Genomic DNA, 57,671 nt, shown 5'->3' with positions numbered 1-57,671 from the left:
AAAAGTTAACACGTTATAAATATCATGTTAAACAAGACATTTTAATATAGCTATTTTCAAACTGAATTTAGATTAATCATCTACAAAAGGAGAGTGAGAAAAAGTCAAAAAATATCGAAAAGCCAATTTTCACAAAAAACATTTATAAATCAATACCTCAAAAAATAAAAAAAAAATCTGAATTAGATATTCATAACCCTGAGGTCACGGGTTCAACTCCATTCTTCGCTACAAAAAACAAACCCTTAAACATCAATTATTTAAGGGTTTGTTTATTACTTCTAAACAAAAAGACAGGCCTTTAAGTTCCTGTCTTCTCATACTCTAAAAGAGATCACAACCAAATTACACTTTTTATTTAGCAGCAGGAATAATGTCGATTATCACGGTACGGTTGTAAAAACGCTCTTCAGGAAGTTTATTTTCAAAAGGGGACGTACTTTCGTCTTCACCAAAACCATGAACTTCAAATTTCACATCTCTTCTGCCTGAATCAGACAATGCCTTTTCCATAATGTTCTTTACTTCATTGGCTCTGTCCAAAGATAAATTCAAATTATAAGACTCTTCACCAATGATGTCGGTATGACCATGAATGATAACTACACCGTTTTTAGGTATTTTAGGCGTAACGACTTCTCTCAAATATTTTTCATACATAGCAATTGCTTTTGATTTATTAAATTCAAAAATTATGCTATACCTAAGTCCTTCTTCTGTTTTAGACGGTGTCCAAAGCACCATGTGAGTAGTGGTTACTTTTTCTTCAATTTTGCCGCTTTTTGTTTTTCCAATCATTTTTACTTTATAATCTCCTTCAGCACGAGTTCCCATAATACTTTTACCAGGAATGCTTACTTTTTCTTGAGTATAAGGGCCAAAAGTTTTCATTTGTCCGTCTGGATCAGTAGTTTCCAAAGACCATGAAGAATACGCTTGTCCTGCACCTGTCGCATCAATAGTAACATAACTGTCTATAGGCGCTTCCTGAACAGTCACAAACTCTAATGGTTTTAATGGAGCATCTGGACCGCTTTGAAATTCCATCAATAATTCAGGTGAATTACTTTCGATGGAAACTCTACGATCCCCCTCGCGAAGTAATTCCAATTCTTTTGTCCCTCCAGCTTGTTCAGATGGAATATTGGGTTTTAACTGCCCTTTCGTAGTTATTCTTGCCGATTTTATTCCGAATACATCAACCAAATAAGTTTTGATAGATTCAGCCATCACAACACCATCTTCTGATCCTTTTTCTGAAGAACCAACAAGCGTAATAGTCGCTGAAGGATTTTTTACCATTCGATTCCCAAGAATATTGATTACATTATAATAAACCGTCATTTGTCGTGTGGAACGACCTGAAGGATTCACAGAAGCCGTAACTCCTCCTATCTGATCTTCATTGAAATCTTTTACATTCTCTTTTTGTAATAATTTGTAACGACTTGGTATTTTATTCGATTCAAGATCATAAAAAACATAATTCCGTAATGGAAATACCTCTCTTACGTTACGTTCTCCCGGAATATTCTTAGGTGCATATACCGAAAACTGAACTTGAGATGTTTCCACTTCCGGAGTTTCCGTTTTACTTCCTTGTCCAAATTTAAGTGCCATACCAACTCTAAGAGTGCTTAAACTCCAAGTCTCGGTTGAGCGGGGATGTTGTCCAAAATAAGGTTGAAAATTCACAAACGGAGACAAAAGAAATTGTGTTTTATGTTTTTGCGAGGATAACGGAATATCAAACCCTGCTCCAACTTGCATAGAAATAAGCGTTTGGTCAACATTGTCAAAATCACCTCTTACCTCAGGCGTTGCCTCTTGATTGGGATAAGCAGGATTAATTCCTAACTGATATTTAAATGATTTATCCACATTGAAAGCCAAACGTGGACCTCCGTATATATAAAAATTAGATTTAAATGGTGCAATACGAATACTAGGCTCTACCGTAATATAACTTAATTCTGTAGATAAATCTGCGGGGCAATTACAAGGAGTGGTTTTCTGATCAAACGATCCTTTTCTGCTGTCATAACCTGCCTGAAACATAAATCCCAATATTGTATTCGGTTTATAATATTCAATAACCGGTGCCAAATAAAGCCCTGCTCCTTCTCCATTATGAAAAGTAACCGGAGGAGTTAAACTCGAATTAAGCTGATGTGTTGAGCCACGGTAAAAACTATAGTTGGTGGCTGCTGCAACACCAAAATACCAAGTAGGTTTTGTGTAATTAACCTCTTGCGCCTGAAGCTTTGTTTGAGCACTTAAGCACAACAAAGTCAATAAGAAAAGGGTGTTTAAGAGAAAATTCTCTGAAATCCACGTTGTATATGATTCCGTTTTAAAACTAATTTTAGTTTTCATTTTTTTTCTATTTAGATGTTATTTTTTATTGAGAAGAATCCCGTCCGAAAACGGGATATACTATTTAGCAGTGTTGTTTTATGGTACATTAATGGTTGTATTTACCATGGTCACAGAGGAGACTAAAGATATTGCTCTTCCGTTGAGTACCGTTTGGGCTGCATTTCCGGCGGTAGAAAAAGTAACACCCGAATTGGCAATAATATTTCCGACCATCGTTCCGCCACCAGCACTGTTGATAGTAGCTGCACTACCTACATACCAAAACACATTATTAGCTAATCCGCCGTTTATCAATATTACACTTTTGGCACCTGTAGGACCTGCAATTCCAACCGTAAGTCCTGAAGCAGTTTGGAAAATCCAAGTAGCATTTGGGTCACCTTGCGCATCAAGCGTCAGATCACCATTGCTGATTTTGAAAGTACCGCTTGCTGATTTATAAACTCCCGGAGCTAATGTCAATCCTCCTAATTCTCCAGCATTCGGATCTGAACCACCTGGTTTTGATGCAGGTGAAATACTTAAATAGGCTGCATTAGCATCAAGCAATGCTTGTTGTGCTACAGCAAATGAAGTGGCTGTCCCTGGAGCAGGAGGTGCAGTAAATATATCACCTGTCACGTTCCCTACATTTAGAGGAGTTTCAGTGTAAATTACTAGACCATCATGAAATCCTGTAATAAGGGTAGAAGCTGCAGTCGTCCCGATGCTTCCATTGTTTATCACTGTGTTTAACCCTTGGTTTGTTACCCCGGCATTTCCACCAAAAGTACCAAACATAGCTGCAGTACCAAGATCAATAATTATTGCTGCAGGAGGAGCCAGTATAGTTGTAAATTCCCAAACATAGTCACTAGCCAATGCTGTCCCAACTGCGTTTTTTGCTCCATTTGTAATTGTTGCTGTATAAACTTTCCCAATCACCAATGAATTTGTTGGATTAAAGGAAGCTGTAGTACCTGAATAAGAAACCGTTCCTGTAATTGTTGTTGTCCCCTGTTTCAAAGTAAATGTGGTCGCATTGATTGTAGAAGCATCCATTATAGTACTAAAATCAGCAGTTACTGTTTGATTTAAGGCAACATTAATGGCATTATTAAGTGGATCTGTTACAGCTACTGTTGGCACAATATCTGTTGTGAAATTCCATACATAATCTGCAACCATTGCAGTATTCAGTGAATTCTTAGCACCAGTAGTTATAGTTACCGTATAGATTTTATTGGCTACTAAAGGATTTGTTGGAACAAAAGATACTGTTGAACCCGTGTAGGAAATTGTTCCCGCCACAACGTCAACCCCTTGATTCACTTTAAAAGTGCTGCCGTTTAATGTTGATGGATTCATTACCATATTGAATGTCGCCGATATTGTTTTATCAAACTTCACAGCTATGGCATTATTAATTGGATCCGTTGTAAGCACTACAGGTCTCAAAAGCGTACCTGTTGAAAATGCCCATACATGCTCAACCTGCAAAAAATTACCCACTAAGTCTTTTACTTTTGTAGTAACTCTAGCAGTATAAGTGGTATTTTCCGCTAGTGGAAGTGTTGGCGTGAATGAGGCAGTCCTGTCTGCATAAGTAACCGTTCCCGCTATGGGTGCAGCTCCAACTACCGTAAATGAGGTTGAAGTAATCGAACTTGGATCCATTTCCTCGTTGAACGTAACGGTAATAACTTGTCCTAACGGAACATCTAATGCGTTGCTCAAAGGAGTTGTAGATTCCACTATCGGACATACTCCAACGACTTCTTTAAAATCGTCATTTTCGCATCCGGTAATTAATGCAATACATAGTATCGCAAAGGTGAATAGTAAAATTTTAGCTTTCATTTTATTTTGTTTTAGGAATTATATGATTTCATTCAACAAAGGTGATTTTATTATCCTCAAGAAATATTATACAATTCTCATCAAGTATTGTATTATTCACACTATTTCGCTTTTTAAAACCAAATAAATGACTTATCAACAACGTTTTAAGGCAATAGGACTATCCGTAGTTCACGCCAGTTACATTCGATAATATTTTTTTGGAGCAGAAAGATTTGGAATTTTTAAGAGACATTTGTCCCGCCATCCGTTGCAATCTTCTAAGCTGAACACCAGCTTAGAAGGATTTTCACTTCTACCGGGGCTAAAGGGCAATATCATTAAGTTAAGGGAAAAATTAAAAAAAAACAGCACGCAGATTCAGCAGATTCGGCAGATTTTTTACTTTTTTTTCTGCGTAAATCTGCGAAATCTGCGTGAAAATAAAAATAGTAATCCTTAAACTTAATGACATTGGGCTAAAGGACAATATCATTAAGTTAAGCTTTAATTGTTCTCACAAAGGCGCAAAATTCAGAACCGATTTCTTTGCGTCTTCGCGTCTTTGCGAGAGCTAGATTTTAAAAAATTTAGAGAGAAATCCTTAAATTAATGATATTGGGCTAAAAAAAGTTTCCCCTTTTAATTATAAAAAGGTATTTTGCGAACCCATTTCAAAACATTACCCCCAAACTAATGCGATTTTACATTTTACTTTACCTACTTATGCTTTGTGGCATTCCTACTGCACAAGCGCAACTAAAAGCAATTACAGACCAAACCGAATACCCTTTCTGGATTAATTTGCCTAGTCAGGACGTATTGGACAAAAAAGCGCCTATCATTTTATTCCTTCACGGGAAGAGCCTCTCAGGCACTAATTTGGATCGAGTAAAACGTTACGGCGTAATTCGAGCCATCGAGAGAGGAAAAGAAATACCAGCAATCGTTATTGCTCCTCAGGTAGCTAACGGTGCTTGGGATCCAGACAAGCTCTTAAAACTTTTGGAATATGTGCAAAACAATTACAACACTGATTTATCGAGAGTTTATGTATGCGGAATGAGCTTAGGCGGATACGGTACTTTTGATTTTGCGGGCAAATATCCCGATAAAGTCACCGCGGCAGTCGCCATTTGTGGAGGCGGAAACACAAAAGATGCCTGCAACTTGGCAACAGTTCCTTTGTGGGTTATTCACGGAAACAGAGATTATATAGTTCCATTATCAGAATCCAGAAAAATGGTCAAAGCCATTAAAACCTGCAATCCCAATGCCAATCTAACTTTTACCATTGATAAAGGTGGAGATCACGGCAGTGTCGAGCGCTATTTTAGAGAAGATAAAATTTATATCTGGATGTTGAATCAGGCTAAATTTATTCCATAAAAAAAGGCTGCAATTGCAGCCTTTTCAGTTATTTTAAAATTTCATTCAACTCTTCCAAGCTTACTTTTTTCTGTTCTCCAGAAACTAAGTCTTTTAAACTATATTGATTGTCATTCATTTCCTCTTCGCCCACGATTACCGCATAAGGGATGAATCGTTTATCGGCGTGTTGGAATTGTTTGGCCACTTTGGCATTATCTGGATATAATTCAACTTTTATTCCTGATGCGCGCAATTCTTTGATCGCTTTCATCGAATAGAAAGCTTCTTTCTCTCCGTAATTGATAAACAATGCTCTTGAAGTCGAAGTTACCGCTTCCGGGAACAATCCTAACTCTTCAACCACCAAATAGATTCGGTCAAGTCCAAAAGATATACCTACTCCACTCATATTTTTCAATCCAAAAATACCGGTCAAATCATCATAGCGTCCACCACCACCGATGGAACCCATAGCAACGGTTTTTGGAGCAGCCACTTCAAAAATAGCGCCTGTATAATAATTCAGTCCTCTTGCCAATGTTACATCCAAATCCAAACTTGCCGTTGACAATCCTAAATTGATCACATTGTCACAAATGAAACGCAGTTCTTCAACTCCTCTCATTCCCTCGGTAGATGCAGAAAGTAAAACAGACAGCTTTTCTATTTTCTCAGAGATTGTTCCCGTGAAATTGAATAACGGCTGTACTTTGGTAATCGCTTCTTCGGCAATTCCTTTTTCGATCATTTCTTTCTTTACGCCGTCCTCACCTATTTTGTCCAATTTGTCCAAGGCTACCGTAAAATCAATCAACTTATCCGATGCACCGATTACTTCGGCAATTCCAGAAAGTATTTTTCGGTTATTGATTTTGATGGTAACACCTTCAAGTCCTAAAGCAGTAAAAACAGAATCGTACAATTGTACCAACTCCACTTCCTGCCAAAGGGATTTAGATCCCACCACATCTGCATCACATTGAAAAAATTCTCTGAAACGTCCTTTTTGAGGACGATCGGCGCGCCAAACAGGTTGGATTTGATATCTTTTGAACGGGAATTCAATTTCGTTTTGGTGTTGAACCACATAACGCGCAAACGGAACAGTCAAGTCATAACGCAAGGCTTTCTCTGAAATACTTGATGTTAATCGTGTGCTATCTTTGGCTTCCAGGTGAGTTTCATTGGCTTTTGCCAAAAAATCTCCCGAGTTTAATATCTTAAAAATTAATCGGTCGCCTTCTTCTCCGTATTTCCCCATTAAGGTTTCAGAATTTTCGAATGAAGGCGTTTCTATAGGTTGGAATCCAAATTTCTCGAAATTGCTTTTTATGATTTGGATAATGTATTGTCTTTTTGCCACCTCAGCAGGTGAAAAATCTCTGGTTCCTTTTGGAATACTCGGTTTTGATGCCATTTTTTTTTTAGATTGCAGATTTTTGGATTTATAGATTATTAGATTCAAGTAAAACTTTTTTAATTGAAAACGAAATCCTCTATATCACTCTGCAAATATCTTACTTTTAAAATAATTCCTTTTGAAAAATTTGTGATTTAATTTTAAAGCTGATTTAACAACAAAATGCCTTGTCGTTACAAAATATACGTCATAATGGGCCACAGATGACACGGATTAAACAGATCGACACTGATTCTTTGGGTAAAAACTAAAAAGTTAGAATATAAATTAACAGATTTCAATCTGTGCAAATCCGTTATATCTGTGTCATCCGTGTGCCATTGGATAATTTGGTTTCAATAACGGAATGCCCTAGCCCAGATGGAAACGGCATCCTGTTGTCCCGGGGTTCGGGACAACAGATATAGTGTACAGCTGGAAATAGCTCCTTACAACTATTTAGGATAATTTTTCAAACGGTATTTGTAACAAAAATTGTATTTTCGTGTCAAACGTGTATGATGCTAAAATTATTCAAAGAAAATATCCGAATCGCTTTTGGTTCCATTCGAACTCAATTGCTACGAACCATTTTGACGGTAATGATTATTGCCATTGGTATAACTGCCTTGGTTGGAATATTAACAGTTGTTGCGGCGCTGGAGAACACTTTATCCTCCGATTTTGCCTCGATGGGAGCTAACACTTTCAACATTAACCAATACGAAAGCAATTCCAGAAGACGAGGTGGTGGGGAACGAGAAATCATAAATCCTATCATTTCCTATCCTGAAGCGGTGGCTTTCAAGAATAAATACAATTACCCATTGACCGAAACTTCTTTGTCTTTTACTGCGACAGCGACTGCCGAAGTAAAATACGAAGCCTTGAAAACGGATCCCGAAATAAGGGTCCTTGGCGTTGACGAGCATTTTTTGACTAATTCAGGACTCGAAACCGATTTAGGACGAAATTTCACCAATTTTGACATTTCCAACAATACCTATACCTGTGTGGTAGGTTCCGATTTTAAAAAAGGAATTCTAAAAGACATAAACCCTATTGGCAAAATACTTTCGATAAGAGGTGCTAAATTTAAAGTCATTGGCGTATTAAAAGAGAAAGGCTCGACCTTTGGGAACAGCCAGGATTTAAGAGTATTAATCCCTATACAAGTGGCACGTTCCTTATTTACGGCTCCGAATATCAACTATACTTTGAGTGTTATGGTTGGCAAAAAAGAATTATTGGATCAAGCTATTGACAATGCGAACAGCACGATGCGCAGAGTTCGAAAATTGAGTCCTATAAAAGACAATAATTTTGCAATCGTTCGAAGCGATGATTTGATTAACCGAATCCTGAGCATCACCAAATATCTTGGACTTGCATCGTGGCTCATTGGGATTATTACCATATTGGGATCCTCTATTGCCTTAATGAATATCATGATTGTTTCGGTTACCGAGCGTACCCGTGAAATTGGGGTTCGAAAAGCTTTAGGAGCCAAAAAAACTACCATTGCCTTTCAGTTTTTTATAGAAACATTGCTGATTGGGCAAATAGGTGGTTTGGTCGGAATTATTTTTGGAATATTAATCGGGTTTGGGCTTTCTACAGCGATGGACTTTGTTTTTGTAATTCCGTGGGGAGCAATGATAGCGGCATTTATCGTAAGTTTTATCGTGGCGCTCGTTTCTGGATTGTATCCTGCTATAAAATCAGCAAATCTGGATCCTATTGAGGCACTTCGTTATGAATAGATTTCTGTTTTAATAAATATATTTCAAAATAATTTGGGCGTGATCACATTAAAAAAAGGGGCAACTCAGCATACGTGCTAGTCGCCCCTTTTTTTAATGCGGTCGGGTCATCCGCGTTACTTCGGTAACTTGCTCCTACCCCTCACGCGGATTACGGTTAATGAGAAATTTAGTTTTAAGAACAAATTGAAACATTTTTCGGGTTAGAATAAGAACCATAAACAACTGATTTTATTTATCTTAAATCGATATGGCATGTTTTTTGTAAAGTCTGGTACTTATCAAAAAAACACTAAATCAATAAAAAATAAATAAGAGAAAATATGTTCGAAAAAATACAAGATTACTTCCGAGATAAATATATCGCCTCAACATTAAAAAAAATATCATCCGATTTATTTACAGGTGATTATAATTTTGATGAAATTTTAGCAAAATATGACAAAAAAACTAACTGTATAGATAGACTTCTGACTTTTACCATTCTTATAATTGCTACAGAAAGAATTCCTAGAACCAAAGACGAAACAAAATATGCCATATTGCTATTGTATTATAAAAAATTACAAGAAGCAATTTATAAATATTCATTTAAGAGTGTTTTAGAAATGATCCAATTAGAGGCAGAATTAGAATTTAAAAAAATAAATAACAGTTGGTCAGTTGATAAAGAAAATCTCAAGTATACGAATATTCAATTGAATCTATAATTTACAAAATGGAAGTTGCAAATAAAGCTTCTATTACAACGGAATAATTTATTTATTGAAAAGACCGCCAATCAGCTTGAAGAAGTTTTAGCGCGTTTCTCGAAACCGATACATTTGACTCGTGTACACTACATAAGTCAAGTCATTCCAACAACATAATAAAAAGCTACACTGCTCCTCTCATCATCCTATCATTCTCGTAAATATCCTTACGAAGTTCTATGTTTTTGAAACTCATTTCTTCAAGTAAATCAATCATTTCTTTTCCTAAATATTGATTGATTTCAAAATAAAGTTGTCCTGAATCCGAAAGGTTTCTTTGAGCCAATTCGGCTATTTTTCTATAAAAAATCAAGGCATCGTTATCTTCCACAAAAAGAGCCAAATGAGGTTCATTGTCCAAAACATTTTTCTTGATTTCTTCTTTTTCCAAATTCCGTACATACGGCGGATTCGAAACAATAATATCAAACTCTTGTCCTAAATCTAGCGTTTCAAGAATATTTTGCTCAATAAAAGTAACTTCCACTTCATTCAGCTTGGCATTTTTCTTGGCAGTTTCCAAAGCTTTCTCAGAAACATCAATTGCAAAAACTTCTGCATTCGGGAGATTTTTAGCTAGCGAAACTGCGATACATCCGCTTCCTGTACCAATGTCGAGGATTTTCACCTTTTGACTTTCGACTTTTGACTTTTGACTTTCTAAAATCCAATCCACTAATTCCTCCGTCTCCGGCCTCGGAATCAAAACATTGGCATTGACTTCAAAATCCAATCCATAAAAACTTGTTTTCCCTAACAAATACTGAATCGGAATTTCCAACTTTAATTGTTCCAAAATTGAATTCCAAATCATAATTTCCTCCCCCGAAATTTCTATATCGGGACGTAAAGCCAAATCGATTCTTTTCAATTTTTGCTTTTCTTCCAATATCAAATAGAAAAAACTTTCTGCTTCGCCTTCTCCATACATCGAAGTAAGCGCTTGAATAAATTGATTTCTGTATTCTTTTATTTTCATCTTTATTTTTTTCGGTTCCTTTTCGTGGTTAGACTGTCAAATCTTTAAGCATCCAAACCGGACAACTCGTATGACCAGTACTTCCCATAGGAGAACAAATATTTTCGAAACCTACTTTTTTATACAACTTTTGGGCATCCAACATAAAAGGCATTGTTTCCAGATAACATTTTTCGAAACCAAATTCACGAGCGCTTTGTAAACATTGCTCCATCATTTGGCTTCCAATTCCTTTTCCGCGAGTTTCTGGCAGAAAATACATTTTTTGCAATTCACAATAAATGGCCGCTTCGTTTGCCAGTGGCGCCACTCCTGCACAACCAACGATTCGTCCATCATTTTCTACTACATAATAAACCGATCTTGGCTTATTGTATTCTTCAAACATCAAATCAAGATATGGATCTTCATAAGCCGTTCCTACTTTCGGGATATTCAATTCGTCAAAAACATCTCTTATCAATTGAGCAACCGCCTGATTGTCTTCTTTTTGTATTTTTCTAATAATCCAATTGTCCATAAAATGTTCTAATTATTAATTCCGCACACAAAAATAACCATTGTAAATGGGAAAACATCAAAAGCAATACATTCACTTCTAAAAAATATTCATTCAAGACTGACAGTTATATAATTCAAAATTCCCTCTTACAAATCTGCCAAATCTGCGTGAAAAAATTAGCCCGCAGATTTGGCAGATTTACACAGATTCTAAAAAAACCAAATATGATTAATATCTATATTTTTCAAACGAATACACCACATCATATATGTCAAAGCAAATTCCTAATTCCAAAATTAGTATTTTTGCAAAGTGAAGATACATGAAAAATACATGAGCCGTTGTATAGCCCTAGCCCAAAACGGACTAGGAACAACCTATCCCAATCCTATGGTTGGAAGCGTCATTGTTTATGAAGGCAAAATCATAGGCGAAGGTTGGCACAAAAAAGCAGGCGAACCCCATGCCGAGGTCAATGCAGTAAATTCGGTACACGATAAATCGTTGCTAAAAAAAGCAACTATCTACGTGAGTTTGGAACCTTGCAGTCATTTTGGAAAAACACCTCCGTGCTGCGATTTGATTATTAAAAATAAGATTCCCAATGTCGTTATTGGCACTGTAGATCCAAATATCATGGTCGCCGGAAACGGAATCAAAAAATTAATCGAAGCGGGTGTTCATGTCACTATTGGGATACTTGAAGACGAATGCAACGAACTCAACAAGCGTTTTTTTACTTTTCATCAAAAGAAAAGACCTTACATTATATTGAAATGGGCTCAAAGTCAAGATGGATTTATTGCCCCTCTTGAAAAATTGGAAAAAAAACCAGTTTGGATTACCAATACCTATTCCAGACAATTGGTTCACAAATGGAGAACCGAGGAACAGGCTATTCTAGTGGGAACTCAAACCGTTATTGACGACAACCCCAAACTAAATGCGAGAGATTGGTACGGAAATAATCCAGTCCGAATAGTATTGGATCAAAACAATCGCATCCCAAAAGATAATGCTGTTTTTGATAATCAAACTAATACGATTGTCTTTAGCAATTCTAAAAACACTATTTCCGAAGAAAACACTATCTTTGAAGTAATTGATTTTAAACAAAATATAGCCCAGCAAATTGTTGATTCGCTTTACAAACACAACATTCAATCGGTTATAATTGAAGGTGGGCTCCAAACCTTACAAACCTTTATCGATGCAAATCTTTGGGACGAAGCTCGAGTTTTTACAGGAAAAACAAATTTGGAAAAAGGAATCAAAGCCCCTTTTATACCAAAAACAAATTCCGAAAAGCACATAATTGACACCGATGAATTTTTAATAATCAGAAACCATGATTAATGCTATTATTTTTGATTTTGGAGATGTGTTTATCAATTTAGATAAACAAGCGACTATGGATGGTTTGAAAGATCTTGGCATTTCCCATTGGAATGAAGATTTAGACCAATTGAACATACAATATGAAATAGGAGCTATTTCGGGAGATGATTTCTTGAATGGAATTCAAAAACACACCGACAATGCTTCAATTGAAGACATTCGGGAAGCTTGGAATTCTATCTTAGCAGACTTTCCGTTGTATCGATTGGAATTTCTTCAAATGCTTTCCAGCAAGTACCGTTTATTTTTGTTAAGCAATACCGATGCGATTCACATCGACACTTTTGAACAAAAAACAGGAACCTCATTTTATAGCGATTTTTATCAATGTTTTGAAAAAATATATTTTTCATTTGAAATTGGTATGAGAAAACCCAATCCGGAAGTTTACAACTTTGTCCTGGATCAAAACGGACTTCAAGCCAAACATACGTTATTCATTGATGACAAAAAAGAAAATACCGATGCCGCATTGGCACTTGGACTTCCCGTTTGGAATTTACAGGTGGGCGAAGAGGATGTAGTTGATCTATTTGATAAAAAAATAATTTAGAAGAATCCCTTTTGGAAATTAAAGACACCTACAATACCATTGCATTTCCCTGTGAAGAATCACTATTCAAGGAAAAAAGCAGCAAATTCTTCGGTTATGCTTTTCCGATAGAGTCAGAGGACGAAGTGAAACCCATTATAGAGATATTAAAAAAGCAACATCCACACGCTGTCCACTATTGCTACGCCTATCAAATAGGAACCGAAAACATTCAATACAGAGCCAACGATGATGGAGAACCAAGCAATACGGCAGGTACTCCTATTTATGGCCAAATACAATCTTTCGGACTTACGAATGTACTTGTTGTTGTAGTTCGAATTTATGGCGGAATTAAATTAGGAGTGGGCGGATTAATTTCGGCATACAAAACTTCGGCACAAATCACATTGGAATCTTGTGAAATTATCGAAAAAACAATTGACGTTCCTTTTCAAATTTCATTTGACTATAAAAACATGAATAAAGTGATGCGTGTGATCAAAGAAAAAAAATTAGATATTGCTTCTCAAGAAATGGAGATAAATGAAGAAACAAATTTACCAATTGGAAAAATTGTAATAAAAACCAGAAAAAAAAATGCCGAAATGGTATTCGACACTTTTAACTCTTTGTTTGAAATTGACATAAAAAAACTATAAATTCTCATCAAAAAGAACTCATTTTGATTATTATTCAAAAGTTTTTAGTAGTTCCAAAATGTAATCTGGCGGTGCCGTTGGTTTGCCAGTTTTTAGAGACACAAAAACCAACATAAATTGGGCGGTTGTTAATAACTCTTTAGCTTCATTGTATATCGCGCAATCAAATTCTATCTTCACGGACGTCTGACTTTTGAAAACCGTATGCACCGTCAACAACTCATCATATCTTGCTGATTTTTTATAATTGATATTCATATTCACTATAGGTAGACCGATACCACTTTCTTCCATCACTTTATATGAAATCCCTTTATTTCTAAGCCATTCGACCCTTCCTATCTCAAAATAGGGTATGTAATTTCCGTGATAAACAACCCCCATTTGGTCAGTTTCTGAATAACGAACACGAACTTGAATCTGATGATCTTTCATTAATTTTGTATTAAAATTTTTAATTTAAAAAAGTCCCTTACAACAATATTTTTAAAAATTATACCCTAAAATATTTTTTTTTACAGATAATTGTTCACATATTTGTTATCCCGAAAAAAGAATCTATTTCACATTCTTTTTGTAAGATAATAAGTACCCAAATAAAAAAATTTAACTAGATATATGAACAAGACTGCACAATCAGTATGGGAAAACTGTTTGTCCTTCATAAAGGACAACATTCAGGATCAAGCTTATAAAACTTGGTTCGAACCAATTAAATCAGTTGAACTTACCGATAATGCATTATATATTCAAGTACCAAGTAAATTTTTCTACGAATGGCTAGAAGAACACTATGTGAAATTATTAAAAGTGGCCTTGACCAAAGAACTTGGAAAAAACGCAAAGTTACTCTATAAAATCAAAATGGAAAACACTTATGGTAACAAACAACCGTTTACGGAACAGTTGCCTAGTGCCAATAGAGCTCCGATGAAAGCCCAAGAAGTAGATGCTCCATTCAAAAACTTAAATCCAGAATTAAAAAACCCATTTGTTATTCCTGGTATTCGTAATTTAAAAATCGAATCACAACTGAATCCGAATTATAGTTTTGACAATTTCCTTGAAGGGGATTCTAATAGGTTAGCCCGTTCTGCAGGTATGGCTGTTGCCAATAAGCCAGGTGGAACATCTTTCAACCCATTACTTATTTTTGGTGGTGTTGGATTGGGAAAAACACACTTAGCTCATGCTATCGGCGTTGAAATCAAAGACAAATATCCAGAAAAAACAGTTTTATATATTTCTGCTGAAATTTTTACCCAACAATATATTGATTCGGTAAAGAAAAACAACAGAAACGATTTCATTCATTTCTATCAATTAATCGACGTTTTAATCATTGACGATGTTCAATTCCTTTCTGGAAAATCAGGAACACAAGATGTATTTTTCCATATTTTCAATTACTTGCACCAAAACGGAAAACAGGTTATCTTGACTTCAGACAAGGCTCCAGTTGACATGCAAGATATTGAGCAACGTTTATTATCCCGTTTCAAATGGGGATTATCTGCCGAGTTACACCAACCGGATTATGAAACTAGAATTTCAATCCTAAAAAACATCCTATATCGTGATGGCGTTGAAATGCCAGACGATATTATAGAATATGTCGCTCGCAACATTAAATCAAATGTACGTGAATTAGAAGGCGCTATCATTTCACTGATTGCACAATCTTCTTTCAACAAAAAAGAAGTAACCATTGAGCTTGCCAAAAGCGTTGTCGAAAAATTTGTAAAAAATGTAAAGAGAGAAATATCAATCGATTACATTCAAAAAATTGTTTCCGATTATTTTCAATTGGATATAGAGACTCTACAGTCCAAAACCAGAAAAAGGCACGTGGTACAAGCGAGACAACTGGCAATGTTTTTTGCCAAAAAATTCACCAAAGCTTCATTGGCCAATATCGGATCCCAAATAGGGGATCGTGATCACGCCACTGTACTTCATGCCTGTAAAACAGTCGACAATTTGGTAGCCACCGACAAACAATTCAAAAAGTATGTCGAGGATATTAATTCAAAATTAACGCTATAAAAAGCAATATGCCTGTTAAAATTTTAATGGTTTGTTTGGGCAATATCTGCCGTTCTCCATTGGCAGAAGGCATATTAGCCTCAAAACTTCCCAGTGATAAATTCCATGTAGATTCCGCAGGAACAGGTTCTTGGCATATTGGTCGTGCTCCAGACAATCGCTCTATAGCCACTGCCAAAAAAAATGGCTTAAATATTGCCAATCAACAAGGAAGACAATTTCAAAGATCCGATTTCGATGCTTTTGACTACATTTTTGTAATGGACAACCACAATTACAATGATGTGATTCACCTTGCTCAAAACGAAAAACAAAAAGAAAAAGTCCAACTTGTTTTAGACGCTATCTTCCCAAATGAAAATGTTGATGTCCCAGACCCATACTATGGAGTTGCAAATGGTTTTGACATGGTTTATCAAATGCTCGACGAAGCATGCGAAGTAATTGCCCAAAGACTGATTGCCAAACATTCCTAAGAAAACTAAATAAGTTTTTTATCTTTGGATGACTTTTCCCTCCAATGTCATTCAAAGACGGCAAAAAAATCTTATTTCAAAAATTGAAAACAATCAAATGAAATCAACACCTCTTCTTGGAAAATTATATTTAATCCCAACCACTATGGGCGATTGCGACCCAATGGACGTATTACCGCAAACCATAAAAAGATGCGTAGAGCTCATTGATTACTATGTGGTTGAAAATGACAAAACAGCTCGAAAATCCATCAAACTGACCAATCCAGAGAAAAAACAATCCGAATTAAAGCTTTTTATACTCAATAAACATACTGAAACTAAAGAACATCAGGAGTTTATCAAACCGCTTTTGGAAGGTAAAGACATGGGACTTATGAGCGAAGCAGGATGTCCAGGTGTAGCCGATCCAGGCGCAGTAATAGTAAAATTGGCCCACGAAAAAGGAATTCAAGTTGTTCCGCTTGTTGGTCCATCCTCAATATTATTGGCCATGATGGCATCTGGAATGAACGGTCAAAGTTTTACTTTTCATGGTTATTTACCCATTGAAAAAGACGAAAAAAAAGCCAGTTTCAAGAGCCTGGAACGCATATCTTTTGAAAAAAATCAGTCTCAGATTTTCATCGAAACACCGTACCGTAACAATAAATTATTGGAAGATTTAATCCAAACCTTGCATCCTGAAACACATTTATGCATAGCCACCGATATCACCTTACCTACGGAATACATCAAAACAAAGAAAATTTCGGAATGGAAAAAAGAAACCATCGATTTACACAAACGCCCCACCATTTTTATCATTCATAAAATGTAAAAAAATTAATACCTTTTTCTTATATTTGTTTTGCTATAAAATCTAAAAATAATAAAATGAATATTACAAAAAGAGATTTAAAAATGATTGGCTTAGGCTTTCTTACATTTTTCATCATTGAAGGTGTTTATAACTGGAAATACTGTTTGAAAAGCTTCAAAGACGGATGGAATTCAGTACGTTAAAAAACCAAACACAATAAGACAATCAAAATCCTGTAAAATATTTTTTTACAGGATTTTTTTTAAACTATATTTTTGGGTATGCTAATGTCATTAATTTCGCCCTAACATCGTTCGACTAAAAAAGAAAAAAATTGGCTTAAAAAAACTACTTTTATACTCCTAAATAAATTCATTTATTACATGAGTAAACTACCAAATGTAACGACTAGTATTTTTACGATAATGTCCAAAATGGCAGCAGAACACAATGCAATCAATCTTTCCCAAGGTTTTCCAAACTTCCCTGTTGACGAAAGATTAACCGAAATTGTTTCTAGATTGGCACTTGAAGACGTTCACCAATACACACCTATGTCGGGTTACCCTCCATTGTTGGCAAAAATTGCTACATTAGTAAAATCATCCTACAACCGAAACATCCTTCCCGAAACCGAAATACTCGTTACAGCCGGTGCAACTCAAGCCATTTTCACCACATTGCTGGCTTTGCTAAAACCAAATGACGAAGTAATTATTCTCGACCCAAGTTACGATTGCTATGAAGCGCCAATATTATTAAGCCAAGCAAAACCAATACGGGTATCACTCAATGATGATTACACTCCAAACTGGAAAACTATTACCAATGCATTTTCGGAGAAAACCAAAATGATCATCATCAATAACCCACACAATCCAACAGGGAAAATTCTAGATGAATCCGATTTAGAGAATCTGGAAGCACTTTTAGAAAAACACCCCAATGTGCTGTTACTTTCAGATGAAGTGTACGAATACATCACCTTTGAACAAAAACATATTTCTACTCATACTCGAACAAAACTACTAGACCGCTGTATTACGGTTTCCTCATTTGGAAAATCATTTCATGTAACAGGTTGGAAAATAGGTTACCTTGTAGCTTCTGAGTATTTGATGAAAGAAATCAAAAAAGTGCATCAATTTTTGGTTTTTAGCGTAAACAGCATTTGCCAAGTGGCAGTTTCAGAATATTTGGATTTAGTCGATGTAAATGAAATTAGTTCATTCTACCAAGAAAAGCGTGATTATTTCAGATCACTATTAAAAAACAGTCGATTCGAATTAATGGCCTGTGAAGGAACTTATTTTCAAGTCGTTTCCTATGCCAACATTTCAAACGAAAATGATGTTGATTTTTGCAAACGTCTAATTACGGATTATGGTGTTGCTGCAATTCCTATATCAACTTTTTATGCCGATGGAAAAGATTTAAAATTAATACGCTTTTGCTTTGCCAAAGACAATCATACTTTAGAAGCAGCTGCAAAAAGATTGTGTGCAATTTAAGACAACTTTTAAGTTATTAAAACACTAAGACTCTAAGTTCAGAAAATGGTTAATCTCTTTTTTATCTCATTATAGAATTGTTTATTTAAATCTTAGTACCTTAGAAACTTAGCATCTCAGAAACTTTAAACAAAATTTAATTTATTATGCATGCATACTATTTTATTTTATTACATTTACAATCCAAAAAAAAAATATAAATTATGAGTTATACCGATAAAATGTTGAGAGACGATGCTTTAAAAGGCAAAGTAATAGTAGTTACTGGAGGCGGAAGTGGCTTAGGAAAAGCGATGACCAAATATTTCTTAGAATTAGGAGCTCAAGTAGCTATTACTTCAAGAGATTTAGAAAAGCTAAAAAATACTGCTCAAGAACTGGAAACAGAAACAGGAGGCACATGTTTACCATTACAATGTGATGTTCGTCATTATGAAGAAGTAGAAAACATGCTTCAAGCAGTACTAAAAGCTTTTGGTAAAGTTGATGTATTATTGAATAATGCAGCAGGAAATTTTATTTCACCAACAGAACGTTTATCAGCCAATGCTTTTGACACGGTAATTGATATCGTCTTAAAAGGATCTAAAAACTGCACACTTGCTTTTGGAAAGCATTGGATAGACACTAAACAAACATCGGCTAGCGTATTGAATATAGTTACGACTTACGCATGGACAGGTTCGGCTTATGTGGTTCCGAGTGCTACTGCCAAAGCTGGAGTTCTTGCCATGACAAGAAGCTTAGCAGTAGAATGGGCAAAATATGGTATTCGTACCAATGCAATTGCCCCTGGGCCTTTCCCAACCAAAGGCGCCTGGGACAGATTATTGCCGGGAGATCTAGCGGAAAAATTTGATTTAGCCAAAAAAGTCCCTTTGAAACGAGTGGGTGACCACCAAGAATTGGCCAATTTAGCGGCTTATTTAGTTTCTGACTTTTCTGCCTATGTCAATGGAGAAGTAATTGTTATTGATGGAGGAGAATGGCTGAAAGGTGCTGGACAATTCAATTTACTAGAAGCTATTCCTGAAGAATTATGGGATCAATTGGAAATGATGATTAAAGCAAAGAAAAAAAATTAACCGCTTGCGTTATTTACCGATTAACATCAACAACTATTAAAAAAAATCAGAAATAACGGATAAATAATAAAACAAAAAAAGAGAACTATTTATACAGTTCTCTTTTTTCAGTTACAATAATTACCAAAAAAGCAAAGAATATACATTATTGCTAACATAAATTGGGGACTGTGAAAACTATTTGTTTTTGTTAACAAAATAGATTTTCAAAACCCATAAATAATTGTATTTTTACCGTTCAAAATTTAGAAAATAAATGGGCAAAATCATAGCGATTGCGAACCAGAAAGGTGGAGTTGGAAAGACAACAACTTCTATTAACCTAGCTGCTTCATTGGGTGTTTTAGAAAAAAAAGTATTACTAATTGATGCTGATCCTCAGGCTAATGCCACTTCAGGTTTAGGAATCGATGTAGAAACAGTTGAAATAGGAACCTATCAAATTCTCGAACATAGCCATACTCCATCGGAGGCCATCATAAAATGTTCCTCCCCAAATGTTGATGTAATTCCCGCGCATATCGATCTTGTTGCGATTGAAATCGAACTGGTTGATAAAGAAAACAGAGAATACATGCTTAAAAAAGCATTAGAAAGTGTAAAAGATCAATACGATTATATCTTAATTGATTGCGCACCATCTCTTGGTCTTTTGACGCTAAATGCTTTAACTGCGGCAGATTCTGTAGTAATTCCAATTCAGTGTGAGTATTTTGCATTAGAAGGTTTGGGTAAATTATTGAATACCATAAAAAGTATCCAAAAAATCCACAATCCTGATTTAGACATTGAAGGTTTGTTATTGACAATGTTTGATTCTAGATTGCGTTTATCAAACCAAGTAGTGGAAGAAGTTCAAAAACACTTTAATGATATGGTTTTTGAAACTGTGATACAAAGAAATGTAAAATTGAGCGAGGCACCTAGTTTTGGAGAAAGCATTATCAACTATGATGCAACCAGCAAAGGAGCAGTAAATTATATTCATTTAGCTCAAGAAATTATAAAGAAAAACAGTAAATAGTTGTATGTCAAAAGCAATAAAAAAACAAGCCTTAGGTAGAGGTTTATCGGCATTATTAAAAGATCCTGAAAACGATATTCAATCGGTTGAAGATAAAAATGCAGATAAAGTAGTAGGAAATATTATAGAGCTTGAAATTGATGCTATAGAAATAAATCCATTTCAGCCCCGAAGTAATTTCAACGAAGAGTCATTACGTGAATTAGCCACTTCTATCAAGGAGTTAGGCGTAATTCAGCCTATAACTGTTCGTAAATTAGATTTCAATAAATACCAATTAATTTCTGGGGAACGTCGTTTGCGTGCTTCCACATTAATTGGACTTACAACTGTCCCTGCCTACATTCGTATTGCAAACGACAACGAGTCTCTAGTAATGGCTTTGGTTGAAAACATCCAACGTCATGACTTGGATCCAATAGAGATTGCGCTTTCTTACCAACGTTTGATTGATGAAATTCAATTGACTCAAGAGCAAATGAGTGAAAGAGTTGGTAAAAAACGCTCTACTATTGCCAATTATTTAAGACTTTTAAAATTAGACCCAATCATTCAAACTGGAATTCGTGATGGTTTTATCAGTATGGGTCACGGTCGTGCAATCATCAACATCGAAGATCATGATGTTCAGACCGATATTTACCAAAAAATAGTAAGTCAAAATCTTTCGGTTAGAGAGACGGAGACTTTGGTAAAAAACTACCACGAAAGTCTAAAACCAAAACCAGCTATTCCAACAAAAGCATCTTCTTTTGAAATTAATGACGAAGATGTGAGTACTTTCAATAAGTATTTTGGAACAAAAATTGACGTAAAAGTGGCTGGAAATGGAAAAGGAAAAATTACAATTCCTTTTCATTCTGAAGAAGACTTCAACAGAATTATAAAATTAATAGAAGGGTAGTGAATAAAATCATTTCCATAGGGCTATTGCTTTTTCTTATAGGAAACGCTTCGGTTTTTGCACAAGCAAAAACCGAAACTGTTTTAAAGCCAAAAGACACTTTAAAATCAATAGACATAGATCCTTTGACACCTGCAAAAGCCGCCTTCTATTCGGCTATATTACCGGGTTTAGGCCAAGCATACAATAAAAAATATTGGAAAATTCCAATAGTTTACGGAGCTATGGGGACCAGTTTGTATCTATATATTGACAATAAAAAACAATACAACGAATATAGAGATGCTTACAAAAGCCGTTTGGCGGGCAATCCAGACCCCAATTACGACTATCTTTCGGATACTCAACTAATATCAGCTCAAGAGTTTTACCAAAGAAATGCTTCGCTATCAGGCCTTTTTGTAATTGGCTTTTATGTACTAAACATTATAGATGCTAATGTTGACGCTGCCTTAATACAATTTAATGTAAATCAAAGCTTATCTGTTAAACCAGAAATCACTCCTGATGCTGTAACATTAAAATCAAATTTGGGACTAACCCTTAATTATCGTTTTTAGATTCGAATACAGTTCGTTTCTTATTAAAAATCAAAAATACTCACAAATGAAAATTGCGCTTTTAGGATACGGAAAAATGGGGCATGTAATCGAAAGAATTGCTTTAGAAAGAGGACATGAAATTGTTTTGAGAAAAGACGAATTTAATACCTATGATGGGCTTTCTGCTGCTGATGTTGCTATCGACTTCAGTGTTCCATCAGCCGCAGTAAATAACATTTCCAGCTGTTTTCATGCCAATGTTCCTGTCGTTTCCGGAACAACCGGTTGGTTGGAGCACTATGATGAAATGATTGCTCTTTGCAAAGAAAAAAACGGAGGGTTTATCTCTAGTTCCAACTTTAGTCTTGGCGTGAATTTATTTTTTGAATTCAACGAATATTTAGCCAAAATCATGTCTCAATTTGATCATTACAAAGTGGATATGGAAGAAATCCATCATGATCAAAAATTAGATGCACCAAGCGGAACCGCTATTTCATTGGCCAAAGGCGTTATTGAAAATAGCAACTACACCAATTGGACATTGGATACCCCAAAAGAGAAAGAGATTCATATCGAAGCTGTAAGGGTGGGTACAGTTCCTGGAACCCATACTGTAACTTACAACTCTGAGGTGGATTCCATCGAAATAAAACACACCGCTCATAATCGTGAGGGTTTTGCTCTTGGAGCTGTAATAGCTGCCGAATGGCTTGCCGGAAAACACGGCGTTTTTACTATGAAAGATGTATTGAATCTAAATTCTAAATAAAAAATAAAATCCCAAATACCAATTAGGAAATAGATAAAATCTAACTTCTAATTTCTAACTTCTAATTTTCAAATTATGACACTATATCTCTGGTTTGTATTCTTTTTGGCTGTTCAGGCTATTCATTTCTTAGGAACTTGGAAAATATACGAAAGTGCAGGAAGAAAACGTTGGGAAGCTGCAATTCCAGTTTACAATGCAATTGTTTTAATGAAAATAATTGGTCGACCAACTTGGTGGACACTTTTACTTTTTATCCCAATTATCAACCTGATTATGTTTCCAGTTATTTGGGTAGAGACTATTCGTAGTTTTGGAAAAAAATCTTTTTTAGACACAGTACTTGTAATTGGAACTTTAGGATTTTATATCTTTTATCTTAATTACACTCAGACTTTAGCTTATGAACCGGACAGAAACTTAAGTCCAGACCATAAAGCAGCCGACACTATTAGTTCATTGCTTTTTGCTGTTATTGTAGCCACTATTGTTCACACTTATTTCATCCAGCCTTATACCATTCCTACTTCTTCATTAGAGAAATCCTTATTGGTTGGTGACTTTTTGTTTGTGAGTAAAATGAATTATGGAGCGAGAGTTCCAATGACTACAGTAGCGATGCCTATGGTTCATGACACTATCCCATTGACCAAACGAAAATCTTATTTAACTTGGCCTCAATTACCTTATTTAAGAATTCCTGGCTTTCAAACTATCAATCGTACCGATATTGTTGTTTTCAACTGGCCAGCGGATACTGTATATAAATTCAGAGACAGATCTGGGCTAAGAGTTGATAAACCAATTGACAAAAAATCAAATTATGTAAAACGTTGCGTTGGTATTCCTGGAGATAGTTTATCACTTAAAGACGGATTAGTATATATTAATGGGAAAGAATTGATTTTGCCTGAGCGTGCAAAACCACAATTCTCATACAATGTTGCTTTAGACGGTAAAACTCCGATAGATTTTGAAAATCTTTTGAGAGAAATGGATGTGACAGACGGCGCAGGATTCATTAATGAATCCAGAGACACCCTTTTTATTAGTGCATTAACAGCCGCAGGAGCTGAAAGATTGCAGCACGTTCCAGGAATAACAGCTGTAAACAGAATTATTTCCAAAAATGTAGAAGACGGTATTTTCCCTCATATCAACAAATGGAATCGTGATAATTTTGGCCCAATTTACATTCCACAACAAGGAAAAACGGTTGCCTTAAACCTAGAAACTTTACCTTTCTACAAAACCATAATCACCGATTACGAGAAAAAGGATTTGAAAGTAAATGGTAATGAGATCAGAATTGATGGTAAAGTGGCCACAACCTATACTTTTGACCAAAACTACTATTGGATGATGGGAGACAACCGCCACAACTCTGAAGACAGTCGTTATTGGGGTTACGTTCCCGAAAATCACATCGTAGGAAAACCAATTTTTATTTGGTTGAGCTGGGACACTAATGGAAAAGGCTTAAACAAAATCCGTTGGGAAAGAGTATTCACTACCGTTGATGGTGAAGGACAGCCACAATCGTATTTTAAATACTTCCTCATTGCGCTTGCTGCCTTTTTTGTTGGTGAGTATTTTTGGAACAAAAGAAAGGCGAAAAAAGAATTATAAAATAAGGCTAATATGTCAATATACCAATGGTTACTTTTTTTTCTGTTCTTACAATTAGTCCATTTTTTAGGAACATGGAAACTATATGAAATTGCAGGAAGAAAACGCTGGGAAGCTTTAATTCCAGTTTACAATGCAATCATTTTGATGAAAATCATTGGCAGACCCACCTGGTGGACTATACTTCTATTTATTCCAATCATTAACCTAATTATGTTTCCCGTTATTTGGGTAGAAACATTACGCAGTTTTGGAAGGAATTCAAAGTTGGACACCTTTTTAGCAATTGTTACTCTAGGCTTTTACATTTATTACATCTGTTATACACAAAAATTAAATTATAAAGCAGAGAGAAACTTAAACCCGGAGAATAAAAATTCTGACACCATTAGTTCATTACTTTTTGCAATCATTGTAGCTACTTTAGTTCACACCTATTTTATACAACCATTTACTATTCCATCTTCTTCATTAGAAAAAACATTCTATGTTGGCGATTTTTTATTTGTAAGTAAATTAAATTTTGGAGCAAGAGCACCAATGACTACTGTTGCATTACCTATGGTGCATGATTCAATCCCATTTTTAGGTATTAAATCATACCTGTTTAATGATGATATTACCAAAAAGGAAACTTCAATTTTGAACAAGTTTCAATTACCCTATTTTAGGTTTCCTGCAATTGAAACGATTAAACGCAATGACATTGTCGTGTTTAATCAGCCAGCAGATACTTTATTGGATATGAATAATTTTAAACCTGCAAGAAATTATTACAAACCAATTGACAAAAAAACAAATTTAGTAAAACGCTGTGTTGCTGTACCTGGAGATTCTTTGGAGATTCGTCAAGGGGATGTTTACATCAATGGAAAACCAAGCAAATTACCCGAAAGTGCAAAACTCCAATATAACTTTTTTGTAAATACTCAAGGGACAAGTATGGATCAAAATTCCTTAGTAAAAATGTATGGTGCTAGAGATGGTTTGAAGGATGGGAATGGAGATTTTGCATTGACCAATAATGGGGAATATGTATTGACTTTAACCGATAACGAAGCAGTCAGAATAGCGAACAATCCAGTAGTCAAAAGCGTTAAAAAGTATTTACTCCCAAAGGACGAAGATGGAGATGTATTTCCTCATATTCATTCGTTAGGATGGAACATTGACAATTTTGGACCTATTTATATTCCAAAAAAAGGAGTGACAATTAAATTAGATAAAAAGACACTTCCATTTTATAAACGCATTATACAGGAATACGAAAAAAACACATTGCAGATTAACGGTGATAAAATTATAATAAACGGAAAATCTGTAAATAGCTATACTTTTAAGCAAGATTATTATTGGATGATGGGAGATAATCGCCAAAACTCTTTAGACGCAAGATTTTGGGGCTGTGTTCCTTTTGACCATGTCGTTGGTAAACCTGTATTCATTTGGTTTAGTTGGGATAAAGATGGCAAAGGAATACATAAAATAAGATGGAATCGAGTTTTCTCTTTTGTAAATGATGGGGAACCTAAATCTTATTTAATTCATTTCTTAATTACTCTAGCAGCCTTTTTTGTTGGTGAGTATTTTTGGAAAAAAAGAAAAGAAAAAAAAGTTTAGAAGCATATATTGTTTAGCAAATTTAGATTTTACATTTAAACCTGCTAAACTTCAAAACCGTTAAAACAATGAATATTTTAATACATCCCTCCTATTTCCCATCCGTAAGTCATTTTGTTGCCATGGCTCAATCGGATAACATTACCTTTGAAATGGAGGATAATTTTCAGAAGCAAACCAATCGCAACAGAACTTACATTTACAGTCCAAACGGAATTCAGTTATTGAATATCCCCATAAAGCATTCCAATTTAAACCATCAGAAGACCAAAGACATAAAAATAGAACCAGAGTTTGATTGGCAAAAACAGCATTTCAAATCATTGGAAGCTGCTTATAGAAGTTCTCCTTTCTTTGAATATTTTGAAGATGATTTACTTCCTTTTTTTCAAAAAAAGCACACTTTTTTGATGGATCTCAATTTTGAGGCATTGGAAATAACATGTAAGTGTTTGCGAATGAAATTGGAATTTGACACCACAACAGAATATTTTCATGAAATCGAAAATCCACAAATCACTGATTTTCGATATTTGGTAAACGGAAAAAAAGACCATTCCGTTTTTGAGCCTTATACTCAGGTTTTTGACGACAAACACGGATTTTTGAACAATTTGAGCGTTCTAGATTTGTTATTCAACGAAGGAAGATACGCTATGGATTATTTGAAAAATCAAGTACTTATTCGATAACCAATAGTTTTAAAATTTTAAACTATTAAGAAATTAAGATTCATTTAGAATTTAATTTCTTAATGGTTTATATTTTTTTGCAAAACTAAAAATCTACTTCATAGATAACTTTGCCATAATAGGGTAATGATCTGAATTTTGAAATTCAGAAAAACTCTTAAATTGTTTTACCTCCATCATTTCGTCAGCAAAAATATAATCAATACGAGCCGGATAATATTTAAACTTATAGGTAGCTCCAAATCCTACTCCAGCTTCTTCAAAACTATCTTTCAATTTACCCTTTATATTTCGATACACATAGGAAAAAGCACTGTTATTCATATCTCCGCAGATAATAATTGGGTATTTGCAATTCTTTACATGCTCCTTAAAAATAGCAGCTTGCTCTTGTTGTTGCTTAAACGCTTTACTGATACGAATAAAAAGAAACTTGGATTTCTGTTGGTCAATTACATCAATATTTTCGGAAATTTCATTGACATCAGGAGAAATTTTTATGGACTGCAAATGCATATTATAAACTCTAATGATATCTTTTCCTTTTTTTATATCAGCATAAACAACATTGTTATTTGAATCTGGAAACACAATATTTCCCTCTTCTATGATAGGGAATTTTGAAAATATTGCTTGACCCGTTTTAATTTGGTTCCCCTCCATCAAAACAAATTTATGGGGATATACTTTGAGATCAATATCTGCCGAATTAGAAAATTCCTGAATGCATAATATGTCTGGATTTTCGGTATTGATAAATTCTAAAATCATGTCCGGAATATCGTCGCGATCCAACCATTTAAAGACATTAAATAACCTTACGTTATAACTCATAACAGTAAAATCTTTATCGCTTTCCTCGAATTCTTTGGCAGAGAACTTATAAAACTTATTAAAAAAAGTAATTCCAACCAAAAGCACTATGCCCGACAAAATCATTCGTTTTTTGAATTGAATCGCCCAATAGACAAAGAACAATCCATTAGCCAAAAAAAACAAAGGCATAAATAAAGTGAAAACCGATGCAAACGGAAAGATTTTTGGCGCCAAAAAAGGGAGTAAATAGGCAATGAATGTTAGCCCAATAAGTACTAAATTCAAAAAAAACATTCCTTTATTAAACCATGAAAGGTTCTTCATATTTAATGCGTTTTAAACTTTACAAACTAAAAGTTAACGTTTTTCACTTCAATAATTAGATAAAAATAGGTTATTTTCCTGCTTGAAACAAGAATTCTTTTTCTTCTTGACTCAAACTTTCATAACCCGACTGACTGATTTTATCCAAAATCTCGTCTATTTGCTGTTGCTTTTTATCTTTTACGACTATTTTTGAAATCGGTTTTTCGATTGGTTTTCTATAATTTTTATGTACTTTTTTGAAAGGTGTCGAAGGTTTTTTAAACAAATTGATAAAGAAATCCAAAACAGCACTCACTCCCTTACTCAAGTCAATTCCGTTTTGAAGTAATTTAATATAGGCAAAACCAAAAAAAGCTCCTGCCAAGTGAGAAATATGTCCGCCAGAATTTTCCAATCGGAATTGCATTAAGTCCAAAACAAGGATAACAGTTGTAATATGCCATAATTTCACATTCCCAATGAGCAACAATCGCACATTCATCAAAGGACTATAAATTGTCACTGCGACCAAAATTGCCATTATGGCTGCCGAAGCTCCTACTATGGCTCCGCTGTAATGCATTAGATTAAAACCCAGAGCAAAAATGAATCCCGAAAAAATTGCGCTTAAAATATACAGCCCCAAATACTGTTTGGATGAGAAAAAAGTCAAAAACAAGTAGCTGGAAAAATTCAGCACAATCATATTAAAAAATAAATGCAAGAAGCTATCATGAAAAAAAGCATACGTCAAAAAAGTCCAAGGCTTTAACACAAAAACAGATGGTTCTGACAATAAAGCAATCCAATTGGGAAAGTCAAAAGTCCCAATCTTAAATTGATAGAAAAAAACTAGTGAGACCAAAAAACAACCTACATTCCAATAGATCATTTTTAAGGCGATGCCACCTAACTTATATTGCATTTTCAAATCGTCTAAGATGTTCATGTTCCAAGTTATGAGTTATGAGTTGTCAATCATGAGTTCTATTCAATACCATAATCCCCTTAGGGGTTAGGGATTAATTCCAACGGTGGTTGTCAAATTGATTTTTCTTCCAGTACCACATCATCAAATAACCAATCAATGCGCCACCCAAATGAGCAAAATGAGCTATTCCACTAGACCCTCCAAACAATGACCCTCCAGAAACACCCAAATATAAATCAATTAACAGCAACCCTGGAACAAAATACTTTGCTTTAATTGGAATTGGGATAAACATCAAAGCTAATTCAGCATTGGGAAACATAAAAGCAAAAGCCACCAATAAGCCGTAAATAGCTCCTGAAGCCCCGACAACATTTCCTAAATAAGCCCCCATAAATGCTTGAAAATCGGATGGAGTTAACAATTCCTGCCACTTGGTATCAAATTTCCCTTCACTTAAAATTTTTAATATTTCAACTTTTTGGTAACCATTCTCAACTAAGAGATTGATCCCATTTTCAAAAAAATAATAATTTACTCCAGTATGCAATAAAGCAGCTCCCAAACCACAGGAAATATAAAAAAACACAAACTTTCTACCTCCCCAAAAATGTTCCAGTGCCGAGCCAAAAGAGTACAAAGCAAACATATTGAAAGCAATATGCATGATATTAGGTAATGGCGCATGCATAAACATGTGGGTGAAAATTTGCCAAAAATGAAAGTCTGGACTTTCAAAAAAATACATCGAAAGCAATTTATAGGCAGGTTCGCCGACAATCATTGAGCCAATATAAAACAGCACATTTATAATTAACAACTGTTTTACTGTAGGTGTAATATTCATCATAATGCAAATTTTTTATCTAAATCTTCCACACGCATGGTGATGAAAGTTGGTTTTTGAAATGGGGAAACATTTGGGTCCTTGCAGGCGAAAAGTCCATTTACTAAATTTTCCTGCTCTTTTTCGGTTAAATACGCACCTGTTTTGACAGCCAGACTTTTGGCCATCGATTTGGCGATAGTATCATTCTGACTGAAACTATTCTCTGGAATTCCGTTATGCAGATCACTCAATAACTGATCTAAAACGGCCGCCACTTCGCTCTCGGTAATATTTACCGGAATGCCCGAAATCACGATATGATCGGGATTAGACTCCTCAAAAACAAAGCCAGTATTGACTAATGATTGTTGCAGCTCCGCAATAAGTTCCATTTCGGTTGCAGAATAAAACAAGTTGATAGGAAACAACAATTGCTGACTTGATGCATGCTGAACTGTCATATTCACTAGAAATTGTTCGTACAAAACACGTTGGTGAGCTCTGCTTTGATCGACAATTACCATTCCTGATTTTATCGGCGAAACAATATATTTTTTATGAATTTGATACGTTTTATGAACGGTTTGTTCCACTTCCGCATCATCAAATAACGATGAAGTTACCTCTTCGTTTTCAAAAGTAAACCCATTGCTCTCAAAACTGGAATCATTGTTACTGGAAGCAAACGAATCGCCTCCAAAAAGAACTTCCGTATCTTGCTTAACTCCCACGTATAAACTTTCCCAACTTGCCGTTGATTCCGTTTTTTTATAGGAGGAAGAATGGGATTTATTAGGCTTTTCTTCCGAAAAAGGGTTAAAACTTCTGTCAATTTGAATCGTTGGCACTTCTGCATCCAAGTTTTTATAATGATAAGGTGTGTCCAAATTGGCATCCCTTTCAAAATCCAAAACAGGAGCCACGTTAAACTGCCCCAAACTGTGCTTTATTGACGCTCTCAAAATAGCATACATTGCACTTTCATTATCAAACTTGATTTCTGTTTTTGTCGGATGTATATTGATATCGATTGTATTTGGTGGCACTGTTAAATACAAATAATAACTCGGTTGCGAACCATCTTTCAAAATCCCTTCATAAGCGGCCATAACAGCATGATGCAAATAAGGGCTTTTTATAAAACGGTCATTGACAAAGAAAAACTGCTCTCCCCTATTTTTTTTGGCAAATTCAGGTTTGCTCACAAAACCCTGAATATTCATCATCTCTGTATCTTCAACAACAGGAACCAGTTTCTCATTGGTTTTTCCACCAAAAAAATTAACAATTCGCTGTCTTAAACTAGACGGAGGCAAATTATACATATCGCTACCATTATGGTAAAACGTGAAATGAATTTTGGGATGCGCCAAAGCCACGCGTTGAAATTCATCAATAATATGGCGGTATTCCACAGTATCCGATTTAAGGAAATTGCGACGTGCAGGAATATTAAAAAATAAATTTTTGACTGCAAATGAAGTTCCTTTTGGCAAAACCGCCACATCTTGGGACATGAATTTACTCCCTTCAATAACGATGTGAGTTCCCAATTCCTCCTGCTCCAATTTGGTTTTCATTTCCATATGGGCAATCGCCGCAATAGAGGCCAAAGCTTCTCCTCGAAAACCTTTGGTATGCAATGAAAATAAATCTTCTGCTTGGCGAATCTTTGATGTGGCATGACGCTCAAAACACATACGTGCATCGGTAACATTCATTCCCGAACCATTATCAATAACTTGTACCAATGATTTCCCAGCATCTTTAATAATCAACTTAATGTCCGTTGCCTTTGCGTCAACCGCATTTTCCAATAGTTCTTTTACTACTGAAGCAGGTCTTTGCACCACTTCTCCAGCGGCAATTTGGTTGGCAACATGATCAGGAAGCAATTGAATTATACTCGACATTGAAAAATTTTAGATTTAGGATTTTAAATTTCAGATTTTAAATAATAATTAAAATCAAGGACGACAAATTTAAGGAATTTCTCTTGGGTTTTACCTCTTTGCCACTCATAAAAAAAACCAAATTTACTAGAACAGCTAACACTTTTAAAACCAATAACAATACTACTATTCTTTACCAGTTATTTTCTTAATTTCAGCTAGTGTATAATGTTTATATTCTACTCCCAACCTTTTTGCATTCTCTTCAACCGTAGTGGTAAACCCCGCTTCCTTCCTCAGTTCATTTACAGATTCGGGATGCTGAACAGGCCAAACATAATACCAAAATTCTTTCTGCCCAGTGGTTACATTTAGAACATTCTCCCCCGACACTTGCGTCCCATAAAGTTGCTCTTTTCCCTCCTGCATCAACATTCTATCGTGCATCATGGCGACTTTTGTAAAAGGTATTTCGTTGCTCGCACCGGCTTCCTGAATCATCGGAAAATAGTCCGCTATTTTTTTACTGTGCTGAATCACATACCAAGCTGCTTCATTTGTTGGTTCTCCAACCAATGTTTTTCCAGGATAACCATATTTTGCGATAATTTCCTCAATCCGTATAAGATTAATAGAATCTCGCTTATTCATTATTTTATATACCTTGCCATTTGCCAAATCGTCATTGGAGTAACCAGTTTCGTTAAGAATCTGCAACTTCCTACTGTCGGTAGTTTCTGAATCGATATATTCCCTGAGAATTTGGTCAGATTTGTAAATTCCGTCTAATTCCTTTTTCAAGGTTTCATCAATTGTTTCTTGCGCCTGACTGAATCCAAACACAAACAACAACAGAAAAAATGCATATTTTTTTATATTCGAAACTATCATCAACTATTTTATTAAACGTTTAGCTTCAAATATAACAATTAAGAAGGTTTTATAAAATCCCGTGAATCACAAAAAAAGCATAAAAAATATCTCCTCATCTCTCAAAAAATGTGTTTTAATATTGAGATATTCTTTGCGTCTCTGCGTCTTTGCGAGCCCAATTTCACGCAAAGACGCAGAGACGCAAAGAACGGTAAGGATACAATTTATAAAAAAATCAGCAACAGATTTGAATAGAAATAGTGACAGTCTCATATAGTCATAAAAAAAACCTATACCATTCAGTAAACGGTATAGGTCTTTAAAATTTTGAAGCTATTTTTCTATTCTTCTATTTGCAAAGGTAAATTTTCAATTCTCAAAGCTCCGGGTGACAATAAATGTTGGTCGTCAACCGCACGATGAGTCAATGAAGCTTGTTGACGAATATAAGCCATTTTTATGGCTGCAATAGCCGCTTCAGTTCCTTTGTTTCCGTGAATACCACCACTCCTGTCAATAGATTGTTGCATAGTATCATCTGTCAATACACAGAAAATAACCGGAATATCCGTTTGAACATTCAAATCTTTGATTCCTTGAGTTACTCCTTCACACACAAAATCAAAGTGTTTTGTTTGCCCTTGAATTACACAACCAATGGCAATTACAGCATCTACATTTTGAGTTTGCAACATTTTTTTAGAACCATATATCAACTCAAAACTCCCGGGAACATTCCAACGGATAATGTGATGAGGAGGAACTTCATTTTCCAATAAAGCAGTAAGTGCTCCATTATAAAGCCCTTCGGTGATGTTATCATTCCATTCAGAAACAACAATCCCAAAGCGAAAGTCTTTCGCGTTTGGGACTGTGTTTTTATCGTAATCCGATAAATTTTTATTTACGGTAGCCATTTAATTTTAGATTTTAGAATTTAGAACTTAGATTTCAGATATTAAAGATAGAGTTTTGAAATCAAAAATCAATAATCTTAAATCAACAATCTTAAATCTTTCTATTCTTGTGACAAACCTATCAAACCATCCACTGTAGCAGCTTCTGGAGCGTTTTCATAATTTTCTTTAATATCTGTGAAATATTTCAAAGCATCCGCTTTATTTCCTAAAGCCAAAGCAACTTTACCTGCTTTCATCAAGAAACGTGGAGTTGTGAAATCATTTTTGCTAGCTTCAGCTGCTTTAATATAATTTTCCAAAGCTTCTTTTGGTTGATTTTTTTGAGAATAAGCATCCCCAATAGCTCCTTTTGCCAAAGCGCTCAACATCACATCCGTTGAACTGAATTTACCTAAATAAGTAATTGCTTCATCATATTTACCTGTATTCAAGTAAGCGATTCCAGCATAATAGTTAGCCAAGTTTCCTGCAGCTGTACCAGAATATTCATCAGCGATTTTTACAAATCCAAATTTACCTTCAGATCCATTCAATGCCAATTTGTACAATGAATCACTTGCAACACCGTTAGTCGCTTTCTCAAAGTTAGATTGCGCAACAAACATTTCGTTAGCAGCATCATCTTCTTTAGGATTAGCGATAAATTTTTGATAAGCAAAATAACCAACAGTTACCAATGTAATAGCACCAACAACCCCAATAATAATTTTTTGATTTTTAGCAACCCAGTCTTCTGTTTTAGAAGCTGTTTCGTCTAATTTCGAAAAAACCTCAGCCGTAGCACTGTCTTTTTCGTCAATCATTACATTTTCAACTGCATCGTCTTTAACTTCCTTTTCTTTTGGTGTTTTATATCCTCTTTTACTGTAAGTAGCCATTTAAAATTTAATTTAGTGAACGGCAAAAATAAAATTTTTATTCTAATGCACGTAAAAAAAATGAATTTTATATTAAATTTTAGAAAAATATTTTTAATCCCTTATTTTCACTGAAAAAACACCTCCAAATATCCGAATAATTAGGGCGTGCCACCAGCTAGAAAAAAGGGCTATTCACTTTGTCTTCAGGGCCCTTTTTCCTAGCTGGTGTCGGGCCATCCGCGCTACTTCGGTAGCTAGCTTCTATCCCTCACGCGAGCGAACGGACGTAGTAAAAAAACGAAAACGCAATTTCCCATCTTTTATATCGATATTTTTCAATAATTTGCACCCTCTTAGAAACCATCCAAAAAAAGGCTTCAAAGGCAACAATTCCAGCAAGAACTTCAGATGTATTTAAAAAAAATATCCTTATTCAATTACAAAAACTTTTCCGAAGCCAATTTCGAATTTGACAGCAAAATCAATTGTTTTGTAGGCAAAAACGGCATCGGAAAAACCAATGTATTGGATGCCATTTATCATTTGTCGTATGGAAAAAGTTATTTCAATCCACTCGCTGTTCAAAACATCAAACACGGAGAAGAGTTTTTTGTAATTGACGCCGAATTTGAAAAGAACGAAAGAACCGAACAAATTGTCTGCAGTCTCAAAAAAGGCCAAAAAAAAATACTCAAACGCAACGGAAAAGCTTACGATAAATTCTCAGACCATATTGGGTTTATTCCTTTGGTCATTATTTCTCCAGCCGACAGAGATTTAATCGTAGAAGGAAGCGAAACCCGAAGAAAATTTATGGACAGCGTGATTTCCCAATTGGATCCGCACTATCTACAACAACTCATCCAATATCAAAAAGTAATGAGTCAGCGCAATGCTTTGCTGAAGTATTTTGCACTGAACCATACGTATGATAATGATACCTTATCTATATATAATGAACAGCTAACCGAATTTGGGCAATCCATTTTCGAAAAAAGAAAAGCTTTTGTTACCGAGTTCATTCCTATTTTCAACTTTCATCACCACAACATAACTGGTTCTCAGGAATCCGTTCAGCTGATTTATGAAAGCCATTTATTCGAAAATGATTTATTGACGCTCTTGCAACAAAGCATCAACAAAGACAGAATGCTGCAATACACCAGCATGGGTATTCATAAAGACGACCTCTCTTTTGAAATCGACAATTACCCAATCAAGAAATTTGGTTCACAGGGACAGCAAAAATCATTTTTGATAGCATTGAAACTAGCACAGTTTGAATTTCTAAAAAAACAAAGTGGCGTAAAACCCATTCTGCTTTTTGATGATATCTTCGATAAATTAGACGAAAATCGAGTGTCTAAAATCATCGAAATGGTCAACAACGATACCTTTGGACAACTTTTTATATCAGACACACATCCCGAACGCACGGAAGCAATCGTAAAATCAACACTCCAGAGTTACACTATTTTCAATCTGTAACTTTTATTTAAGATTACTTAAAGATTCAAAAAAGCAAAAAATGCTTAATTTTACACAAATTATAACACTTACACCCCGATGAAAATTAGTCACCTATATTTATTTATTACTTGTTTTATTGTATCCTCATGCAACGGACAAACATCACCAACCGTTAAAACCATTGATGTTACTTCGTATTCCAAGAAAATAAAAGCGACTCATAATGCCCAAATCCTAGATGTTCGTACACCCGAGGAATATGCAACGGGCCATATCGAAAACTCAGATAATGTAAATTGGCTGAGCAACAGTTTTGTTTTAAGAACAGACAAGTACGACAAAACAAAACCCGTTTTTGTGTATTGCAAAAGTGGAGGAAGAAGCGCCAAAGCAGCAGACAAATTAGCCGAATTGGGTTTTACAACTATCTATAATCTTGATGGTGGAATGCTCAAATGGGAAGCAGCAGGATTGGCAAAACCTGACACTAAAATCATTGGCATTTGCAGTCAGGAATACGCCGAATTATTAAAATCTGATAAGAAAGTATTAGTCAGTTTTTATGCCCCTTGGTGTGCCCCCTGCAAAAAAATGGAGCCTTATATCCTAAAAATGCAAAAAGAAATGGCAGACAAAGTAGTCATCATCCGATTGAATGCTGACGAGAATAAAACCATTATGCAGGAATTGAAAATCAGTGAACTTCCTACTTTAGTGTTGTACGAAAACAAAGCCGTCAAATGGCAAAAATCAGGATTCGTCAGTGAAGAAGATTTAAAAACCCAATTACAATAATCTGGTCTATGCTCTCAAAAGATACCTTACAATTCCTCGAAGATTTAAAAGCCAACAACAATCGTGATTGGTTTCTTGAAAACAAAAAACGCTACGAAACCGTAAAGAAAGATTACCATCAATTGGTCGCTTCTTTTCTTGATGCACTTAAACCTCTTGATCCCTCATTAGAGATGTTGGAAGTTAAAAATTGCGTTTTTAGAATCAATCGTGACGTTCGATTTGCCAAAGACAAATCACCTTACAAAACGAATTTAGGCGTTTGGATATCTGCAGGAGCAAAAAACGCAGAAGCTTCAGGTTATTACCTTCATATAGAAAATGGAAAATGTTTTGTTGGCGGTGGATTATATTGCCCACAGCCCGACCAACTTCAAAAAATTAGAAAAGAAATTCACTTTTTCTATGATGATTTACAGGAGATTTTAAATGACAAAAAATTTCAATCCATTTATCAAAATTTAAACAGGGACGAGAATTCCACTTTGAAAAACCCGCCAAAAGGCTACGATAAAGAAGATCCAGCCATTGAATTTCTGAAACTGAAAAGCTTTACGGCTACTCAACCTTTCGACACTAAATTGGTGACTCAAAAAGATTTCGTGTCCATAATGGCAGAAAAAATGATGGTATTAAAACCTTTTAATAATTTTATCGACAGAGCTTTATATTCGGAATAAATCCAAAAGCAAAACACTTTTAATTACAATTCTTTATGGAGATTTTAAATAATTTTTCTTTAAAAAACTACAATACATTTGGCATTGAAGCCAAAGCTGAACAATTTGTTGCCGTTCACAGTGTTTCTGAATTGAAAAGCATTTTGGAACAAAACAAAAACCAAAAGAAGTTTGTCCTTGGCGGCGGAAGCAATATGCTTTTAACAAAAAACATCGAAGCTCTGGTAATCCACATCGATTTAAAAGGAAAAAAAATACTTAAAGAAGATGCTGATTTTGTTTGGGTCGAAAGTCAAGCAGGCGAAAATTGGCATCAATTTGTGCTTTGGGCAATAGATCAAAACTTTGGAGGACTCGAAAATATGTCGCTTATCCCAGGTAATGTTGGTACAACTCCAGTACAAAACATTGGCGCTTATGGTGCCGAAATCAAAGATTTTTTTATCTCTTGCGACGCGATAAATATCGAAAATCAGGAAATGAGAACTTTTACCAAAGAAGAATGTAATTTTGGCTACCGAGAAAGCATTTTCAAACACGAGGTAAAAGATCAATACATTATAACCTCAGTAGTTTTCAAACTAACAAAACAAAATCATAAAATAAACACTTCATACGGAGATATCACCGCCGAGTTAGCCAAAAACAACATTACTGTTCCTGGCTTAAAAGACGTTAGCAATGCGGTAATAGCTATTAGAAAAAGTAAGTTACCCGATCCAGCCGAACTAGGAAACAGCGGTAGTTTTTTCAAAAATCCAATTCTTTTAAAATCTGATTTTGAGCCAATCCACCAAAAATTCCCTGAAATGAGATTCTTTGACATTTCGGAAACCGAAGTTAAAGTTCCTGCAGGTTGGCTGATTGAACAAGCCGGTTTGAAAGGAAAACGTTTTGGAGATGCCGGAGTACACAAAAATCAAGCTTTGGTTTTGGTGAATTATGGAAATGCGACAGGACAAGAAATTTTAGATGTTTCCAAAACCGTCCAAGATACTGTTTTCAATACTTTTGGTATTCATATTGAAGCTGAAGTAAATATAATATAGATGTAGATTGAATAGGGAATGCAACTACCAAACCGGAATATATAAATTAAAAACAGTCATTATGAAAATAAGGAATATTGACTTTATAAAATTTACGTTTACATTTCTTGCTTTAGTTTTTTTTGAAGCTTCATATTCTCAAAATAAAAATCAAATAGTAAGATTAGCCAAACTTGTAATTAATCCCGAAGATTTGAAAAATTATCAAATCGCATTGAAAGAAGAAATTGAAACATCAATTAAAATTGAACCTGGAGTATTAACTCTGTATGCAGTTTCAGAAAGAGACAATCCAAATCATATAACAATTCTTGAAATCTACAAAGACAGGGATTCATACAATTTACACATAAAAACGCCTCATTTTATAAAGTACAAAGACTATACAAAAGATATGGTAAAGTCCTTAGAACTAATTGAGACTGATCCTTTAATCCCTGAAATGAAAATAAAATAGAAGCTGGCATCCATAACCAATAAATCTAAAATTTCAAAATGTACATTCCCGATTTATATAAAAACGAAGATAAGGAAGCCATCAGAACCTTTCTAAAAGCAAATGCTTTTGGTATTCTCATCAATCAAACCAATGGAAAATTATGGGCAACCCACATTCCATTGGAACTAGAAACCAATAAAGAAGGAGAAGAAATTTTGCTGGGACATATCTCAAAAGAAAATCCGCAATGGACAGCTTTTGAATCAAATGATCAAGTTTTGGCAGTATTTACAGGATCCCATGCTTATATATCTCCCTCTTGGTATGACCACGAAAATGTACCGACTTGGAATTACACAGCGGTTCATATTTACGGAAAGATAAAAATCATTGAAGGAGATGCCGTAATTGATTCCTTAACTAAACTGGTAGACAAATATGAGCAAAATTCCAAATGTCCGGTTCGAGTAGCAGAATTATCAAAGAAAACAATGATGCAAACCCGAGGAATTGTTGCTTTTGAAATTAAAATAGAAGAAATACAAGCGCAAACCAAAATGTCACAAAACCGTGATGACAAAAATTATTCGAATATTATTTCCGAATTAGAAAAAACAAAAAACCCCCAATCTATGGCTGTCGCGAAAGAAATGGCTAAAAACAGAAAGTAATTACTGATTTTATATTGATAATTGACAATTGCTAATTACCTTTGCAATCGTTTTTAAAAGCCAAAAAAATACAATGATGCTAACCTTTACTTTATACTTTTTTATTGCAATAGTTGTCATTCAACTTTTTTATTATCTCATTGTTTTTGGAAAATTTTCTTTTGCCAGAGCACAGGAAATTGAGGCTAAAAACATTCCGGTTTCAGTTATTGTATGTGCCAAAAATGAAGAAGAAAACGTTGCTAAATACATTCCTTTATTGGTCGAACAAAATTATCCCGACTTCGAAATCGTCCTTATTGACGATGCTTCGAGTGACAACACTTTGGATATATTTGAAGAGTTTGAAAAAACATATCCGAACATAAAATTAGTTAAAGTAAAAAACAACGAAGCTTTTTGGGGAAACAAAAAATATGCTTTGACCCTAGGAATAAAAGCAGCCAAAAAAGAACATTTATTGTTTACTGATGCCGACTGTTATCCAACTTCGAAAGATTGGATTACTGCGATGAGCTCTCAGTTTACAAAACAAAGGACTATTGTTTTGGGTTATGGAGGCTACGAAAAAATCGCCAATTCCTTTTTGAATAAAATCATCCGATATGAAACTTTGCTTACGGCTGTTCAATATTTTTCGTGGGCTAAAATAGGTAAACCTTATATGGGTGTCGGTCGTAATTTGGCATACAAAAAAGAAGAATTTTTCAATGTAAACGGTTTTATCGATCATATCCAAATTCGTTCCGGTGACGATGATTTATTCATTAATCAAGCTGCCGATTCGGACAATACCACAATTTGCTATTCTCCAGAAAGTTTTACTTACTCGGCTCCAAAAACAACTTTTAAAGATTGGTTCACCCAAAAAAGAAGACACGTTGCCACTGCGAAACATTATAAAGCCTTTGACAAAATACAACTAGGACTTTTCTTTAGTTCGCAATTATTGTTCTTATTGACTCCAATCGTATTATTGATTTTTCAATTTCAATGGATCTTGGTTTTAAGCCTCATTGGTTTCCGATATTTGGTTACTTGGATTGTAATCGGATTTGCCGCCGGAAAATTAAAAGAAAAAGATGTGATGTATTGGTATCCTATTATAGAAATTATACTTATATTCACTCAAATTAATGTCTTTGTAACCAACATTTTTTCAAAACCTGCGCATTGGAAATAAGCAAACAAATAGAAAAAGCAAAAAAAGGAAATCAAGTTGCCTTTACTTTTCTATTGGATTACTATTGGAATGAAGTCTATGGTTTTATGCTAAAACGCACCGAAAACGAAACCACAGCCGAAGACATTACCATTGAAACATTCTCCAAAGCGTTTGACAAAATAGCCACATACAATCCTGAATTCCAATTCAACACCTGGTTAATCTCTATTGCCAAGAATGTGCATATCGATTTGATCCGCAAAAAAAAATCGAGTCTTTTTATTGAAATCACAGACGAAGAAGACCAAACTGCCTACAATGTTGCTGATACCACTCCATCGGCTGAAGACGTTTTAATTACTGAGCAAAATCTTTCCCAATTATTACAATTCATCAAGGAATTGAAACCTCATTATCAAGAAGTGATTCAGCTACGTTATTTTCAGGAAATGAGTTATCAGGAAATCGCCAATAAAATAGACGAACCCTTGAGTAATGTCAAGATTAAATTACTTCGTGCCAAAAAATTGCTTTCTGAAATTATCCAAAACAGACGATAATTTCAATAAAAATTTACTGAACAATAGTCCAAAAAACAAACTTCAAGGCACTATCATAGTCGCCAAAATCAAATTACATTAACAGAATTTAATTTGTTAAATAATTATAGTTTTATTTAATAAATATTCTTACATTTACTTATAACAACATCTATTTAACTTTTTTGTTGAAAATAAACCATATTTACACATACTAAAATTCCTGTTATTTGCGTTAGAAACTTAAATTACTTTGGCTTATGATTTAATCACTACTTAACCATTAAATCCATAAATTATGTCTAAACTAAACCTCTTCGAAACCAGTTGGATTAACATTGTATTCGAAAACAGAAACAAAGAATACGGCGCGTATCATTTACGTCAGGAAAACACCAAGACATCCTTTTTTGCGCTCTTTATGGGGGTATCACTTTTGACTGCTGCCATTAGCATTCCTACGATTTACAACCACCTCAATCCCAATTCAGAAACTATGATTGAGCCATTAATCCCCGAAGAGACGTTAGTGGTTACTAAATTCGAACCTTACGTACCGCCAACAAAAACAGAAGAATCTCCAATGCCTGAAGTTAAAAGTCCAATTACTGCAGACATTAACACCAATGCACAACTTATAAATCCAGTAATCGTTCAAGCCGCATTGGCAACAACAGAAAAAATCGCTACTAATACTGAACTCAAAAGCACTACTGATTCCAGTACAGCAAGTACAGGCGGCACAGGAGTTGGTACAACTCCTTCAACCGGCACAACTGTTACGAGTACTTCAGGAATTACTGAGAACACTATTTTACCTAGCAATGCAGTCGACAAAATGCCTGAATTCCCAGGTGGAATCAAAAAATTCTACACTTATGTTGGTAATAATTTTGATAGTTCGGATTTGGAAACCGAGAATGCAATTCGTGTAAGCGTTTCTTTTGTTATTGAAAAAGACGGAAGCATGACCGATATAAAAGTTTTAAAAGACCCTGGTTATGGTCTAGGAGCTGAAGCCATTCGTGTTTTGAAATCCTTAAAAACCAAGTGGTCTCCGGGTATGTTTGAAGGCAAAGCGGTTCGAACTTCCTATAATTTACCAATTACAATACAACCGAATTAGATAGAATTTTTATAGTATAAAAAGAGAAAGCTGAACTTTTAAAGTTCAGCTTTCTCTTTTTATCAGACAATGATAATGATTATTTCTTTTTAGCAGTAGTTTTTTTGGCTGTAGTCGCTTTCTTTACCGGAGCTTTTACAGCCACTTTCTTCACATAAGGTTTATACAAACCGTCTTTTTCAGCTCTTGCTTTAGCTTCATCGGCTCTTAGCTTGGAATCAGGATGTGAACTCATCATTTGATCTATAAATGAACTTTGAGTACCCTCGCTCATTTTGGCCAATATTCTAAAAGCAGATTCTTCTGCATTAACATCATACCCATTTTTTTTCATAAACTCATAAGCAAATAAATCAGCTTCTGATTCCTGTTTACGACTGTATTTACTATCAATCATTGCGCTGCCTATTTTAGCCAATTGACTGTCGGTAACAGCAGCAACTTTATTAGATTGTGAAGCTGCAGCATCAATCAAAGCTTCTTTTTGATACAAAGCTTTCATCGCATCTCTGGAATCATGATTGTGAACGTGACCTATCTCGTGACCAATAACCGCTATCAATTCATTGTCATCCATTATATCCATCAAACCTGAATAAACACGCACACTTCCATCGGCTGTTGCAAATGCATTAACATCTTTGGTTAGATACACTTTGTAATTCAAGGTATAAAATTCTCCTTTCGTATATTTTCCAAAAACTTTTGCCAAACGAATAGCGTAAGGATCTGTTGGACCTGCCACTTTATTTTCGGCATCCATTTTATCAACTGCCGGTTTGGATAAAGCAGCAGCATCGGCATCGCTAAAGGTAAATCCTGTCATTCCTTTTTGAACAGCTCCCAAGGCTCTTTCACCAAAATTAATTTGTGCCTGAGATGTATAAACCCCAAACAATATTGAAAAAGCACCTAATAATAATGATTTTGTATTCATCTTTAATTTTATTTATTTTAAAGGGCAAATATACTACAACTTTAAAAACAACCGAATTTCGTTTTATTTTAATCATTAAAATTTAATACCTAATTAATTTAGCAAAAAAACTATTTTTTAATACGAAAACATAAAAAATGACTTGATAACCAAACAAGTTTTGTCAAAATTCATAAATAGGTAACTCAAATTCTAAAACTACATTGCTTATCTTTGTACTCTGAAAATTGAAATATGGAAACTGTTTTAGATAACACATTACCTGTTGGAAAGCCAAAATGGTTGAAGGTAAAACTCCCAATAGGACAAAAATATACTGAACTTCGTGGTTTGGTAGATAAATATAGCTTAAATACCATTTGTACCTCCGGAAGTTGCCCAAATATGGGAGAATGCTGGGGAGAAGGGACGGCAACATTTATGATTTTAGGAAATGTCTGTACCCGTTCCTGCGGTTTTTGTGGTGTAAAAACTGGAAGACCCGAAACTGTGGATTGGGATGAACCTGAAAAAGTGGCTCGCTCTATAAAAATCATGAACATTAAACATGCTGTAATTACTAGTGTTGATAGAGATGATTTGAAAGATGGCGGATCAATTATATGGATCGAAACCGTAAAAGCCATTCGAAGAATGAATCCAAACACAACTCTAGAAACCCTGATTCCCGATTTTCAAGGCATCGAAAGAAACATTGACCGCATCGTAGAAGCCAATCCTGAGGTAGTTTCACACAATATGGAAACTGTTAGAAGATTGACTCGTGAAGTACGTATACAGGCCAAATACGACCGAAGCCTAGAAGTTTTGAGATACCTAAAAGAAAAAGGCATTAACAGAACCAAATCTGGAATTATGCTGGGTCTTGGCGAACAAGAAGAAGAAGTTTTTCAAACCATGCGTGATTTACGTGCTGCGAATGTTGACATCGTAACTATCGGTCAATATTTACAACCAAGTAAAAAACACCTTCCCGTAAAAGAATTCATAACACCCGAGCAATTCGAGCGATATGAAAAATACGGTTTGGAATTAGGTTTCCGCCATGTAGAAAGTGGTCCATTGGTTCGATCTTCATACAAAGCACAAAAGCATATTTTATAAAAAAGTTTATTCGTTTAAGTGTCGAACTGGTTAAACGATTAAACGGTTAAACAAATCAACAAAAAATTGAAAACAAGAATTGCGATTAATGGTTTTGGAAGAATTGGGCGAAATTTATTTCGTTTGCTTTTAAACCATCCCACTATAGAAGTAGTTGCCATAAATGACATTGCAGATAAAAAAACAATGGCCCATTTGGTTAAATACGACAGCATTCACGGTGTTTTACCCGTCCCAGTAAGCCATGATGAAAAAGGAATTATGGTTGATGGAAAACACTTTTTATTTTTCCACGAAAAAAGTATTCCAAACCTAGACTGGAAAAGCATTGACATTGATTTTGTTGTAGAGTCTACTGGTAAATACAAAACTTTTGAAGAAATAAATGCCCATGTTTTGGCTGGTGCCAAAAGAGTAATTCTATCAGCGCCATCTGAAGTGGATAATATAAAAACTGTGGTCTTAGGGGTTAATGAATCCATTCTTGACGGGACAGAAACCATTATATCCAATGCCAGCTGCACCACCAATAATGCAGCTCCGATGATTAAAGTAATTGAAGAGCTTTGCGGAATTGAACAAGCCTACATCACTACTATACATTCCTTTACAACCGATCAAAGCTTGCACGATCAACCCCATAAAGATTTGCGTAGGGCAAGAGGTGCAAGCCAATCCATTGTTCCTACAACAACAGGAGCTGCAAAAGCATTGACTAAAATTTTTACATCTTTGGACGGCAAAATGGGTGGTTGCGGAATTCGGGTACCAGTTCCTGACGGTTCTTTGACAGATATTACTTTTAATGTAAAGCAAACTGTCACCATACAAGAGATAAACAACGCTTTTATGTTGGCCTCACAGACCAATCTGAAGGGGATTTTAGAGTACACAGACGACCCTATTGTCTCTGTAGATGTAATTGGCAATAAAAATTCATGTATATTTGATTCCCAACTTACCTCGGTAATCGATAAAATGGTAAAAGTGGTAGGCTGGTATGATAATGAAATTGGGTATTCGTCCAGAATCATAGATTTGATTTTATTACTAAACAATAGTAAAAAACACCATCAAACATGAAATACTTTTTATTATTTACTGTTTTTTTTCATTCACTACTCCATTCTCAAATTGGAAACAAAGTAGACAGCGTTACTTATTACTCCAAATTGGCAACAGAGAATATCAAAAACAATAATTATAAAGAAGCACTATCATACACTCAAAAATCAATTGATTATTGCAAAAAAATCAAAAATATTGAAGCACAAGCTGCCCAAACATATAAATTAGGCAAAATATATTTTGACTTACATCTCCACAATGATGCTATCGAATTATTAAGCAAAAGCATTGTATTATATAACAGTATTTCTAAAGAGCCCAACGAAAGAGTCGCTAAAGCCTATTACTACATAAGCCTTTCCTGCGTAGAGAGAAAAAATTACATCCTAGCCGAAAGCTCTATTCTCAAGACCGAAGAAATTCAAAAAAAATTAAAAATAAAGGATAAAGCAGATTTAATCAGGCTACAAAAAGGAGTACTATCAAAAACTAGAGGTGACACCGCTTTAGCCTCAATCCTTTTCAACGATATCATTGCAAAACCTGATAGTTCTGTTTTAATAAATTCAAAAGCAGAAGCCTTTTACCAAATGGGAACGATTGAAGCCAACAATAAAAGATACAATTTGGCTTTGAATTACTTTAACCGGGCTTTAGAATTAAACAAAGAAACCAAAAACCTGAATCAAAAGTCTAATATTTTATTGTCATTAAGCACTGTTTACGATAAATTACTAGACAAATCTTCTGCCTACATTTATTTAAAAAAACATTTGAACCTGAAAGAGAGCATTATTCTTGCAAATGAGGAAAAACTAGGCATTAACGACTATGAAACTTTTAAAGAATCCCAACGAAAACAAGAAGAATTATTATTAGAAAAAGAAAACAAGGAAAAAGAAAAGGCCGATAAGTTTTCTAAACTTATCAGTATTCTAGCCATTGCGATCATTTCAATATTGTCTCTATTGAGTTTATCATTATACAAGAATAACGTTATTCGTAATCAAACCAATTCATTATTGAAAGAAAAAAATAATGAATTAATTGCAGCCAAGAACAAAGCCGAAGAAGCTTCAAAAGCAAGATCCGAATTTTTATCGACCGTAAGTCACGAACTTCGAACTCCGCTAAACGCGATTAACGGGATTACACACCTATTATTGGAAGAAAATCCAAAAAAATCGCAAATGCACTATTTGTCATCCTTAAAATTTTCAGGAAATTACTTAACTACATTCATTAATGATATCCTAGAAATAAATAAAATTGAATCCAACAAATTAGAAATAGAGTATATTAATTTTAATCTCAAACAATTATTGGGCGATATTCAAAACTCACTCAAAGAAATTGCCACCATAAACAATAACAAATTTATTCTCAAAATAGATCCAGCCATACCAGAAAATTTAATAGGCGACCCTACAAAACTGTCTCAAATTTTCATGAATTTAATCAACAATGCACTAAAATTTACCAATAATGGAACCGTAAGTGTTCTTACTCGATTGAGATCACATCAAAATGATAATGCGACTATCTTTTTTCAAATTACCGATACAGGAATTGGAATTCCGGAAGATAAATTAAAAACAGTCTTCGAAAGTTTTTCACAAGGCTCTGTAGAAATCAATAGAAAGTTTGGAGGTACAGGATTAGGATTAACTATTGTAAAAAAACTGGTTCGCATCCTAGGAGGACGAATACGATTAAAAAGTATTGTTGGAGAAGGCTCTACTTTCTCCTTTGAATTGAATTTCAAAGTGGACAAGAGACCCCTTCCGAATAAAGTTGTAATCAAAAATTATAATCCGGAAATCTTCAAAGACAAAAAAATATTAGTGGTTGAAGACAATAAAATCAACCAAATGATTACCCAAAAAATGCTGACCAATAAAGCAATGAAATGTACCATTTTAGACAATGGTGAAGAAGCAATTCAAGTGCTAAAAAACAACACATTCGATATGGTCTTAATGGATGTTCATTTGCTTGGAATCAATGGTACAATCGCAACCCAACAAATTAGGGAGTTTGACACCAAAACCCCTATACTTGCCCTTACTGCCATTTCATTAAATGAAAACAGGGAGATGCTACTTTCGTTTGGCATGACAGATGTAATTACAAAACCATTTGTAGCCGAGGATTTTTATACCATCATTGCCCAAAACATTACCAATTCCTAAACCCTTACAATCAACTCCTTGATAAGCCTACGCAAATGGGGTTCTGCATTTTTAGCAGCTTCCAAAACCTCATCGTGCGAAATGGTTTGAATACTTTCCTCATCGCCCATATCAGTGATAATAGAAACACCAAAGGTTTCCAATTCCATATGACGAGCTACAATTACCTCAGGCACAGTTGACATACCTACGCAATCGGCACCCAAAATCTTAACCATTCTATATTCGGACAAGGTTTCAAATGTTGGTCCTTGCAGTCCAAAATAAATTCCATCATGAACTTCAATATTTAATTCTTTTGCTATTGTCTTAGCCTTAGCAATCATTTCAACTGAATACGGTTGGCTCATATTCACAAACCTTGGTCCAAAACGTTCATCATTTTTTCCTCTCAAAGGATGTTCGGGCATAAAATTAATATGATCTTTGATAATTACAATTGAACCCACTTTGTAATTTGGATTTACACCTCCAGATGCATTGGAAACTATTAATTTTTCAACACCTAAATACTTCATTACACGAACTGGAAAAGTCACTTCTTTCATGGAATATCCCTCGTAAAAATGAAAACGCCCTTGCATTGCCATAACTTTTTTACTTCCAATAGTACCAAAAACCAAAGCGCCTTTATGCCCTTGAACCGTAGAAACAGGAAAATTTGGAATTTCCGCATAAGGCAATGTATGCTCAATTACAATGTCATTCGTAAATCCTCCCAAACCTGACCCTAATATCACTCCAAATTCAGGAGCGAAATTTATTTTTTCTTTAATATAACTAACGGTTTCTTGTACTTTGTCCCACATAATTCAAAATATTTTTATCAAAATTATCTCCATCGGAAAGGAATGAACTTTTTATAGGCAAATAATATAGCTGCTCACTTAAAATACTTCCTTTCAATCGTACATAATCTTTTTCGGTTGTTACGATAATTTTATCGTTTGCTTTATTCTTAATTTCTTGTAATTCGCTTTCGCTAAAATGATGATGATCTGAAAAAGTCAAACATTCGTCATTCCCTTGTTTCAAATGGGCAAAAAACGATTCTGGCTTTGCTATCCCTGCCAAAAGTATCTTGTTCATACTTTTTACTTCAGCTACATTAATTGTTTTTTCGTTAGAATAAACCACATCATCATAGTCAATAAAGGTAAAGAACAAACTTTGATTTGAGGAAAGATTCAGTTGTTTTTTTATGGCATTTTGATCGTCCAAAGAAAGATTTGAAGGACATTTTGTAACAATAACAATATTGGCTCTTTGAGCTCCTCTTCTACTCTCCCTTAAATTCCCGGTAGGCAACATAAAATCATCACAATACAAATCTCCATAAGAAGTAAGCATAATATAAAATCCAGCTTTTACTCTTCGGTGCTGAAAAGCATCATCCAATAAAATAATTTCGGGTGGATTCGAATTGGAAAGCAATTGCTCAATTCCATTCTTTCGATTGGCATCTACTGCGACCTTAATATTAGGGAATTTTTGATAAAACTGAAAAGGTTCATCGCCCAACTGTAGTGCATTTGAAGTTTCATCAGCCAAAATAAAACCTTCTGATTGTCTTTTATAGCCTCTACTTAAAGTCGCTACTTTATATTTATCCGAAAGCAACCGAATCAAATACTCAATTTGAGGTGTTTTTCCCGTTCCGCCAACACTTAGATTTCCCACAGCAATAACGGGTAAATCAAAAGGATAAGATTTCAAAATCCCTACATCGAAAAAAAAATTCCGAATACTGGTAATAAAGCCATACAAAATGGCAAATGGAAACAATATTTTTCGCAGTAAATTCATTTTACGAAAGTATAATATTTTATCTTTGAACGGAAATTATTAAAAACAAACTAATAACAACTTTACAGATTATTTTCAAATAAATTACGTTATTAATTTTTAAAATACAGATTCATAAATACCCCGAAAAGATTAAAAAAATGAGTACAATAAAAGAAATTCTTTCTGTTCTTGAAGAAATGGCTCCATTGGCATACGCCGAAGATTTTGACAATGTAGGTTTAATAATAGGAGATGAAAATGCACAAGCAACCGGTATTTTAGTATGTCACGATGCTTTAGAAAATGTTATTGATGAAGCCGTTGCCAAAAAATGCAATTTAATTGTTTGTTTTCACCCTATTTTATTCAATGGAATAAAGAAAATAACAGGAAAAAATTATGTAGAACGCGCTATTCTCAAAGCCATAAAGAATGATATTTCTATATATGCTGTCCATACTGCATTGGACAATCACCCAGAAGGAGTTAATAAAATATTTTGTGATACTCTAGAATTGATAAACACTCAAATCTTAATCCCAAAACAAAACCACATCCGAAAATTAGTTACCTACACCATTAGAGACAATGCCGAAAAAGTTCGAAATGCTTTATTTGAAGCTGGAGCTGGAAGCATTGGTAATTATGACAAATGTAGTTTCAACTCCGAAGGAACTTTTACATATCAGGGTAACGAAAAAAGCGAACCAACCATTGGCGAAAGAGGCGTAATGTCTAGAGGAACCGAGGTTAAAATAGAAGTTGTTTATGCCAAGCATTTAGAAGCAAAAATCATAAAAGCATTAAGAGAAAATCATATTTACGAAGAAGTCGCTACTGAAATCTACAATATGAAAAACACCTTTAATCATATTGGTCTGGGAATGATTGGTGAACTGGAAGAACCAATGGATGAAAAGGATTTTCTTCAGTATGCAAAAGATAAAATGGGAGCCAACGGAATTCGTCACTCCGCCTTTACAGGAAAAAAAATAAAAAAAGTGGCAGTCTTGGGTGGATCAGGAAGTTCTGCGATAAAAAATGCCATTCAAGCCGGTGCTGATGTTTTTTTGACAGCCGATTTGAAATATCACCAATATTATGAAGCCGAAAATCAACTTTTATTGGCCGATATTGGACATTTTGAAAGTGAACGCTATACAAAAGAGTATATTGTTGATTATCTTAGAAAAAAAATCCTTAATTTTGCAATCATTTTATCGGAAGAAAATACAAATCCAGTTAAGTACTTATAGAATATGGCGAATACGAAAGAATTAAGTGTTGAGGACAAGTTAAGAGCAATTTACGATTTACAGCTTATTGACTCTAGAATTGACGAAATCAGAAACGTTAGAGGTGAACTTCCTTTAGAGGTTGAAGATTTGGAAGATGAAGTTGCAGGTTTAAGCACTCGTTCAGAAAAATTGAAAGGGGAATTAGAAGTAATCGAAAACCTTATCAAAGAAAAAAAGAATGCAATTGACGAACACAAAGAAGCTGTAAAAAAATACACTAAACAACAAGAAAGCGTTCGTAATAACCGCGAATTCAACTCTTTGACTAAAGAAATCGAATTTCAAGAATTAGAAATTCAATTGGCTGAAAAGCAAATCAAAGAAATGAAAGCTTCTATCGAGCATAAAAAAGAAGTAATTGCTTCTTCAAAAGAGAGATTGGAATCTAAATCATCTCACTTGAAACATAAAAAATCAGAATTGGATGCTATCATGGCCGAAACTCAAAAAGAAGAAATTTTCTTAACTGAGAAATCTGCAGAATTTGAAGCATTAATAGAAGATCGTTTATTGGTAGCCTACAAAAGAATCAGAAGCAGCGTTCGTAACGGACTAGCAGTTGTTTCTATCGAAAGAGGTGCATCAGCAGGATCATTCTTTACAATTCCACCTCAAACACAAGTAGAAATTGCTTCTAGAAAGAAAATCTTAATTGATGAGCACTCTGGAAGAATCTTAGTCGACAGTGTTTTGGCTGAAGAAGAAAGAGAGAAAATGGAACAGTTGTTTTCTAAATTCTAAAAAAATCTGAGTCCCGATCTAATCGGGACTTTTTTTATACCCCACTATTTTGAGCCTAAAAAAAAGCATTCGGTTTCTACTTGTCAAATCCGTTGGTCAATACATCAACCTGCTCAGTTTGGTACATCCAAAAAAAGCGTTGCAATTATCCTATGCTCTTTTTACAAACCCCAGGATAGGTAAAATTTCAGAAGACAGGCTTCCTGAAATTCTAAAAAACACCGTTAAAGAAACTTTCCAACACAATGAACACCATTTCCAAACCTACACTTGGGAAGGGAATGATACCAAAATCCTTTTGGTACACGGCTGGGAAAGCAATTCGGCTCGTTGGGAGAAAACCCTTCCGTATTTACAAAAATCAGGAAGCACCATCATCGCCTTAGATGCACCCGCCCACGGAAAAAGCAGCGGTAAGGAATTCAATGTTCCCCGCTATGCAGAGTTCATCAACAAAGCGGTCAAAAAATACAACCCAAGCGTCATTATCGGTCACTCCATAGGTGGCGCAGCTTGCATTTATCATCAATATTTACACCCTGAAAGCAGCATTGAAAAAATGGTAATTCTAGGCGCTCCTTCCGATTTAAAAACGCTCATCGACAATTATATCCAAATGCTGAGCCTCAATCGCAAAATGTTCAGCCTTCTGGAAAAACGTTATTTAGAGAATTTCAATTTCAAACTAGAGGATTTCTCTGGAGGTAAATTTGCCAAAGAAATTAAAATCGAAGGAATAATCGCTCACGACACCGATGATACTGTAGTGGCATTTGAAGAAGGGCAAAAAATCGCAAGCGGTTGGAAAAAAGGACGTTTCATCACAACCAAAGATCTAGGACATTCCATGCACGACGATGATTTGTACCAAGAAATATATCGTTTTTTATTTGAAGCCGAAGAATAGGCTTATTTATTGACATGGATTCCCGCTATCCACTATATCCATCTCGTAGAAAAAACAAGATGGGATGCCGTTTCTATCGGGGCTAAAGGGTTTTAATTTTTTAGTTTCAGGAAACATTCGAACATTTTCTAATAATCTAAAAATATAAGAGTCTAAAAAAAGACTATTTTTGCAGTATGGAAGAAAATCTAAAACGCCTCAATAAATTCATAGGAGAAACAGGCTATTGTTCCCGCCGTGAAGCTGATAAATTTATCGAAGAAGGTCGAGTAACTATCAATGGTGTTGTACCAGAACTTGGAACAAAAGTTTCACCAGATGATGAAGTACGCATAGACGGAAAACTAATCCGTGAGAAAAACGAAAAACCTGTTTATTTGGCTTTCTATAAACCCGTAGGAATAGAATGTACCACCAATCTAGAAGTTCGCAATAACATTGTAGATTACATCAATTACCCAAAACGTATTTTCCCTATTGGAAGATTAGACAAAGCCAGTGAAGGCCTAATTTTCATGACCAATGATGGCGATATCGTCAACAAAATACTTCGTGCTAGAAACAATCACGAAAAAGAATATACCGTAACGGTAAACAAACCCATTACCGACCGTTTTATTGAGCGAATGGGGAATGGCGTACCTATTTTGGACACCATCACCCGAAAATGCAAAGTAGAACAAATAAGCAAATACATTTTCAAAATCATTTTGACACAAGGATTGAATCGTCAAATCCGAAGAATGTGTGAATATTTAGGTTACGAAGTTACTGCTTTGAAACGTATTCGAATCATCAATATTTCATTAGATGTTCCTGTAGGTCGCTACCGTGACTTAACCGATGCCGAGATTAAGGAACTCAATGAATTAATAGAGCCTTCCAGCAAAACCGAAGAAGCCAGTTTACCCAAAACTGAAGCTCCAAAACGAAGAACCGAATTCATCAAAAGAGACGATCCACGATTTAAAAAAAGAGGAGATTATTAAATACTAAAAAAGCCGTTTCAACAAATAGAAACGGCTTTTTCGTTATATCAAAACCAACGTTTTCTTTTGAATAAAAACACCCCAAAAGTAGAAAGTACAACGGAAACAAATATAATGATTGTCATACCATAATTATTACCTTCAAGGTTATTCGGGACATTCATCCCGTACAAACTAGCAATTACAGTGGGAATCATTAAAATGATGGAAATGGAAGTCATTTGCTTCATAATAGCATTCAAATTATTAGAAATAACCGAGGCATAAGCATCCATCATTCCTGTTAAAATGTCACTATAAATATTAGTTGTTTCTTGCGCTTGACGCAACTCAATCTCAACATCTTCCAACAAATCCGGATCATAAGAATCTCTTTCGGATTTGACATTCTTTATTCTATGAAGCAAAATATCATTTCCTTTCAAGGAGGTCATAAAAAATACCAAGCACTTTTCAATTTGAAGCAACGCTTGTAATTCTTCATTTTTGATAGATTCCTCCAAATTATCTTCAGCTAATTTTATTTTTTGGTTGACTTGCTTCAAATATTTCAAATACCAAACACTCGATGATAAAAGCAATTTCAAGACCAAATCAAAATAATTTTTGATGTTTTTATTTTTACGTTGAGTGTAGATTACAAAATCAGAAAGCATTTCTGTTTTATAAAAACTAATGGTGACGCAAATTTCTCCTTTAAAAACAACTCCAACCGGAATTGTGTTAAAAGGCAATTTTACATTATTGGTGCTTACTGGGATTCTAATAATAATCAAAGTCCATCCGTTCTCAATTTCTATACGGGGTCTTTCATCAATATCTTCAATATCATTGTAGAATTCCTCGGGAATTTTTAGTTCTTCTAGCAGGTATTTTTTTTCTTCTTCTGTTGGACATTCAATATTAATCCAGCAGTTTGGAGTCCACTCTTTAGATTCGATTAATCCGTTATTGTTTTTGTAAAAAGCTTTCATTTCAAAATTCTATAGGTTAAGTTATAGCATCTTGAATGTTTTTCAAGTGCTTTATTCTTTCAATCTTTCCGAATAATAATCGTCCATGGGGTTGTTTATTTTAAGTTTTGCAAAAGTATTCTTTAAATTTTAAAAAAATAAAAAAGTACGGAAAATTATGAAAGTCTTAAGATAAAAAAACCTCAAACTTTCGTTTGAGGTTTTATGCTATATTTCTAAAAAAATTATTTTCTGCTTCTTATTTCTCTTGCCAATAATGTATTTTTCAACAACATCGCAATTGTCATTGGCCCTACTCCCCCTGGGACTGGAGTGATGAAAGAAGATTTCTTGCTTACTCCATCAAAGTCAACATCACCTGTAATTACATATCCTTTTGGATGTGAAGCATCTTCCACTCTTGTAATACCTACATCGATTACTACAACTCCATCTTTCACCATATCGGCTTTTAGATAATTTGGAACACCAAGAGCTGTGATGATAATATCGGCATTTTTAGTGTATTCTTCAATATTTTTGGTTCTACTATGCGTAAGTGTAACTGTAGAATCACCTGGATAACCTTTGCGACTCATCAAGATACTCATTGGCCTTCCCACAATATGGCTACGTCCAATAACTACGGTGTGTTTACCAGCAGTTTCTACTTTATATCGCTCTAACAATTCCATTATTCCAAATGGAGTTGCAGGCAAAAATGTTTCCATATCCAAAGCCATTTTTCCAAAATTGGCAGGATGAAAACCATCTACATCTTTTTCAGGATCAATAGCCATCAGTATTTTTTGCTCGTCGATGTGTTTTGGTAACGGCAACTGAACAATATAACCATCCAAATTATCATCTTCGTTTAATTCTTTAATCTTCGCAAGTAATGCTTCTTCGGTAATATCGGCAGGTAAACTTACTAATGTAGATTCGAAGCCAATCTGTTCACAAGAACGTACTTTGCTTCCCACATAAGTTAAACTTGCTCCATCAGTTCCAACAATTACAGCAGCCAAATGAGGTACTTTTTCCCCATTGTCTTTCATTGTTTTTACTTTAGTAGCAATTTCATTTTTAATATCCTGCGATGTTTTTTTTCCGTCTAGTATTTGCATTTTTTAAAAAGTTAAATGTTTGAGGTTTAAAGTTTCAAGTTTAAAAGGCGAAACTCAAATTATATAATTATTCTCTGTTTAATGTAAAAAATTTAAGGTCTAAAATTTCAATCTATTTGAAACTTTAAACCTTAAACATTCTTATTTTATCTCGGCATTCCGCCTGGCATTCCTTTCATTCCGCCCATCATCTTCATCAGGTTTTTTCCTCCTGGGCCTTGCATCATTTTCATCATTTTACTCATTTGCTCAAACTGTTTCATCAATTGGTTTACTTGCTCCACTTTTGTCCCAGATCCTTTTGCAATTCTAGCTTTTCTTTTTACATCAATTATTGCAGGCTTGCTTCTTTCAATTGGAGTCATTGAATGGATAATGGCTTCAATATGCTTAAAAGCATCGTCTTCAATTTCAATATCTTTCATCGCTTTCGAAGCACCTGGTATCATTCCTACCAAGTCTTTCATATTACCCATTTTCTTCACTTGCTGAATTTGTGACAAAAAATCATCAAAACCAAATTCGTTTTTAGCAATTTTCTTTTGGATTTTTCTGGCTTCATCTTCGTCATATTGCTCTTGCGCTCTTTCCACCAACGACACAACATCCCCCATACCAAGGATACGCTCTGCCATACGATTTGGATAGAAAACATCAATTGCATCCATTTTCTCTCCGGTACCTACAAACTTAATTGGTTTGTTTACTACCGATTTAATAGAAATAGCAGCTCCACCACGTGTATCACCATCTAATTTGGTTAAAATAACCCCGTCAAAATTCAAGATATCGTTGAATGCTTTTGCAGTATTCACAGCATCCTGACCTGTCATAGCATCCACAACAAATAAAGTTTCTTGTGGTTGGATAGCTTTATGCACTTTGGCAATTTCATCCATCATTTCCTTATCGACAGCCAAACGACCGGCAGTATCGACAATCACGACATTGAATCCATTTGCTTTCGCATGTTTAATTGCATTTTGCGCAATTTCAACTGGATTTTTATTTTCTGGTTCAGAGTATACTTCAACAGCAATAGAATCTCCTACAACATACAATTGCTGAATAGCCGCCGGACGATAAATATCACAGGCAACCAAAAGCACTTTTTTATTCTTTTTTGTTTGAAGATAATTAGCCAATTTTCCAGAAAAAGTAGTTTTTCCAGATCCTTGCAATCCTGACATTAATATAACAGATGGTGTACCTGAAAGATTGATTCCTGCGACATCTCCACCCATTAATTCAGTAAGCTCATCTTTGACTAACTTTACCAATAATTGTCCTGGCTGTAATGTTGTTAATACATCTTGACCAATTGCTTTTTCTTTTACTTTGGTAGTAAAATCTTTGGCAATTTTAAAGTTAACATCGGCATCGAGTAAAGCACGACGAACTTCTTTCAAAGTTTCGGCTACGTTTACTTCCGTGATTTTTCCGTGTCCCTTTAATATATGAAAGGCTTTGTCTAGTTTATCGCTTAAATTATCGAACATAATTGTATTTCTCTTTAATTAAGGCGCAAATTTAATGATTTGATATTGAAGTTTAAATAGTATTAGAAATAAAAAATCAATTGTTTTTTAAATAAGATTAAAAATAACAAAAAGAGGCCGGATAAACCCAGCCTCCTTTTTCCAAAAACAATAAAAACTAACTAAAAATCGATTATGCTTGTTGTTTACTATCAAGACATTTTTAACAAATATATATTTTTATTTTTATTTATTCTAAATAAAAATACTATTTTTACCCAAAATTAATATTCCTTGAATAATCAACCTACGGCAGTCAAAGCAATTCTTATCTAAATTTAATTTTTGACAAGTCTAACAGGTAATAGTCGAGATTTTATTTCTCATAAAATAATTAAGAATTACGCTTATGTGCAATCTAAAAGTATTAAACAGAACTTCCAACGGCATACTATTATATTGCCAGCATAGAGATATGTATCAATTGCTGTTTAACAATTTGACATTTGATTTGAGCAGTATAGAAATGACCAGTTTTTCTAATTACTTGGATCAAATAGACGCTGATTATTGGGAGACCGAATATAAACACTCTATTTATGAGAAGAAAATTCCAATCCCGACTTTACAGTCTAATTTTATTATTCTGCTTAACAGAAAAGAACTGGAGGAATTACGATTTTTAGTGGATTGTGTCAGCGAAGACAGAATACTGAAACCGTTAGAAATCAATTATCTGATTGTTTCAAATTGATAAACAGACATAGAGACAGCACATAAAAAAATGTGTCCCGTTTAATAAAACGGGACACATTTTTTGTTTTAGGCAGTATCTGATAAAATTTAATTTGTGATGAAACCTGAATTTAAGGAATTCAAAATTACTGCAAAAGCAGCATATAAAAAGGTATATTTTGAGATGTCATCTTTTATACAATTTAAGACTAATTTTTCATGTCTTCTGATTGATAATTAAGTCGGATTTTACGCTTTTAGCATTAATTTCTATCAAATGTTTTCGTTTGTTTTACAGTTTGCCAAAAGAAGCTTTTTAAATATTACCTTAATGT

Annotated in this window: 55 protein-coding genes; 36 read left to right on the top strand and 19 right to left on the bottom strand. The window is 34.7% G+C overall.

Features of this window, described 5'->3' with window-relative positions; genetic code table 11:
• Window positions 1–354 precede the first annotated feature (354 nt).
• Together B0E44_RS12450 and B0E44_RS12445 are read right to left on the bottom strand one after the other, a co-directional pair.
• The gene (locus tag B0E44_RS12450; RefSeq protein ID WP_077375530.1) at window positions 355–2,376 is read right to left on the bottom strand and encodes an OmpA family protein; all 2,022 of its coding nucleotides are present in this window, start codon (window positions 2,374–2,376) and stop codon (window positions 355–357) included.
• 78 nt (window positions 2,377–2,454) lie between these two features.
• On the bottom strand, window positions 2,455–4,218 hold the full coding sequence (locus tag B0E44_RS12445; protein WP_077375527.1) for an Ig-like domain-containing protein: 1,764 nt from the start codon (window positions 4,216–4,218) through the stop codon (window positions 2,455–2,457).
• 675 nt (window positions 4,219–4,893) lie between these two features.
• Here B0E44_RS12445 and B0E44_RS12440 point away from each other — a divergent pair.
• A complete protein-coding gene (locus B0E44_RS12440; protein WP_077375524.1) occupies window positions 4,894–5,586 on the top strand; it encodes a dienelactone hydrolase family protein in 693 nt (230 codons plus the stop codon).
• Between the two features lie 28 nt (window positions 5,587–5,614).
• Here B0E44_RS12440 and hisS read toward each other — a convergent pair whose 3' ends face one another.
• Entirely contained in the window at window positions 5,615–6,985 is a 1,371-nt protein-coding gene (gene hisS, locus B0E44_RS12435; RefSeq protein ID WP_077375698.1) for a histidine--tRNA ligase, read from the bottom strand.
• 500 nt (window positions 6,986–7,485) lie between these two features.
• On the opposite strand from hisS, the gene B0E44_RS12430 reads away from it, so the two are divergent.
• Window positions 7,486–8,730 (top strand): ABC transporter permease, encoded by a 1,245-nt coding sequence (locus B0E44_RS12430; protein WP_077375522.1) that lies wholly within the window; start codon window positions 7,486–7,488, stop codon window positions 8,728–8,730.
• Between the two features lie 323 nt (window positions 8,731–9,053).
• Window positions 9,054–9,440 (top strand): hypothetical protein, encoded by a 387-nt coding sequence (locus tag B0E44_RS12425; RefSeq protein WP_077375519.1) that lies wholly within the window; start codon window positions 9,054–9,056, stop codon window positions 9,438–9,440.
• Between the two features lie 166 nt (window positions 9,441–9,606).
• Here the strand turns inward: B0E44_RS12425 and prmC are convergent, their stop codons facing one another.
• Together prmC and B0E44_RS12415 are read right to left on the bottom strand one after the other, a co-directional pair.
• Window positions 9,607–10,461, bottom strand: coding sequence for a peptide chain release factor N(5)-glutamine methyltransferase (gene prmC / locus B0E44_RS12420; RefSeq protein WP_077375515.1), 855 nt, complete (start codon window positions 10,459–10,461; stop codon window positions 9,607–9,609).
• A 28-nt stretch (window positions 10,462–10,489) separates the two neighbouring features.
• The gene (locus B0E44_RS12415; RefSeq protein WP_077375512.1) at window positions 10,490–10,981 is read right to left on the bottom strand and encodes a GNAT family N-acetyltransferase; all 492 of its coding nucleotides are present in this window, start codon (window positions 10,979–10,981) and stop codon (window positions 10,490–10,492) included.
• Window positions 10,982–11,275: 294 nt separating this feature from the next.
• Between B0E44_RS12415 and ribD the strand changes: the two genes are divergently transcribed.
• From ribD to B0E44_RS12400, 3 genes are read left to right on the top strand one after another with little or no spacing between them, the layout of a single operon-like run.
• Window positions 11,276–12,319 carry a bifunctional diaminohydroxyphosphoribosylaminopyrimidine deaminase/5-amino-6-(5-phosphoribosylamino)uracil reductase RibD gene (ribD, locus tag B0E44_RS12410; RefSeq protein WP_077375509.1) on the top strand — a complete coding sequence of 348 codons (1,044 nt, stop codon included), beginning with the start codon at window positions 11,276–11,278 and terminating at the stop codon, window positions 12,317–12,319.
• Complete coding sequence (locus tag B0E44_RS12405) at window positions 12,312–12,914, top strand: HAD family phosphatase (protein ID WP_077375505.1); 603 nt, start codon at window positions 12,312–12,314, stop codon at window positions 12,912–12,914. The genes ribD and B0E44_RS12405 overlap by 8 nt, the downstream gene beginning before the upstream one ends.
• Before the next feature lie 11 nt (window positions 12,915–12,925).
• The gene (locus B0E44_RS12400) at window positions 12,926–13,555 is read left to right on the top strand and encodes a YigZ family protein (protein ID WP_077375501.1); all 630 of its coding nucleotides are present in this window, start codon (window positions 12,926–12,928) and stop codon (window positions 13,553–13,555) included.
• Between the two features lie 30 nt (window positions 13,556–13,585).
• Here the strand turns inward: B0E44_RS12400 and B0E44_RS12395 are convergent, their stop codons facing one another.
• Window positions 13,586–13,990: a thioesterase family protein gene (locus tag B0E44_RS12395; RefSeq protein ID WP_077375498.1), complete on the bottom strand. Its 405-nt coding sequence runs from the start codon at window positions 13,988–13,990 to the stop codon at window positions 13,586–13,588.
• Between the two features lie 183 nt (window positions 13,991–14,173).
• Here B0E44_RS12395 and dnaA point away from each other — a divergent pair, with 183 nt between their 5' ends.
• The 13 genes from dnaA (at window position 14,174) to B0E44_RS12335 (ending at window position 26,658) form a co-directional block, all read left to right on the top strand.
• Complete coding sequence (gene dnaA, locus B0E44_RS12390) at window positions 14,174–15,601, top strand: chromosomal replication initiator protein DnaA (protein WP_035637069.1); 1,428 nt, start codon at window positions 14,174–14,176, stop codon at window positions 15,599–15,601.
• An 8-nt stretch (window positions 15,602–15,609) separates the two neighbouring features.
• Window positions 15,610–16,077, top strand: a complete 468-nt coding sequence (locus B0E44_RS12385) for a low molecular weight protein-tyrosine-phosphatase (RefSeq protein ID WP_077375495.1) — start codon at window positions 15,610–15,612, stop codon at window positions 16,075–16,077.
• 97 nt (window positions 16,078–16,174) lie between these two features.
• The gene (locus tag B0E44_RS12380; RefSeq protein WP_077375696.1) at window positions 16,175–16,897 is read left to right on the top strand and encodes an SAM-dependent methyltransferase; all 723 of its coding nucleotides are present in this window, start codon (window positions 16,175–16,177) and stop codon (window positions 16,895–16,897) included.
• A 56-nt stretch (window positions 16,898–16,953) separates the two neighbouring features.
• Entirely contained in the window at window positions 16,954–17,082 is a 129-nt protein-coding gene (locus B0E44_RS19090) for a hypothetical protein (RefSeq protein WP_256382263.1), read from the top strand.
• 180 nt (window positions 17,083–17,262) lie between these two features.
• On the top strand, window positions 17,263–18,390 hold the full coding sequence (locus B0E44_RS12375) for a methionine aminotransferase (protein WP_077375492.1): 1,128 nt from the start codon (window positions 17,263–17,265) through the stop codon (window positions 18,388–18,390).
• A gap of 203 nt (window positions 18,391–18,593) precedes the next feature.
• A complete protein-coding gene (locus tag B0E44_RS12370; RefSeq protein WP_077375489.1) occupies window positions 18,594–19,475 on the top strand; it encodes an SDR family oxidoreductase in 882 nt (293 codons plus the stop codon).
• Between the two features lie 256 nt (window positions 19,476–19,731).
• Window positions 19,732–20,499: a ParA family protein gene (locus tag B0E44_RS12365; RefSeq protein ID WP_077375486.1), complete on the top strand. Its 768-nt coding sequence runs from the start codon at window positions 19,732–19,734 to the stop codon at window positions 20,497–20,499.
• A 4-nt stretch (window positions 20,500–20,503) separates the two neighbouring features.
• On the top strand, window positions 20,504–21,403 hold the full coding sequence (locus B0E44_RS12360; protein ID WP_077375483.1) for a ParB/RepB/Spo0J family partition protein: 900 nt from the start codon (window positions 20,504–20,506) through the stop codon (window positions 21,401–21,403).
• Window positions 21,403–21,963 carry a DUF5683 domain-containing protein gene (locus tag B0E44_RS12355; protein WP_077375480.1) on the top strand — a complete coding sequence of 187 codons (561 nt, stop codon included), beginning with the start codon at window positions 21,403–21,405 and terminating at the stop codon, window positions 21,961–21,963. Before B0E44_RS12360 ends, B0E44_RS12355 begins: the two co-directional genes overlap by 1 nt.
• A 46-nt stretch (window positions 21,964–22,009) precedes the next feature.
• Window positions 22,010–22,717, top strand: a complete 708-nt coding sequence (gene dapB / locus B0E44_RS12350) for a 4-hydroxy-tetrahydrodipicolinate reductase (protein ID WP_077375477.1) — start codon at window positions 22,010–22,012, stop codon at window positions 22,715–22,717.
• 75 nt (window positions 22,718–22,792) lie between these two features.
• On the top strand, window positions 22,793–24,346 hold the full coding sequence (gene lepB, locus B0E44_RS12345) for a signal peptidase I (RefSeq protein WP_077375474.1): 1,554 nt from the start codon (window positions 22,793–22,795) through the stop codon (window positions 24,344–24,346).
• Window positions 24,347–24,358: 12 nt separating this feature from the next.
• Complete coding sequence (lepB, locus tag B0E44_RS12340) at window positions 24,359–25,966, top strand: signal peptidase I (protein WP_077375471.1); 1,608 nt, start codon at window positions 24,359–24,361, stop codon at window positions 25,964–25,966.
• Window positions 25,967–26,034: 68 nt separating this feature from the next.
• The gene (locus tag B0E44_RS12335) at window positions 26,035–26,658 is read left to right on the top strand and encodes a WbqC family protein (protein WP_077375468.1); all 624 of its coding nucleotides are present in this window, start codon (window positions 26,035–26,037) and stop codon (window positions 26,656–26,658) included.
• Between the two features lie 93 nt (window positions 26,659–26,751).
• Here B0E44_RS12335 and B0E44_RS12330 read toward each other — a convergent pair whose 3' ends face one another.
• From B0E44_RS12330 to B0E44_RS12300, 7 genes are all read right to left on the bottom strand, one after another.
• Window positions 26,752–27,798 carry an endonuclease/exonuclease/phosphatase family protein gene (locus B0E44_RS12330; protein ID WP_077375465.1) on the bottom strand — a complete coding sequence of 349 codons (1,047 nt, stop codon included), beginning with the start codon at window positions 27,796–27,798 and terminating at the stop codon, window positions 26,752–26,754.
• Between the two features lie 70 nt (window positions 27,799–27,868).
• Window positions 27,869–28,729: a rhomboid family intramembrane serine protease gene (locus B0E44_RS12325; protein WP_077375461.1), complete on the bottom strand. Its 861-nt coding sequence runs from the start codon at window positions 28,727–28,729 to the stop codon at window positions 27,869–27,871.
• Window positions 28,730–28,802: 73 nt separating this feature from the next.
• Window positions 28,803–29,561, bottom strand: coding sequence for a rhomboid family intramembrane serine protease (locus tag B0E44_RS12320; protein WP_077375458.1), 759 nt, complete (start codon window positions 29,559–29,561; stop codon window positions 28,803–28,805).
• Entirely contained in the window at window positions 29,558–31,453 is a 1,896-nt protein-coding gene (gene mutL / locus B0E44_RS12315) for a DNA mismatch repair endonuclease MutL (RefSeq protein ID WP_077375455.1), read from the bottom strand. Before mutL ends, B0E44_RS12320 begins: the two co-directional genes overlap by 4 nt.
• 165 nt (window positions 31,454–31,618) lie before the next feature.
• Window positions 31,619–32,323 carry a DUF6624 domain-containing protein gene (locus B0E44_RS12310; protein ID WP_077375452.1) on the bottom strand — a complete coding sequence of 235 codons (705 nt, stop codon included), beginning with the start codon at window positions 32,321–32,323 and terminating at the stop codon, window positions 31,619–31,621.
• Window positions 32,324–32,646: 323 nt separating this feature from the next.
• On the bottom strand, window positions 32,647–33,222 hold the full coding sequence (ribH, locus tag B0E44_RS12305) for a 6,7-dimethyl-8-ribityllumazine synthase (RefSeq protein ID WP_077375449.1): 576 nt from the start codon (window positions 33,220–33,222) through the stop codon (window positions 32,647–32,649).
• 101 nt (window positions 33,223–33,323) lie between these two features.
• Window positions 33,324–34,103: a tetratricopeptide repeat protein gene (locus tag B0E44_RS12300; RefSeq protein WP_077375447.1), complete on the bottom strand. Its 780-nt coding sequence runs from the start codon at window positions 34,101–34,103 to the stop codon at window positions 33,324–33,326.
• Window positions 34,104–34,493: 390 nt separating this feature from the next.
• Between B0E44_RS12300 and B0E44_RS12295 the strand changes: the two genes are divergently transcribed.
• From B0E44_RS12295 to B0E44_RS12255, 9 genes are all read left to right on the top strand, one after another.
• Complete coding sequence (locus B0E44_RS12295) at window positions 34,494–35,573, top strand: DNA replication/repair protein RecF (protein WP_077375444.1); 1,080 nt, start codon at window positions 34,494–34,496, stop codon at window positions 35,571–35,573.
• Between the two features lie 78 nt (window positions 35,574–35,651).
• A complete protein-coding gene (locus tag B0E44_RS12290; protein WP_077375441.1) occupies window positions 35,652–36,350 on the top strand; it encodes a thioredoxin domain-containing protein in 699 nt (232 codons plus the stop codon).
• Window positions 36,351–36,358: 8 nt separating this feature from the next.
• The gene (locus B0E44_RS12285) at window positions 36,359–37,030 is read left to right on the top strand and encodes a DUF2461 domain-containing protein (RefSeq protein ID WP_077375438.1); all 672 of its coding nucleotides are present in this window, start codon (window positions 36,359–36,361) and stop codon (window positions 37,028–37,030) included.
• A 35-nt stretch (window positions 37,031–37,065) separates the two neighbouring features.
• A complete protein-coding gene (gene murB / locus B0E44_RS12280) occupies window positions 37,066–38,079 on the top strand; it encodes a UDP-N-acetylmuramate dehydrogenase (protein ID WP_077375436.1) in 1,014 nt (337 codons plus the stop codon).
• Between the two features lie 61 nt (window positions 38,080–38,140).
• Window positions 38,141–38,536, top strand: a complete 396-nt coding sequence (locus tag B0E44_RS12275) for a putative quinol monooxygenase (protein ID WP_077375433.1) — start codon at window positions 38,141–38,143, stop codon at window positions 38,534–38,536.
• Between the two features lie 38 nt (window positions 38,537–38,574).
• Window positions 38,575–39,189, top strand: a complete 615-nt coding sequence (locus B0E44_RS12270; RefSeq protein ID WP_077375430.1) for an FMN-binding negative transcriptional regulator — start codon at window positions 38,575–38,577, stop codon at window positions 39,187–39,189.
• A gap of 76 nt (window positions 39,190–39,265) precedes the next feature.
• On the top strand, window positions 39,266–40,372 hold the full coding sequence (locus B0E44_RS12265) for a glycosyltransferase (RefSeq protein ID WP_077375693.1): 1,107 nt from the start codon (window positions 39,266–39,268) through the stop codon (window positions 40,370–40,372).
• The gene (locus B0E44_RS12260) at window positions 40,363–40,914 is read left to right on the top strand and encodes an RNA polymerase sigma factor (protein ID WP_077375427.1); all 552 of its coding nucleotides are present in this window, start codon (window positions 40,363–40,365) and stop codon (window positions 40,912–40,914) included. Before B0E44_RS12265 ends, B0E44_RS12260 begins: the two co-directional genes overlap by 10 nt.
• Window positions 40,915–41,191: 277 nt before the next feature.
• On the top strand, window positions 41,192–42,019 hold the full coding sequence (locus tag B0E44_RS12255; RefSeq protein WP_077375424.1) for an energy transducer TonB: 828 nt from the start codon (window positions 41,192–41,194) through the stop codon (window positions 42,017–42,019).
• Between the two features lie 79 nt (window positions 42,020–42,098).
• Here B0E44_RS12255 and B0E44_RS12250 read toward each other — a convergent pair whose 3' ends face one another.
• Window positions 42,099–42,956, bottom strand: coding sequence for a M48 family metalloprotease (locus tag B0E44_RS12250; RefSeq protein ID WP_077375421.1), 858 nt, complete (start codon window positions 42,954–42,956; stop codon window positions 42,099–42,101).
• A 234-nt stretch (window positions 42,957–43,190) separates the two neighbouring features.
• Here B0E44_RS12250 and lipA point away from each other — a divergent pair, with 234 nt between their 5' ends.
• From lipA to B0E44_RS12235, 3 genes are all read left to right on the top strand, one after another.
• Window positions 43,191–44,060, top strand: coding sequence for a lipoyl synthase (gene lipA, locus B0E44_RS12245; protein WP_077375418.1), 870 nt, complete (start codon window positions 43,191–43,193; stop codon window positions 44,058–44,060).
• Window positions 44,061–44,126: 66 nt separating this feature from the next.
• On the top strand, window positions 44,127–45,143 hold the full coding sequence (gene gap / locus B0E44_RS12240) for a type I glyceraldehyde-3-phosphate dehydrogenase (RefSeq protein ID WP_077375414.1): 1,017 nt from the start codon (window positions 44,127–44,129) through the stop codon (window positions 45,141–45,143).
• Complete coding sequence (locus tag B0E44_RS12235) at window positions 45,140–47,320, top strand: ATP-binding protein (RefSeq protein ID WP_077375412.1); 2,181 nt, start codon at window positions 45,140–45,142, stop codon at window positions 47,318–47,320. Before gap ends, B0E44_RS12235 begins: the two co-directional genes overlap by 4 nt.
• On the opposite strand, the gene B0E44_RS12230 is transcribed toward B0E44_RS12235, so the two are convergent.
• Window positions 47,317–48,129 carry a purine-nucleoside phosphorylase gene (locus tag B0E44_RS12230; protein WP_077375410.1) on the bottom strand — a complete coding sequence of 271 codons (813 nt, stop codon included), beginning with the start codon at window positions 48,127–48,129 and terminating at the stop codon, window positions 47,317–47,319. The genes B0E44_RS12235 and B0E44_RS12230 overlap by 4 nt on opposite strands.
• A complete protein-coding gene (lpxK, locus tag B0E44_RS12225) occupies window positions 48,101–49,126 on the bottom strand; it encodes a tetraacyldisaccharide 4'-kinase (RefSeq protein WP_077375408.1) in 1,026 nt (341 codons plus the stop codon). The genes B0E44_RS12230 and lpxK overlap by 29 nt, the downstream gene beginning before the upstream one ends.
• Before the next feature lie 140 nt (window positions 49,127–49,266).
• Here lpxK and B0E44_RS12220 point away from each other — a divergent pair, with 140 nt between their 5' ends.
• From B0E44_RS12220 to rluF, 4 genes are all read left to right on the top strand, one after another.
• Entirely contained in the window at window positions 49,267–50,364 is a 1,098-nt protein-coding gene (locus B0E44_RS12220) for a Nif3-like dinuclear metal center hexameric protein (RefSeq protein ID WP_077375406.1), read from the top strand.
• A 3-nt stretch (window positions 50,365–50,367) separates the two neighbouring features.
• The gene (locus B0E44_RS12215; protein WP_077375404.1) at window positions 50,368–51,147 is read left to right on the top strand and encodes a zinc ribbon domain-containing protein; all 780 of its coding nucleotides are present in this window, start codon (window positions 50,368–50,370) and stop codon (window positions 51,145–51,147) included.
• 49 nt (window positions 51,148–51,196) lie between these two features.
• Window positions 51,197–52,054 carry an alpha/beta fold hydrolase gene (locus B0E44_RS12210; RefSeq protein WP_077375402.1) on the top strand — a complete coding sequence of 286 codons (858 nt, stop codon included), beginning with the start codon at window positions 51,197–51,199 and terminating at the stop codon, window positions 52,052–52,054.
• A 176-nt stretch (window positions 52,055–52,230) separates the two neighbouring features.
• Entirely contained in the window at window positions 52,231–53,043 is an 813-nt protein-coding gene (gene rluF / locus B0E44_RS12205; protein ID WP_077375400.1) for a 23S rRNA pseudouridine(2604) synthase RluF, read from the top strand.
• A gap of 47 nt (window positions 53,044–53,090) precedes the next feature.
• Here the strand turns inward: rluF and B0E44_RS12200 are convergent, their stop codons facing one another.
• The 3 genes from B0E44_RS12200 to ffh all read right to left on the bottom strand — a co-directional run bounded on the left by B0E44_RS12200 (window position 53,091) and on the right by ffh (window position 56,622).
• Window positions 53,091–54,017, bottom strand: a complete 927-nt coding sequence (locus B0E44_RS12200; protein ID WP_077375398.1) for a magnesium transporter CorA family protein — start codon at window positions 54,015–54,017, stop codon at window positions 53,091–53,093.
• A 224-nt stretch (window positions 54,018–54,241) separates the two neighbouring features.
• On the bottom strand, window positions 54,242–55,123 hold the full coding sequence (locus B0E44_RS12195; RefSeq protein WP_077375396.1) for a bifunctional 5,10-methylenetetrahydrofolate dehydrogenase/5,10-methenyltetrahydrofolate cyclohydrolase: 882 nt from the start codon (window positions 55,121–55,123) through the stop codon (window positions 54,242–54,244).
• A gap of 146 nt (window positions 55,124–55,269) precedes the next feature.
• Window positions 55,270–56,622, bottom strand: a complete 1,353-nt coding sequence (ffh, locus tag B0E44_RS12190) for a signal recognition particle protein (protein WP_077375394.1) — start codon at window positions 56,620–56,622, stop codon at window positions 55,270–55,272.
• A gap of 388 nt (window positions 56,623–57,010) precedes the next feature.
• Between ffh and B0E44_RS12185 the strand changes: the two genes are divergently transcribed.
• Window positions 57,011–57,355, top strand: a complete 345-nt coding sequence (locus tag B0E44_RS12185; protein WP_124019326.1) for a DUF6686 family protein — start codon at window positions 57,011–57,013, stop codon at window positions 57,353–57,355.
• The last annotated feature ends 316 nt before the right edge of the window (window positions 57,356–57,671 follow it).

Origin of the sequence: Flavobacterium sp. A45, from assembly GCF_002001005.1 — a bacterium.
Lineage (GTDB): Bacteria > Bacteroidota > Bacteroidia > Flavobacteriales > Flavobacteriaceae > Flavobacterium.
Note: the sequence above shows the minus strand (reverse complement) of the source record. Positions and strands in the feature narration are given on the sequence as shown.

Bases quoted from the DNA above. Each gene is read 5' to 3' on its own strand.
- B0E44_RS12450 (WP_077375530.1), bottom strand. From the start codon at position 2,376: ATGAAAACTAAAATTAGTTTTAAAACGGAATCATATACAACGTGGATT.
- B0E44_RS12445 (WP_077375527.1), bottom strand. From the start codon at position 4,218: ATGAAAGCTAAAATTTTACTATTCACCTTTGCGATACTATGTATTGCA.
- B0E44_RS12440 (WP_077375524.1), top strand. From the start codon at position 4,894: ATGCGATTTTACATTTTACTTTACCTACTTATGCTTTGTGGCATTCCT.
- hisS (WP_077375698.1), bottom strand. From the start codon at position 6,985: ATGGCATCAAAACCGAGTATTCCAAAAGGAACCAGAGATTTTTCACCT.
- B0E44_RS12430 (WP_077375522.1), top strand. From the start codon at position 7,486: ATGATGCTAAAATTATTCAAAGAAAATATCCGAATCGCTTTTGGTTCC.
- B0E44_RS12425 (WP_077375519.1), top strand. From the start codon at position 9,054: ATGTTCGAAAAAATACAAGATTACTTCCGAGATAAATATATCGCCTCA.
- prmC (WP_077375515.1), bottom strand. From the start codon at position 10,461: ATGAAAATAAAAGAATACAGAAATCAATTTATTCAAGCGCTTACTTCG.
- B0E44_RS12415 (WP_077375512.1), bottom strand. From the start codon at position 10,981: ATGGACAATTGGATTATTAGAAAAATACAAAAAGAAGACAATCAGGCG.
- B0E44_RS12405 (WP_077375505.1), top strand. From the start codon at position 12,312: ATGATTAATGCTATTATTTTTGATTTTGGAGATGTGTTTATCAATTTA.
- B0E44_RS12395 (WP_077375498.1), bottom strand. From the start codon at position 13,990: ATGAAAGATCATCAGATTCAAGTTCGTGTTCGTTATTCAGAAACTGAC.
- dnaA (WP_035637069.1), top strand. From the start codon at position 14,174: ATGAACAAGACTGCACAATCAGTATGGGAAAACTGTTTGTCCTTCATA.
- B0E44_RS12385 (WP_077375495.1), top strand. From the start codon at position 15,610: ATGCCTGTTAAAATTTTAATGGTTTGTTTGGGCAATATCTGCCGTTCT.
- B0E44_RS12380 (WP_077375696.1), top strand. From the start codon at position 16,175: ATGAAATCAACACCTCTTCTTGGAAAATTATATTTAATCCCAACCACT.
- B0E44_RS19090 (WP_256382263.1), top strand. From the start codon at position 16,954: ATGAATATTACAAAAAGAGATTTAAAAATGATTGGCTTAGGCTTTCTT.
- B0E44_RS12375 (WP_077375492.1), top strand. From the start codon at position 17,263: ATGAGTAAACTACCAAATGTAACGACTAGTATTTTTACGATAATGTCC.
- B0E44_RS12370 (WP_077375489.1), top strand. From the start codon at position 18,594: ATGAGTTATACCGATAAAATGTTGAGAGACGATGCTTTAAAAGGCAAA.
- B0E44_RS12365 (WP_077375486.1), top strand. From the start codon at position 19,732: ATGGGCAAAATCATAGCGATTGCGAACCAGAAAGGTGGAGTTGGAAAG.
- B0E44_RS12360 (WP_077375483.1), top strand. From the start codon at position 20,504: ATGTCAAAAGCAATAAAAAAACAAGCCTTAGGTAGAGGTTTATCGGCA.
- dapB (WP_077375477.1), top strand. From the start codon at position 22,010: ATGAAAATTGCGCTTTTAGGATACGGAAAAATGGGGCATGTAATCGAA.
- lepB (WP_077375474.1), top strand. From the start codon at position 22,793: ATGACACTATATCTCTGGTTTGTATTCTTTTTGGCTGTTCAGGCTATT.
- lepB (WP_077375471.1), top strand. From the start codon at position 24,359: ATGTCAATATACCAATGGTTACTTTTTTTTCTGTTCTTACAATTAGTC.
- B0E44_RS12335 (WP_077375468.1), top strand. From the start codon at position 26,035: ATGAATATTTTAATACATCCCTCCTATTTCCCATCCGTAAGTCATTTT.
- B0E44_RS12330 (WP_077375465.1), bottom strand. From the start codon at position 27,798: ATGAAGAACCTTTCATGGTTTAATAAAGGAATGTTTTTTTTGAATTTA.
- B0E44_RS12325 (WP_077375461.1), bottom strand. From the start codon at position 28,729: ATGAACATCTTAGACGATTTGAAAATGCAATATAAGTTAGGTGGCATC.
- B0E44_RS12320 (WP_077375458.1), bottom strand. From the start codon at position 29,561: ATGATGAATATTACACCTACAGTAAAACAGTTGTTAATTATAAATGTG.
- mutL (WP_077375455.1), bottom strand. From the start codon at position 31,453: ATGTCGAGTATAATTCAATTGCTTCCTGATCATGTTGCCAACCAAATT.
- B0E44_RS12310 (WP_077375452.1), bottom strand. From the start codon at position 32,323: ATGATAGTTTCGAATATAAAAAAATATGCATTTTTTCTGTTGTTGTTT.
- ribH (WP_077375449.1), bottom strand. From the start codon at position 33,222: ATGGCTACCGTAAATAAAAATTTATCGGATTACGATAAAAACACAGTC.
- B0E44_RS12300 (WP_077375447.1), bottom strand. From the start codon at position 34,103: ATGGCTACTTACAGTAAAAGAGGATATAAAACACCAAAAGAAAAGGAA.
- B0E44_RS12295 (WP_077375444.1), top strand. From the start codon at position 34,494: ATGTATTTAAAAAAAATATCCTTATTCAATTACAAAAACTTTTCCGAA.
- B0E44_RS12290 (WP_077375441.1), top strand. From the start codon at position 35,652: ATGAAAATTAGTCACCTATATTTATTTATTACTTGTTTTATTGTATCC.
- B0E44_RS12285 (WP_077375438.1), top strand. From the start codon at position 36,359: ATGCTCTCAAAAGATACCTTACAATTCCTCGAAGATTTAAAAGCCAAC.
- murB (WP_077375436.1), top strand. From the start codon at position 37,066: ATGGAGATTTTAAATAATTTTTCTTTAAAAAACTACAATACATTTGGC.
- B0E44_RS12275 (WP_077375433.1), top strand. From the start codon at position 38,141: ATGAAAATAAGGAATATTGACTTTATAAAATTTACGTTTACATTTCTT.
- B0E44_RS12270 (WP_077375430.1), top strand. From the start codon at position 38,575: ATGTACATTCCCGATTTATATAAAAACGAAGATAAGGAAGCCATCAGA.
- B0E44_RS12265 (WP_077375693.1), top strand. From the start codon at position 39,266: ATGCTAACCTTTACTTTATACTTTTTTATTGCAATAGTTGTCATTCAA.
- B0E44_RS12255 (WP_077375424.1), top strand. From the start codon at position 41,192: ATGTCTAAACTAAACCTCTTCGAAACCAGTTGGATTAACATTGTATTC.
- B0E44_RS12250 (WP_077375421.1), bottom strand. From the start codon at position 42,956: ATGAATACAAAATCATTATTATTAGGTGCTTTTTCAATATTGTTTGGG.
- lipA (WP_077375418.1), top strand. From the start codon at position 43,191: ATGGAAACTGTTTTAGATAACACATTACCTGTTGGAAAGCCAAAATGG.
- B0E44_RS12235 (WP_077375412.1), top strand. From the start codon at position 45,140: ATGAAATACTTTTTATTATTTACTGTTTTTTTTCATTCACTACTCCAT.
- B0E44_RS12230 (WP_077375410.1), bottom strand. From the start codon at position 48,129: ATGTGGGACAAAGTACAAGAAACCGTTAGTTATATTAAAGAAAAAATA.
- lpxK (WP_077375408.1), bottom strand. From the start codon at position 49,126: ATGAATTTACTGCGAAAAATATTGTTTCCATTTGCCATTTTGTATGGC.
- B0E44_RS12220 (WP_077375406.1), top strand. From the start codon at position 49,267: ATGAGTACAATAAAAGAAATTCTTTCTGTTCTTGAAGAAATGGCTCCA.
- B0E44_RS12215 (WP_077375404.1), top strand. From the start codon at position 50,368: ATGGCGAATACGAAAGAATTAAGTGTTGAGGACAAGTTAAGAGCAATT.
- rluF (WP_077375400.1), top strand. From the start codon at position 52,231: ATGGAAGAAAATCTAAAACGCCTCAATAAATTCATAGGAGAAACAGGC.
- B0E44_RS12200 (WP_077375398.1), bottom strand. From the start codon at position 54,017: ATGAAAGCTTTTTACAAAAACAATAACGGATTAATCGAATCTAAAGAG.
- B0E44_RS12195 (WP_077375396.1), bottom strand. From the start codon at position 55,123: ATGCAAATACTAGACGGAAAAAAAACATCGCAGGATATTAAAAATGAA.
- ffh (WP_077375394.1), bottom strand. From the start codon at position 56,622: ATGTTCGATAATTTAAGCGATAAACTAGACAAAGCCTTTCATATATTA.
- B0E44_RS12185 (WP_124019326.1), top strand. From the start codon at position 57,011: ATGTGCAATCTAAAAGTATTAAACAGAACTTCCAACGGCATACTATTA.